Annotated in this window: 53 protein-coding genes (2 of these 53 only partly in view); 25 read left to right on the top strand and 28 right to left on the bottom strand. The window is 71.6% G+C overall.

Annotation, left to right across the window (positions count from 1 at the left end):
• The 5 genes from ACIBVL_RS22930 to ACIBVL_RS22950 all read left to right on the top strand — a co-directional run.
• Positions 1-844 carry the 3' portion of a hypothetical protein gene (locus ACIBVL_RS22930; protein WP_399099122.1) on the top strand. Its footprint begins 2 nt before the window's first position, so only the last 844 of its 846 coding nucleotides appear in the window; the start codon is cut by the window's left edge — 1 of its three bases falls inside, at position 1; the stop codon is at positions 842-844.
• Between the two features lie 647 nt (positions 845-1491).
• Positions 1492-2949, top strand: coding sequence for an arabinofuranosidase catalytic domain-containing protein (locus tag ACIBVL_RS22935; protein WP_399099123.1), 1458 nt, complete (start codon positions 1492-1494; stop codon positions 2947-2949).
• A 230-nt stretch (positions 2950-3179) separates the two neighbouring features.
• Positions 3180-3431, top strand: coding sequence for a hypothetical protein (locus ACIBVL_RS22940; RefSeq protein ID WP_399099124.1), 252 nt, complete (start codon positions 3180-3182; stop codon positions 3429-3431).
• A gap of 11 nt (positions 3432-3442) precedes the next feature.
• Positions 3443-4627: a flotillin family protein gene (locus ACIBVL_RS22945; protein ID WP_399099125.1), complete on the top strand. Its 1185-nt coding sequence runs from the start codon at positions 3443-3445 to the stop codon at positions 4625-4627.
• An 11-nt stretch (positions 4628-4638) separates the two neighbouring features.
• Positions 4639-5253, top strand: coding sequence for a hypothetical protein (locus ACIBVL_RS22950; RefSeq protein ID WP_399099126.1), 615 nt, complete (start codon positions 4639-4641; stop codon positions 5251-5253).
• 153 nt (positions 5254-5406) lie between these two features.
• Here ACIBVL_RS22950 and ACIBVL_RS22955 read toward each other — a convergent pair whose 3' ends face one another.
• Both ACIBVL_RS22955 and ACIBVL_RS22960 read right to left on the bottom strand, forming a co-directional pair.
• On the bottom strand, positions 5407-5871 hold the full coding sequence (locus tag ACIBVL_RS22955; protein ID WP_399099129.1) for an ArsI/CadI family heavy metal resistance metalloenzyme: 465 nt from the start codon (positions 5869-5871) through the stop codon (positions 5407-5409).
• Between the two features lie 28 nt (positions 5872-5899).
• Entirely contained in the window at positions 5900-7264 is a 1365-nt protein-coding gene (locus ACIBVL_RS22960; protein ID WP_399099131.1) for an NAD(P)-binding domain-containing protein, read from the bottom strand.
• Between the two features lie 159 nt (positions 7265-7423).
• On the opposite strand from ACIBVL_RS22960, the gene ACIBVL_RS22965 reads away from it, so the two are divergent.
• The gene (locus ACIBVL_RS22965) at positions 7424-7795 is read left to right on the top strand and encodes an ArsR/SmtB family transcription factor (RefSeq protein ID WP_399099133.1); all 372 of its coding nucleotides are present in this window, start codon (positions 7424-7426) and stop codon (positions 7793-7795) included.
• An 85-nt stretch (positions 7796-7880) separates the two neighbouring features.
• Here ACIBVL_RS22965 and ACIBVL_RS22970 read toward each other — a convergent pair whose 3' ends face one another.
• Together ACIBVL_RS22970 and ACIBVL_RS22975 are read right to left on the bottom strand one after the other, a co-directional pair.
• Positions 7881-8666, bottom strand: a complete 786-nt coding sequence (locus ACIBVL_RS22970; RefSeq protein ID WP_399099135.1) for an aquaporin — start codon at positions 8664-8666, stop codon at positions 7881-7883.
• A gap of 36 nt (positions 8667-8702) precedes the next feature.
• Positions 8703-9017 carry an ArsR/SmtB family transcription factor gene (locus ACIBVL_RS22975; protein ID WP_399099137.1) on the bottom strand — a complete coding sequence of 105 codons (315 nt, stop codon included), beginning with the start codon at positions 9015-9017 and terminating at the stop codon, positions 8703-8705.
• Positions 9018-9156: 139 nt separating this feature from the next.
• On the opposite strand from ACIBVL_RS22975, the gene ACIBVL_RS22980 reads away from it, so the two are divergent.
• On the top strand, positions 9157-9576 hold the full coding sequence (locus ACIBVL_RS22980; RefSeq protein WP_399099139.1) for an arsenate reductase ArsC: 420 nt from the start codon (positions 9157-9159) through the stop codon (positions 9574-9576).
• Positions 9577-9639: 63 nt separating this feature from the next.
• Here ACIBVL_RS22980 and ACIBVL_RS22985 read toward each other — a convergent pair whose 3' ends face one another.
• Positions 9640-10056: a DUF5994 family protein gene (locus tag ACIBVL_RS22985; protein ID WP_399099141.1), complete on the bottom strand. Its 417-nt coding sequence runs from the start codon at positions 10054-10056 to the stop codon at positions 9640-9642.
• An 83-nt stretch (positions 10057-10139) separates the two neighbouring features.
• A complete protein-coding gene (locus ACIBVL_RS22990; RefSeq protein ID WP_399099143.1) occupies positions 10140-10448 on the bottom strand; it encodes a hypothetical protein in 309 nt (102 codons plus the stop codon).
• Positions 10449-10801: 353 nt separating this feature from the next.
• Here ACIBVL_RS22990 and ACIBVL_RS22995 point away from each other — a divergent pair, with 353 nt between their 5' ends.
• Entirely contained in the window at positions 10802-11728 is a 927-nt protein-coding gene (locus ACIBVL_RS22995; RefSeq protein ID WP_399099145.1) for an STAS domain-containing protein, read from the top strand.
• 144 nt (positions 11729-11872) lie between these two features.
• Here ACIBVL_RS22995 and ACIBVL_RS23000 read toward each other — a convergent pair whose 3' ends face one another.
• Together ACIBVL_RS23000 and ACIBVL_RS23005 are read right to left on the bottom strand one after the other, a co-directional pair.
• Complete coding sequence (locus ACIBVL_RS23000) at positions 11873-12355, bottom strand: DUF5994 family protein (protein ID WP_399099147.1); 483 nt, start codon at positions 12353-12355, stop codon at positions 11873-11875.
• 328 nt (positions 12356-12683) lie between these two features.
• On the bottom strand, positions 12684-13055 hold the full coding sequence (locus ACIBVL_RS23005; protein ID WP_399099149.1) for a winged helix-turn-helix transcriptional regulator: 372 nt from the start codon (positions 13053-13055) through the stop codon (positions 12684-12686).
• An 84-nt stretch (positions 13056-13139) separates the two neighbouring features.
• Here ACIBVL_RS23005 and ACIBVL_RS23010 point away from each other — a divergent pair, with 84 nt between their 5' ends.
• On the top strand, positions 13140-14048 hold the full coding sequence (locus ACIBVL_RS23010) for an NAD(P)-dependent oxidoreductase (RefSeq protein WP_399099151.1): 909 nt from the start codon (positions 13140-13142) through the stop codon (positions 14046-14048).
• 25 nt (positions 14049-14073) lie between these two features.
• Here the strand turns inward: ACIBVL_RS23010 and ACIBVL_RS23015 are convergent, their stop codons facing one another.
• From ACIBVL_RS23015 to ACIBVL_RS23030, 4 genes are all read right to left on the bottom strand, one after another.
• Positions 14074-16203, bottom strand: a complete 2130-nt coding sequence (locus tag ACIBVL_RS23015) for an MMPL family transporter (protein ID WP_399099153.1) — start codon at positions 16201-16203, stop codon at positions 14074-14076.
• Between the two features lie 17 nt (positions 16204-16220).
• Positions 16221-17120: an RNA polymerase sigma factor SigJ gene (gene sigJ, locus ACIBVL_RS23020; RefSeq protein WP_399099155.1), complete on the bottom strand. Its 900-nt coding sequence runs from the start codon at positions 17118-17120 to the stop codon at positions 16221-16223.
• A gap of 137 nt (positions 17121-17257) precedes the next feature.
• On the bottom strand, positions 17258-19624 hold the full coding sequence (locus ACIBVL_RS23025) for an ATP-binding cassette domain-containing protein (protein WP_399099157.1): 2367 nt from the start codon (positions 19622-19624) through the stop codon (positions 17258-17260).
• Between the two features lie 5 nt (positions 19625-19629).
• Positions 19630-20055 carry a helix-turn-helix transcriptional regulator gene (locus tag ACIBVL_RS23030; protein ID WP_399099159.1) on the bottom strand — a complete coding sequence of 142 codons (426 nt, stop codon included), beginning with the start codon at positions 20053-20055 and terminating at the stop codon, positions 19630-19632.
• 195 nt (positions 20056-20250) lie between these two features.
• On the opposite strand from ACIBVL_RS23030, the gene ACIBVL_RS23035 reads away from it, so the two are divergent.
• Positions 20251-21558 (top strand): chloride channel protein, encoded by a 1308-nt coding sequence (locus tag ACIBVL_RS23035; RefSeq protein ID WP_399099161.1) that lies wholly within the window; start codon positions 20251-20253, stop codon positions 21556-21558.
• A gap of 101 nt (positions 21559-21659) precedes the next feature.
• On the opposite strand, the gene ACIBVL_RS23040 is transcribed toward ACIBVL_RS23035, so the two are convergent.
• Genes ACIBVL_RS23040 through ACIBVL_RS23050 form a run of 3 tightly spaced genes read right to left on the bottom strand, consistent with a single transcriptional unit; the run spans position 21660 to position 25408 of the window.
• The gene (locus ACIBVL_RS23040; protein ID WP_399099163.1) at positions 21660-23078 is read right to left on the bottom strand and encodes a DUF2252 domain-containing protein; all 1419 of its coding nucleotides are present in this window, start codon (positions 23076-23078) and stop codon (positions 21660-21662) included.
• Positions 23079-23100: 22 nt separating this feature from the next.
• On the bottom strand, positions 23101-24081 hold the full coding sequence (locus tag ACIBVL_RS23045) for a YhjD/YihY/BrkB family envelope integrity protein (protein ID WP_399099165.1): 981 nt from the start codon (positions 24079-24081) through the stop codon (positions 23101-23103).
• 16 nt (positions 24082-24097) lie between these two features.
• Entirely contained in the window at positions 24098-25408 is a 1311-nt protein-coding gene (locus ACIBVL_RS23050) for a hypothetical protein (protein WP_399099167.1), read from the bottom strand.
• Between the two features lie 169 nt (positions 25409-25577).
• Here ACIBVL_RS23050 and ACIBVL_RS23055 point away from each other — a divergent pair, with 169 nt between their 5' ends.
• Entirely contained in the window at positions 25578-26000 is a 423-nt protein-coding gene (locus ACIBVL_RS23055; RefSeq protein WP_399099516.1) for a DUF6325 family protein, read from the top strand.
• A gap of 55 nt (positions 26001-26055) precedes the next feature.
• Here ACIBVL_RS23055 and ACIBVL_RS23060 read toward each other — a convergent pair whose 3' ends face one another.
• Both ACIBVL_RS23060 and ACIBVL_RS23065 read right to left on the bottom strand, forming a co-directional pair.
• Positions 26056-26427: a hypothetical protein gene (locus tag ACIBVL_RS23060; RefSeq protein WP_399099169.1), complete on the bottom strand. Its 372-nt coding sequence runs from the start codon at positions 26425-26427 to the stop codon at positions 26056-26058.
• Positions 26428-26761: 334 nt separating this feature from the next.
• Complete coding sequence (locus ACIBVL_RS23065) at positions 26762-27139, bottom strand: hypothetical protein (protein ID WP_399099518.1); 378 nt, start codon at positions 27137-27139, stop codon at positions 26762-26764.
• Positions 27140-27307: 168 nt separating this feature from the next.
• Here ACIBVL_RS23065 and ACIBVL_RS23070 point away from each other — a divergent pair, with 168 nt between their 5' ends.
• From ACIBVL_RS23070 to ACIBVL_RS23080, 3 genes are all read left to right on the top strand, one after another.
• On the top strand, positions 27308-27604 hold the full coding sequence (locus ACIBVL_RS23070) for an SHOCT domain-containing protein (RefSeq protein ID WP_399099170.1): 297 nt from the start codon (positions 27308-27310) through the stop codon (positions 27602-27604).
• Positions 27605-27635: 31 nt separating this feature from the next.
• Positions 27636-28238, top strand: a complete 603-nt coding sequence (locus ACIBVL_RS23075) for a GNAT family N-acetyltransferase (RefSeq protein ID WP_399099172.1) — start codon at positions 27636-27638, stop codon at positions 28236-28238.
• 78 nt (positions 28239-28316) lie between these two features.
• Positions 28317-28898 carry a DUF4232 domain-containing protein gene (locus tag ACIBVL_RS23080; protein WP_399099174.1) on the top strand — a complete coding sequence of 194 codons (582 nt, stop codon included), beginning with the start codon at positions 28317-28319 and terminating at the stop codon, positions 28896-28898.
• Between the two features lie 75 nt (positions 28899-28973).
• On the opposite strand, the gene ACIBVL_RS23085 is transcribed toward ACIBVL_RS23080, so the two are convergent.
• Entirely contained in the window at positions 28974-30161 is a 1188-nt protein-coding gene (locus ACIBVL_RS23085; RefSeq protein WP_399099176.1) for an MFS transporter, read from the bottom strand.
• A 94-nt stretch (positions 30162-30255) separates the two neighbouring features.
• On the opposite strand from ACIBVL_RS23085, the gene ACIBVL_RS23090 reads away from it, so the two are divergent.
• From ACIBVL_RS23090 to ACIBVL_RS23100, 3 genes are all read left to right on the top strand, one after another.
• Positions 30256-31272, top strand: coding sequence for an ArsR family transcriptional regulator (locus ACIBVL_RS23090; RefSeq protein ID WP_399099520.1), 1017 nt, complete (start codon positions 30256-30258; stop codon positions 31270-31272).
• A complete protein-coding gene (locus ACIBVL_RS23095) occupies positions 31262-31780 on the top strand; it encodes a glutathione peroxidase (RefSeq protein ID WP_399099178.1) in 519 nt (172 codons plus the stop codon). The genes ACIBVL_RS23090 and ACIBVL_RS23095 overlap by 11 nt, the downstream gene beginning before the upstream one ends.
• 74 nt (positions 31781-31854) lie before the next feature.
• Entirely contained in the window at positions 31855-32724 is an 870-nt protein-coding gene (locus tag ACIBVL_RS23100; RefSeq protein ID WP_399099180.1) for a MerR family transcriptional regulator, read from the top strand.
• An 83-nt stretch (positions 32725-32807) separates the two neighbouring features.
• On the opposite strand, the gene ACIBVL_RS23105 is transcribed toward ACIBVL_RS23100, so the two are convergent.
• From ACIBVL_RS23105 to ACIBVL_RS23115, 3 genes are all read right to left on the bottom strand, one after another.
• Positions 32808-33017 (bottom strand): DUF397 domain-containing protein, encoded by a 210-nt coding sequence (locus tag ACIBVL_RS23105; protein ID WP_399099182.1) that lies wholly within the window; start codon positions 33015-33017, stop codon positions 32808-32810.
• 228 nt (positions 33018-33245) lie between these two features.
• Complete coding sequence (locus tag ACIBVL_RS23110) at positions 33246-34103, bottom strand: helix-turn-helix domain-containing protein (RefSeq protein WP_399099184.1); 858 nt, start codon at positions 34101-34103, stop codon at positions 33246-33248.
• Between the two features lie 329 nt (positions 34104-34432).
• Complete coding sequence (locus ACIBVL_RS23115) at positions 34433-35191, bottom strand: GPP34 family phosphoprotein (RefSeq protein ID WP_399099186.1); 759 nt, start codon at positions 35189-35191, stop codon at positions 34433-34435.
• A gap of 213 nt (positions 35192-35404) precedes the next feature.
• Between ACIBVL_RS23115 and ACIBVL_RS23120 the strand changes: the two genes are divergently transcribed.
• Complete coding sequence (locus ACIBVL_RS23120) at positions 35405-38104, top strand: D-alanyl-D-alanine carboxypeptidase (protein WP_399099188.1); 2700 nt, start codon at positions 35405-35407, stop codon at positions 38102-38104.
• A 170-nt stretch (positions 38105-38274) separates the two neighbouring features.
• Positions 38275-40212 (top strand): MFS transporter, encoded by a 1938-nt coding sequence (locus ACIBVL_RS23125; RefSeq protein ID WP_399099190.1) that lies wholly within the window; start codon positions 38275-38277, stop codon positions 40210-40212.
• Here ACIBVL_RS23125 and ACIBVL_RS23130 read toward each other — a convergent pair whose 3' ends face one another.
• The gene (locus ACIBVL_RS23130) at positions 40213-41055 is read right to left on the bottom strand and encodes a hypothetical protein (RefSeq protein ID WP_399099192.1); all 843 of its coding nucleotides are present in this window, start codon (positions 41053-41055) and stop codon (positions 40213-40215) included.
• 76 nt (positions 41056-41131) lie between these two features.
• Between ACIBVL_RS23130 and ACIBVL_RS23135 the strand changes: the two genes are divergently transcribed.
• Positions 41132-41917 (top strand): SDR family oxidoreductase, encoded by a 786-nt coding sequence (locus tag ACIBVL_RS23135; protein ID WP_399099194.1) that lies wholly within the window; start codon positions 41132-41134, stop codon positions 41915-41917.
• 126 nt (positions 41918-42043) lie between these two features.
• On the top strand, positions 42044-43609 hold the full coding sequence (locus ACIBVL_RS23140) for a sodium:solute symporter family protein (RefSeq protein WP_399099196.1): 1566 nt from the start codon (positions 42044-42046) through the stop codon (positions 43607-43609).
• Positions 43610-43622: 13 nt separating this feature from the next.
• Here ACIBVL_RS23140 and ACIBVL_RS23145 read toward each other — a convergent pair whose 3' ends face one another.
• Positions 43623-44744 (bottom strand): ADP-ribosylglycohydrolase family protein, encoded by a 1122-nt coding sequence (locus ACIBVL_RS23145; protein WP_399099522.1) that lies wholly within the window; start codon positions 44742-44744, stop codon positions 43623-43625.
• 112 nt (positions 44745-44856) lie between these two features.
• Entirely contained in the window at positions 44857-48174 is a 3318-nt protein-coding gene (locus ACIBVL_RS23150) for a tetratricopeptide repeat protein (RefSeq protein WP_399099198.1), read from the bottom strand.
• A 111-nt stretch (positions 48175-48285) separates the two neighbouring features.
• Between ACIBVL_RS23150 and ACIBVL_RS23155 the strand changes: the two genes are divergently transcribed.
• Positions 48286-48807, top strand: a complete 522-nt coding sequence (locus ACIBVL_RS23155) for a DUF2165 domain-containing protein (protein WP_399099200.1) — start codon at positions 48286-48288, stop codon at positions 48805-48807.
• On the opposite strand, the gene ACIBVL_RS23160 is transcribed toward ACIBVL_RS23155, so the two are convergent.
• The 3 genes from ACIBVL_RS23160 to ACIBVL_RS23170 form a co-directional block, all read right to left on the bottom strand.
• The gene (locus ACIBVL_RS23160; RefSeq protein WP_399099202.1) at positions 48808-49392 is read right to left on the bottom strand and encodes a L,D-transpeptidase; all 585 of its coding nucleotides are present in this window, start codon (positions 49390-49392) and stop codon (positions 48808-48810) included.
• Positions 49393-49441: 49 nt separating this feature from the next.
• Positions 49442-52033, bottom strand: a complete 2592-nt coding sequence (locus ACIBVL_RS23165; protein WP_399099204.1) for a bifunctional FO biosynthesis protein CofGH — start codon at positions 52031-52033, stop codon at positions 49442-49444.
• Positions 52034-52099: 66 nt separating this feature from the next.
• On the bottom strand, positions 52100-52966 hold the full coding sequence (locus ACIBVL_RS23170) for an LLM class F420-dependent oxidoreductase (RefSeq protein WP_399099524.1): 867 nt from the start codon (positions 52964-52966) through the stop codon (positions 52100-52102).
• 231 nt (positions 52967-53197) lie between these two features.
• Between ACIBVL_RS23170 and ACIBVL_RS23175 the strand changes: the two genes are divergently transcribed.
• The gene (locus tag ACIBVL_RS23175) at positions 53198-54040 is read left to right on the top strand and encodes a hypothetical protein (protein ID WP_399099206.1); all 843 of its coding nucleotides are present in this window, start codon (positions 53198-53200) and stop codon (positions 54038-54040) included.
• A gap of 104 nt (positions 54041-54144) precedes the next feature.
• Here ACIBVL_RS23175 and ACIBVL_RS23180 read toward each other — a convergent pair whose 3' ends face one another.
• Positions 54145-54960: an endonuclease/exonuclease/phosphatase family protein gene (locus ACIBVL_RS23180; RefSeq protein ID WP_399099208.1), complete on the bottom strand. Its 816-nt coding sequence runs from the start codon at positions 54958-54960 to the stop codon at positions 54145-54147.
• Positions 54961-55074: 114 nt separating this feature from the next.
• On the opposite strand from ACIBVL_RS23180, the gene ACIBVL_RS23185 reads away from it, so the two are divergent.
• On the top strand, positions 55075-55500 hold the full coding sequence (locus tag ACIBVL_RS23185) for a nitroreductase/quinone reductase family protein (protein ID WP_399099210.1): 426 nt from the start codon (positions 55075-55077) through the stop codon (positions 55498-55500).
• A gap of 96 nt (positions 55501-55596) precedes the next feature.
• Positions 55597-55732, top strand: partial view of a helix-turn-helix domain-containing protein gene (locus tag ACIBVL_RS23190; protein ID WP_399099212.1) — the 5' end (the start) only. Its footprint extends 851 nt past the window's final position; only the first 136 of its 987 coding nucleotides appear in the window; its start codon is at positions 55597-55599; its stop codon lies off the right edge, out of view.

Below are 55732 nucleotides of genomic sequence, written 5' to 3' on the forward strand. Positions count from 1 at the left end.
GCGTGGTGACGACATATCCGAGCGCAAGAACGCCTTCGTGCACGCGCCCAGCGCCGCGGCAGCGCGGCGTCGCAGATGGCTGGCGGGCTGTTCGATCGCCGTGATCGTAGCGGTGGGGGTGGGCTGGTACGCGTGGCCGACGAGCCCGGAGCCGAGCGCGGACCCCCACGTGCGCAACCCCGGCGAGGAACAGCCGATCTGTGCCTCGGCGGACGGGCGGACGCTCTACGCGGACGTGGACGGCGACGGCGTGGTGGACGAGGTGCACGACAGCAAGGACCGTGACGGGCGTACGGTCGTCATGTTCGAGGGACCTGGCGGCAAGCAGGTGCGGCACCCCGTGTGGTCGATCGTCACCACGGAGGTGGGGCGCAAGAAGGCCCACGCGTCGCCCGAGGAGGGATTCCGGGCGGCGTTCGGAGATTTCGACAACGACGGCCGCGTGGACATGGCCGTCACGTACACCGCGCTCGACAAGAGCGACGATCCAGTCGACTCGGCGAGCATGCTCGAAGTGCGCTGGGGGCCGCTGGGCCGTGACCTCAAGGGCAAGAGCCGGGGTTCGATCCGGATGAGCCACGGCTACCACATCGACGGTTTGCGTGCGGTGGCGGGCAACCAGCACAGCGCCAGCGCCAACCCGGCCTCAGCACGGCTGCTGATTCACCAGACGACCGGCGACGGCGCGTTCGAGACATACCAGGGCCAGCAACTCGGTCGTGATCTGGTGGTGCCGGATGAGCCGTTGCCCCGATGGGGACAGGAATTCGCCGAGCAGAAGGACGGGTGGGCCGACCTGGGCGAGTGCCCGGCATCACCACGAAGCACGGCGACCGGACCGTAGACGTTGTCGCGGCAGACCACATCCGCCGTCACCGGTGCTCGCTCCCTGCCGCACCTCATCTGATGCACCGTCACGCTCAACAGGTCGGATGGTCGGGTGCGGTCTCCGAAGGGGCGTCGGCCCGCGTTGCCCGGTGGCAGTCCGCGCGCCGGAAAGCGTGTTAGCGCACACATGGGAAGGGGGGCAAGGCGGGTTTGTTTCCACAGTCTTGACCGTCCCGCAGTGTTGACCCCCCTTACGGCCCGGCGTACAAAAGGCAAGGCCCGCAAGAACGGACGGTCATGACCCCGCGTCAGAACGGCGCACCACACCGTTTCGTTCCCCACTGGTCACCGCTGCGGCGGTGGCGCACTCGCACTCGGTTTCCGCGCTCGAACAGCGCGTCCGCCGACCGCCCGTACCCGGTTCCCCGTAGCTCTGGCCGAGCGGGTTCATTCGATGGCCGGAAGTGTGAGCGCTAACAAATTCCTGCCGAGCGAGACCGCGCCGGGCGCCGACTCCGCCTCGCGGCGGCAGTCGTCCCTGTGCGTGCATCACCGCGCACCGCACGCCCCTCCCCTCCTCCCTGCGCACGCGGCGCCGGGCTCGAGAAGAAACGGAAGAGGTTCACAGTGATACGTAGACACCTGAGAGGGCTCCTACTGTCGGTGGGCGCGGTTCTCACGCTTCTCGGCGGCGTCCTGGCCGGAGTGGTGGGCACCGCGGCCACGGCTCAGGCAGCTTCGTCCCTGCCCTGCGACATCTACGCCGCCGCCGGAACGCCGTGTGCCGCCGCGCACAGCACGACGCGGGCGCTCTACGCCTCCTACAGTGGCGCTCTTTACCAGGTCAAGCGCGCCTCGGACGCCACGACCACCAACATCGGCACGCTCACCACCGGCGGCTACGCCAACGCCGCGGCCCAGGACTCCTTCTGCTCCGGCACGACCTGCGTCATCACCGAGATCTACGACCAGAGCTCGAACCACAACGACCTGACCATCGAAGGGCCCGGCGGCAACGGTGGACAGGACGTCGGCGCGATCGCGAACGCCCTGCCGGTCACCGTCGGCGGCCATGCGGCCTACGGCGTCTTCGTGTCGGCCGGTGTCGGCTACCGCGACAACAGCACCACGGGCATCGCCACCGGCAGCTCCCCGGAGGGCGCGTACATGGTGACCAGCGGCCACCACGTGAACAACCGCTGCTGCTTCGACTACGGCAACGCCGAGACGTCCGGAAACGACACCGGCAACGGTCACATGGACGCGATCAACTTCGGCACGGAGTGCTGGTTCTCTCCCTGCTCTGGGTCGGGGCCGTGGGTCCAGGCAGACCTGGAGAACGGTCTGTTCGCCGGCGGCAACGGCTCGAACACGAACAACAAGGGCAACTCCAGCGAGTACGTCACCGCCATGGAGAAGAACAACGGCACAACGACCTACGCCATCAAGGGCGGGAACGCCCAATCGGGCTCCCTGACCACCTGGTACAACGGTGCCCTTCCCAACCTCGGCGGATACACCCCGATGCACATGGAGGGCGCCATCGTCCTCGGCACCGGCGGTGACGACAGCAACGGGTCCGACGGCTCCTTCTTCGAAGGCGTGATGACCTCCGGCTACCCGACCGACGCCGCCGACAACGCCGTGCAGGCCAACATCACCTCCGTTGGCTACACCACGCCGTCCGCCACCTTCCCCGTCGCCGGCACCGCCTACCGCCTGACCAACACCAACTCCGGCAAGGTCCTGGACGCGGTGAACTGTGGGACCGCCAACGGAACTTCGATCGACATCTGGGCCTCCCTCGGCAACACCTGCCAGCAGTGGAAGTTCGCCGACGCGGGCAACGGCCACTACACCATCGCCAACGTCAACAGCGGCACGGTCCTGGACGACAAGAACTGCGTGCAGACCAACGGCACCGCGGTCCAGCTGTGGGCCTCGCTCGGCAACACCTGCCAGCAGTGGGACGTCACCAAGGTGGGCAGCCACTACACCATCACCAACGTCAACACCGGCATGACGCTGGACGTCGCCAACTGCGGAACCGCCAACGGCACCGCGGTACGCCAGTGGCAGCAGCTCGACAACGCCTGCCAGCAGTGGGACATCGCGCCCTGACCCGAGCGACTGTGTCCCTGGCGGTCTGCCGACCCACGCGTCGGCAGACCGCCGGCACAGCGATCGGGTGACGGCGAGGCGGCACATCTCCGAGCGTTTCGATCAGCGGACCTGAATCCGGGTCGCCCGACCGTCCCGGCGGCGCAGGCCGGGTCCCCCTGCCCTTGGGGCCCCGGCCGGACGGGTCTATCGTCGGGATCCTGGGGCCAGGACGAGGAGGACGGCCGGTGATGCCGCAGGACGAGGCCGTGATCGGCTGCACGGGAGAGGTACTCATCGGAACGCGCGGATCCGCGGGCCCCGGCGAAGTCCTGGTGCGGGTCAGAGGCGGCTCCGAAACCTTCCTCGCCTGGTCCGATGCCCCCCTGCCCGCGGGTTCGACGGTGCTCGTGATCGAATCACGTGGATGCCGCGAGGTGGGCGTCATCGAGTGGGTGGATCCATTGGACGCGCTCGGCGGAGACGCCGCCGACGCCGGCTGAGGAGTACAGGCATGTTCGGATACCGCGTCCCCGCCCCCGACGAGGCGATGTTGATCTCTGGAGGCAGGCGAGGACTGGGCGGCGCGCCGTTCCGAGTGGTGACGGGGCACGGCAAGTTCGTGCTCCCGGTCTTCCGAAAGGTTCGATTCCTCACCCTGTCCATGTGCGAGTCCGAGGTCACCGAGACGTGTGTGACCCGGCAGGGCATCGCGTTGCACGTCCGCGCGGTCATCGCCTTCAAGGTGGGCAACGACCACGAAAGCATCATCAACGCGGGCCAGCGGTTCCTCTCCGACCAGGATCAGATGTCGGTGCTGACGGGCCGGATCTTCGCCGGCCACCTGCGGGCCATCATCGGCTCGATGACGGTCGAGGAGATCGTCACCGAGCGGCAGAAGCTCGCCGCGGAGGTCCTGGACACCTCCAAGACCGAGATGGCGAAGATCGGCCTGACGGTCGACTCGCTGCAGATCCAGTCCATCGACGACGGCGACACCGGCTACATCGACGCGATGTCCGCGCCGCACAAGGCGGCCATCCAGCGGCAGGCGCAGATCGCCCAGGCGCAGGCCACGCAGGCCGCGGTCGAGGCGGAACAGGCGGCGGCCCGCAAGCAGGCCGAGTACGCCCGGCAGACCGCCATCGTCAAGGCGGAGTACTCGGCCGAGGTGGACCGCGCCCAGGCCGAGGCCGCACAGGCCGGACCGCTGGCGCAGGCACATGCCCAGCAGGAGGTGCTCGCCGCCCAGACGGAGCTGGCCCAGCGCCAGGCCGAGCTGCGCCAGCAGCAGCTGGTGGCCGAGGTCGTGAAGCCCGCCGAGGCCGAGGCCGAGCGGGTCAGGATCCTCGCGGCCGCCGAGGCGCAGCGGATGAAGATCCAGGCGGAGGCAGCGGCCTCGTACGACCGGGTCGCGCTCGACCGGATGTTGATCGACCAGCTCCCGCAGATCGTCAAGGAGGCCGCCGGCGGTCTGGCCGGCGCCAACGTCAACGTCCTCAACGGGGCGGACGGTCTCGGCGAGATAGCGGCCGGACTGGTGTCCCAGGGTCTGACGATCCTCGACTCGGTCCGACAGAACCTGAACGGCCAGGACTCCGACGGCCCCCGCCCCGAGGAGAGCAAGGGCAGCAGCCTGCTCCAGCTGCCCACCAGCAAGGGGAAGAAGTCGAACGACGGTCCGGTCGACGTCGACTAGGGGCGCCGGGTATGGGCGCCGGACGCGCACAGCACCGCACGAGGTTGTCGCCCGCCGTCTCCACGGCAGCCGGCATCGGGAGCCTGGTACTCGCCGCCGCGGCGAGTTGGAGCAGCCTCCTGCTGGTCGTGCAGGGGCGGGTGATCCCCGGCTGGGGCGTGAGCGCGGCTCTCCTTGTCGTGTCGCTCGTGCTCCGACGGGCCCTCACCCGGGTGGGCCGCCCGGCGGATGCTTCGACGCTTCCGGGGAAGCGGGCCACGTGGGCACGGCTGGGGAGCATCCTGTTGATCGTCACGGCCGTGCTCGGCAGCGCTCGGGGAGCGGTCGACGACCTGGTCTCGGACGCGGAGTACCGCGTGCTGAGCCCTGCGGGGCCGGGGGGCTGCAGGGCCGTGGTGCGGGAGACGTCCTTTCTCGTGATCGGCAATGGCGAGGTGTACGCGGTGGGGCGCACGGGCCTTGCCCTGGGCGAGTCGGGGTCCTGGACGGTCGACGATGGTTACCGGCCCGTCGCCGCAGGCACATACGAACTGGCCTGGGAGCGGGACGGCGGTCATCTGCGGATCAGCGGTACGGGCACCGATCCGGTCGTCCGTGGGGGATCGGCCGACATCGACTGCGGGTAGGGCCCCGGACCGATCATGGTCCGGGGCGGCAGTGGGCGGCAGCAGCCTTCGGCTCTCAGGTGCGGCTTGCTGGTGAATCCGCCCCGTGAGCGGCCCATGCCCTCACCCCGCCCGGTCACGGCCTCCCCGGTGTGGAGACCGGTCGTCGGCGGGTCAGCAGCAGCCGCCCGTGGCGGCCGGTTCCTTCGGGTCGGCGGTCGCGTCCGTCGGGCCGGTGCAGCAGGTGCTGCCCTGTTGTCCGGTGAGGGAGTCGGCGTCGGCCTTGACGACGTACACCTCCCAGGGTTCCTGGCCGGGGCCGTGGACCCAGACCTTGTCCTGGAGGGCGTAGCAGCAGGTGGTGTCGTTCTCCTCCGCCGTGGTCAGGCCGGCTTCGGCCAGGCGGGCGGTGGCGGCGCGGACTGACTCGGTGCTCCCGACCTCGATGCCGAGGTGGTCCATGCGGGTCGCCTCACCCCCGGCGTCTTCGATGAGGACGAGCTTGAGCGGGGGCTCGGCGATGGCGAAGTTGGCGTAGCCGTCGCGGAGTTTGGCGGGCTCGGTGCCGAAGAGCTTCGTGTAGAAGGCGACGGACTCGGTGAGGTCGGGGACGCGGAGGGCGAGCTGTACGCGGGACATGGTGAACCTCCTTGGGTGGGTGGCGAGTTCAGCAGCCGCCGGAGGCGGTGACCGGGGCGCCGAGGCCGATCCGGAGCGTGCTGGGGGCGGCGCAGCAGCCGCCGCCGGGCTGCTCGGCGTTCTCGGGCTCGTCGAAGAGGCCCGCCCCACCGCAGACCCCGGTCTCCGGCAGGGTCAGTTCGACCCGTTCGGCGGCCTCGTGGTCGCCTGCGATCGCGGCGGCGATGGAGCGGACCTGCTCGTAGCCGGTCATGGCGAGGAACGTGGGGGCGCGGCCGTAGGACTTCATGCCGGCCAGGTAGACACCCGGTTCCGGGTGGGAGAGCTCTTTCACGCCGTGCGGGTAGACCGTGCCGCAGGAGTGGACGTTCGGGTCGATCAGCGGGGCGAGGGCGGTCGGGGCCTGGAGGCGCTCGTCCAGGCCGAGGCGGATCTCGGAGAGGAAGGAGAGGTCGGGGCGCAGCCCGGTCAGGACGATTGCCTCGTCGACCGGGTCGAGGCGGCGGCCGTCCTCCGCCACGAGTACGAGCCGGCCGCCCTCCTGCTCGACGGCCTCCGTGCGGAAGCCGGTCACGGCGGACGCGTACCCGTCCTCGACCGCCGCCCTGGCGCGCAGGCCGAGGGCTCCGCGTGCGGGCAGTTCGTCCGTCTCGCCGCCGCCGTAGGTGTGGGCGCCGATGCCCCGGCGCAGGATCCACACCGTGTGCGTGCCGTCCTCCTCCCGCGCCAGATCGGCCAGGGAGGCGAGGGCGGTGAAGGCGGAGGCGCCGGAACCGACGACCGCGGTGCGCTTGCCCGCGTAACGGGCGCGCACGGACGGGTCCTTGAGGTCCGGGACACGGTAGGAGATGAGGCCGGCTGCCGTCTTCTCTCCGAGGGCGGGCAGACCGTTGGCACCCATCGGGCCGGGCGTCGACCAGGTGCCGGAGGCGTCGACGACGGCGCGGGCGGTGATCCGTTCCTCGCGGCCGTCCGCGGTCTGGATGTGCACGGTGAAGGGGGCCTCGTCGCGGCCGGCGTCGACGATGCGGTCCCGACCGGCCCGGGCCACACCGGTCACGGTCGCTCCGTAGCGGATCTTGTCGCCGAGCACGTCCCCGAGCGGCTGCAGGTACCTCTCGGCCCAGTCGCCACCGGTCGGATACGTCGCGCCGTCCGGGCGGACCCAGCCGGTCGGGGCCAGCAGCTTCTCGGCGGCCGGGTCGGTGACCTCCGCCCACGTCGAGAACAGACGCACGTGCGCCCAGTCCCGTACGGCCGTGCCGGCGGACGGTCCCGCCTCCAGGACCAGCGGTTCCAGACCGCGCTCGACGAGGCGGGCGGCTGCGGCCAGGCCGGTGGGGCCTGCTCCGACGACCACTACGGGCAGTTGGTCGGTGGTGGGCGCGCTCACGACGATTCCCCTTTGCTTCGACATACGTCGATCTCTTTGCACCGCCAGGATCCCACCTGTTTCGATAGACGTCAACATAGACAGTCATCGAATCTGGCGTCGCCGTCCGGGAGCCCCGCCTCCCGGGCACCCTGCTTCGACATGTGTCAACATAGACGCATGTCGAATGTGAAGGTGCTGCCCCTGCTGGAGCCCGAGGTGACCCCGGAGTCCGTCGCACCCTGTTGCCCGCCGCTGACCGAGCGGCCGCTGACGGCCGAGGAGGCCGAGCGGACCGCCGGGATGTTCAAGGCTCTCGGCGACCCGGTCCGGCTGCGACTGTTCTCGCTGGTCGCCTCGCACGAGGGCGGTGAGGCGTGCGTGTGCGACATCTCCGACGTCGGCGTCTCACAGCCGACCGTCTCCCACCACTTGAAGAAGCTCAAGGAGGCCGGGCTGCTCACCTCCGAGCGGCGGGGCACGTGGGTGTACTACCGGGTCGAGCCGTCGGTGGTGGCGGCGATGGGGCAGATGCTGAAGATCGCCGGATGATCGTCAGCCGGCGGCCGGGCCGGCCTGGCCGTCGGCGGCAAGGGCGGCCCGGCCGCCGCCCCCATCGCCGCCCGGGCGGTACGGCTCATGCGCCCGGTCGTCCGCGCAGGAAGATGAGCGCGACCAGCGCCAGTCCGACCAGGGTGCCGACGAGTTGCATGCCGATGAAGCCCGGGACCGAGCCGGGCGCGATGCCCGCGAAGGTGTCCGTGAAGGCACGGCCGACGGTCACCGCCGGGTTGGCGAAGGAGGTGGAGGAGGTGAACCAGTACGCGGCGCCGATGTAGGAGGGGACCGCGACGGGGGCGAAGCGGAGGCGGTCGGTGCGGGCCAGCCCGAAGATCAGCAGGATCAGGCCGGCGGTCGCCACGACCTCGCCGAGGAGGAGGTTTCCGGCCGAGCGGTCGTGGGTGGACCACTTCACCAGCGGTTCGCCGAACATCGCATCCGCCAGGATCGCGCCCGCGACGGCGCCGACGATCTGGGCGGGGACGTACGCCGCCGCCTCGCGGAGTGTGACTCCGGCGCCGCCGCGGCGGGCGGTCCACCACTCGGCGAGTGTGACCGCGGGATTGAAGTGGGCGCCGGAGACCGGGCCGAGCAGGGTGATCAGGACGCCCAGGCCGAAGACGGTGGCCGTGGAGTTGGCGAGCAGTTGCAGGCCGACGTCCTTCGTGAGGTCGGTGGCCTGGACACCGGAGCCGACCACCACCGCGACCAGCGCGGCCGTGCCGACGAGTTCGGCCGCCGCCTTGGCGATCAGCGCAGGGGCCTGGGGCGGGGCGGCGCCGGGGGCGGGCTGCGGCTCTGCCGCGGGAGCCGTGCCGGCCTCCCCGGTTCGGTCGTGCTCGGTGGCCTCGGTGGCGGTCAACAGGACTCCTCGGTGCAGTCGCCGGAGCGGCGGGGATCAGGGGCAGGACCGCTTGACGTTGTTCTCGGCGGTGACGCGCGCGGTCTCCGCCAGATCGGCGAACTGGCCCGCGAGGGAGGCGATGACGTCGGGCTTGAGCCGGTAGTAGGTGAACCGGCCGCACGGCTCGGTCTCCACGACCCCGGCCTCGCGCAGCACCTTCAGATGGTTGGAGAGGTTGGTCTGTCTGGCCCCCGTCTCCTCGATCAGGTGCGTGCTGCAGAGCGTCTCCTTGGCGAGCAGGGTGACGATCCGGAGCCGTAGCGGATCCGCGAGAACCCGCATCAGATCAGTGTCGACTGACATCATCATGGGCTGATACTGTCACATCACTCGGAGCTGATACCAGCAGGTCTGATCTTTGAGGTCCCGTCCCGAGATCGAAGCCCCCTCACGGAACGCTCGTTCACCCGCCGAAGGCCTGAACTCCCCCCGCACGAAGGAAGAACCGATGTCCTCCAGCCCGCTCGCCTCCGTGCTGTTCGTCTGCGTCCACAACGCCGGCCGGTCGCAGATGGCCGCCGGATTCCTCTCCCACCTCGCGGGCGACCGGATCGAGGTCCGCTCCGCCGGATCCCTCCCCGGCGACCGGGTCAACCCGGCCGCGGTCGAGGCCATGAAGGAGGTCGGCGTCGACATCGCCGCCGCCGAGCCGAAGGTCCTCACCACCGAGGCCGTCCAGGCGTCCGACTACGTCATCACCATGGGCTGCGGCGACGCCTGCCCGATCTTCCCCGGCAAGAAGTACCTCGACTGGGCCCTCGAAGACCCCGCCGGCAAGGGCGTCGAGGCCGTCCGCCCGATCCGGGACGAGATCAGGACCCGTATCGAGGCGCTGATCGCCGAGATCGACGCGCGGCAGAAGGCCTGACCTCTTCGGCGGCGCGATCCCTCGGGTGCGGTACCGAGGCCTCCAGCGGCTCGGCGTAGCCGGTCAGGCGGGGTGCCCCGCGAGCGGGTCATCCGCCGTCGCCGCCTCCATGAGCCGCTCGGCTTCCGCTTCCGTGGCGGCGGGTGGCACGACGAGCAGGTCCCATCTGCCTCGTCCCGGAGCGAGCAGGCAGACGGTGTGGAGGGCGCGCGGGGAGTCCGTCCGACGCGTGTGCACCATCTGCTCCTCGACGAGCATCCCGTCCCCGGCCAGCGACCACATCGCCCCGTTCACGAGGACACTGCTGATGTGCCCCCAGCGGTGCGGCAGCCCCGCGAGCAGTCCGGGGAGCTCGGCGGTCAGGTCGTACGACCTCGGCCACCAGGCCCCGTCGATACGCCGGGCCGAGCCGCCCCGGCCGGACTGCGCCCCCAGCCGCAGCCTGACGGAAGGCGGGTGGAGCGAGGGAGTGGTCGTCATGGGGGCTCCTGGTCCGGTGGGGGCGGAGGGCTCGCCGCGGTCGGGGGTTCGGCGGGCTCGGGCCGGCCCGGCGGCCCCACGCCTCACGCGGTCTCGCCGGGATGCGTCCGGTCGACCGGCGGCCTGCTCGCCTCCAGCCAGGAGCGGAGCGGGCCGACACCCTGCTCGGGGTCGAGCGTGAGGTGCAGTCGCGTGCCCCTGCCCGACGGGAGCGCCGGATAGCTGCGCTGCTCGTCCGCGGCGAACAGCAGCCGGAGAGCGTCCGCGACGTGCCGGGCCGCTGCGGCGTCCAGGGAGACGATGCGGACCTCGACCCTGCCGTCGTCGGGAGGGTCGTCGGGAACGTCCACGCTCAGGGACGCATACGGGGGGTGCAGGGATTCGGTGGACATCGGGCGCAACCTGTCCCGGGCCGCGGGAACGGCTCGTGAGGTGTCGCGCGGCCGCTACGTGCCGCGCGCCGAGGACGAGACCAGCCCTGTCACCGGTGTACGAAATACCCTCGACGCCCCCCACCGTACTCCTGGCACCCTGGGCGCAGCCGCTTCCGGTGGCCGGCGACGTACGGTGGAAGTACCGAGGGCATCACGCACTCCGGCCGCCACGCCGGGTCGTCCTCGGCGAGAGACGAATCCGGGCCGCCCCCGTGGTCGGCGCGGAGACGGGTCGGCATCATGTCCGCCGCGGTCGAAGCGACTTGGCGCGAGTTCTGTGTGGCTGCGCGCCCCCGCCGGGGGGAGGCGTGATGCCCCTCTCCCGGCTGGACATCCATCGGCGCAACCGAGGCGAGCGGACGCTCGTCACGCTGGCCGGTGACATCGGACCGGCCACGACACCGCTGCTGAGGGCCGCGTTGGAGCAGTGTCTGCTGGACGGCGTCACCGTCATCGACGTCGATCTGACCACGGTCGGCTCCTGCGACGCCATGGGGTTGGACGTCTTCCTGTCGGCGTCACGGCGCGCCGGCCGGGTGCATGCCTCCCTGCTGCTGCACCACCCGTGCGCGCAGATCACCCGGCTCCTGACTGTCACCGGATCCGCCGCTCTGCTCACGAGCAAGGGGACACCGGTGCCCGAGGACCCCGCTCGTCGGTCGGATCAGCCGGTGCTCGAGGACGGGATCCGCCTTCGCCGGCTGAGCCGCTGGCAGGCCGAGGGGGTGCGTGAGGACATCGCCGACCTGGCCGCGGAGTCGGTCGCGGGGACCCCCCGCGAGGCGTACCACGACCGGGGAGACTTCCTGCGCCGCCTGGCGGTCGGTTCCCACCGCCCCGGTTTCGCGGTGCTGGTCGCCGAGACGACGGCGCTGGTGGGGTGCGCCTTCGGTTGTCCGGTGGGCCCCGGGGGTTCGGGGCGACAGGGGGTCGACGGAGCGCTCCAGGACAGCGTCCAACGGCTCACGTCCCAGGCGCGGTTCGTCGTCCTCACCCAGGTCGTGGCCCATCCGCACCCTCAGCGCCGCGACATCGCCCGCCGCCTGCAACAGCGTCTGCTCGCAGACCTGCGCTCCTCCCTCGGAGTCACTCTGCTCCATCCCGCCGACCGGGCGGGGCAAGCCGCCTTCTCGTCCTGGGGCTGGCAGAACATGGGAGAGGTCGTCGGACTGCCCGGTCCTGTCGCCCCCTGCCTGTTGATCCTGCCGGCGGACGGGCCGCCCCGCACCGGCCGCTGACCTCGCTCCGGCGACCTCGCTGCGGGCACTCGTCGGGAGCAGCCTCCGCGGACAGGCCGCAGGGAGCCAGCGGGAGGACCACGGCTCGGGTGAGACGCCCGCCGCCCACGGACGACGCGCGGACGACGCGGACCGCGCTCAAGGTCAGTCCGGCGGTACCTGCGCGCCTTCGGTGTCGATGAGGATCTGTTCCGCCTGGGTGATGTTGTCGGCCCGGACGGCCTGGGCCATCGCGGCGCGCGCGGCCTCGGGCGTCACGTGCGGCGGGATCACCAGCAGCGAGAACACGTCCTGGTCGCCGCGGGTGATCAGGACGGTGTCGTCGCCCACCGGGAAGGAGTCGATGCGCACCACCCGGTCGTCGACGACGATCCGCGTCGGGAGCCCTTCCCAGGCCGAGGTGTCCAGTCCGACCCGCGTGACAGGGCCGAGGTGGCCGGTGAGGGCACTCACCAGCGCGGGCAACTCGGCACCGATGTCGCGCGACCGCGGCCACCAGGCACCGTCGAGAACGCCTTCGCGCGACTCCGTGGTCTCCAGCCGGAGCAGCGCACACCCGGGCCGTACGGCCTCGTGAACGCCGCTGGGCAGATGCCGGGAAGCCGGCGTCGCGTCGGAGCCGCTCATGGGGATCACCCGTCTTCGGAATCGGCGCGATCACGGGACTCGCCCCGCCCCTCCCACGCTACTCCTCGTGCCACCGGCGCCGGTGTCTCCGGTCCCGGACGCGGACGCCCCGTACACACAACGGCTGCCCGGGGCGGTCCCGGCCGGCCCGCCCGCGCCCGGCGGACCGCCGCCCGTCACGGTGGCCGACGGCCGACGGTCGTGACCGGCCTACGGCCCCGTCGGCGAGGCGTCGGCCGAGCCCGGGGTGATCAGGGCGTCTCCGCGGTCACCCGCGCCGCCGAACCTCGGGAGTTGCGCGCACGCACGGGGTTGGTGGCGGAGTTGCTCACCCGTGTGAGGTCTCGGCTACGTCGACCGCTTCGGAGCCTTCGCGCCGCATCCGCTCAACTCCCCAGGCGCCGAGCGGCCCGAGCGCTTGATTGAGCGTGCGCCCGTGCTCAGTCAGGGAGTACTCCACCCGCGGCGGCACCTCGGCATAAACCTCTCGGTGCACGAGACCGTCTTGCTCCATCTCACGCAGGTGCTGCGTCAGCATCTTCTCGCTCACTCCCGGCAGACCGCGACGGAGCTCAGCGAAGCGGCGTACTCGATGGGTGTCGAGTTCCCAGAGGATCAGTCCCTTCCACTTGCCGCTCACCACGTCGAGCGCAGCGTCGATGCCGCAGATGTAAGGCCCGCATCTCGGCGCCTTGGCCATCTCTGATCCCCCTTACGAAAAGGTAAGTACCGCAGAAAATAGTAGGTACTTCCGAGAGTGGTGACGGTCTTCGAGCATGGAGGGGTGAATGAACGACAGAACCGAACCACCGGGCGAGACAGCGCTGTCACCGTGATCGGGCTTGGCCCGATGGGCCAGGCGATGACCCGCACCCTCCTCACCGCCGGCCACCCGGTCACCGTCTGGAACCGCACCACCAGTCGGGCCGACGGCGTCGTCGCCGACGGAGCAACGCTCGCGGCGACACCCAGTGAAGCGGTCGAAGCGAGTGACCTCGTGATCCTCAGCCTCACCGACTACCAGGCGATGTACGACATCGTCGGCAGCGCCACCGCATCGCTCGCCGGCCGGACGCTGGTCAACCTGAGCTCGGACACTCCCGACCGTTCACGCGAGGCAGCGACCTGGGCAGCGGGCCACGACGCCACCTTTCTCACCGGAGGTGTCATGGTCCCCGCGCCGATGGTCGGCACGGAGGCAGCCTATGTCTACTACAGCGGCCGCGACCAAGTGCTGGAGAGCCACCTGGCGGCGTTGACACTGCTGGGAACACCCAAGTATCTGGGCGAAGACCCGGGCCTCGCCCAAATGATGTATCAAGCCCAACTCGCGGTGTTCCTCACCACCTTGTCCGGACTGATGCACGCCACCGCGATGCTGGGTAACGCAGGAATGAAGGCCAAGGAGGCGCTGCCGGAGTTGCTCTCCTCCGCCGACTCGATCGGCGACATCCTGAGGGCTGGTGAGGAGAACCCCGGCACCGCGCTTGATGCCGGAGAACATCCCGGCGACCTCAGCACGGTCACCATGATGGGCGCGACGTCCGACCACATCGTCGATACGAGCATGTCACTCGGCCTCGACCTGGCGCTCCCCCGGGCCGTGCAGGCCCACTACCGGCGCGCGATCGAGAACGGACACGGCAGCGACAACTGGACCCGCATCATCGACAGCATCCGAGGACCGCGCTGACACGGCCGAGGGTGTAGAGGGATGACTAACGGCCGCCGCCCTGCTCGCCCGTGAGGGCTGGTTCGAGGTGTTCGGGCCGGCCCGCCGGAGGGTGGGGGGCGTCGGGCCGGCGGAAGAGCCTGCTGGGCCACCACATCCATCGGCCCACGTCCAGGGTGAGCGCGGTGACCAGCACCGAGCGGACGATCAGGGTGTCCAGGAGGACCCCGAAGGCGACCGCGAAGCCGAGCTCGGCCGCGAACACCAGGGGGAGGGAGGCCATCGCGGCGAAGGTGCCGGCCAGCACCAGGCCCGCCGAGGTGATCACGCCTCCGGTTGCGGACAGTCCCGTGAGCGCGGCGCGGCGGGTGCCGTGCAGCAGGGCCTCTTCGCGGACGCGGGTGACGAGGAAGATGTTGTAGTCGATGCCCAGGGCTACCAGGAACACGAACGTCAGGAGCGGGAAGGAGGCTTCCGCGCCGGCGAAGTGGAAGACGTGGTCGAAGACCAGGGCGCTCACGCCGAGGGCCGCTCCGAAGGACAGCACCACGGTCGCCATGAGCAGCAGGGGTGCGACGATCGCCCGCAGCAGCAGCGTGAGGACGAGGAACACGACGACCAGCACGATGGGGATGATGACCTCGGAGTCGCGGGCGGCGGCTTCCTGTGTGTCGAGGATGATCGCCGTGTTGCCGCCGACCCGGGCGTCCGCACCCTCGATCCGGTGGACCGCGGTTCTGGCCCGCTCGACGGTGCGCGTCGCGGCCGTACTGCTGGGGTCGTCCCGGAGCTCCCCCAGGATGAGGGCCTCCCCGCCCTTGGTCACGGGTGGCGAGACGTCGGCGACTCCTGGGACGCCGGACAGCGCGGTCCTCACCTTTTCCGCGGCGGCGGCCCTGGTCACGACGTAGAGGGGGTCGCCCGATCCGGCCGGGAAGTGCCGGGCCTGGATCTCCTCGCCGACGGCCGTCTGCGGCTTGCCGGTGAACTGGTCCTTGCTGGAGAGTCCGCCGGCCTCGAAGCCGAGCGCCCCGGTCGCCATGACGCCGAGGGCGAGCGCGGTACCGATCCACACGAGCCGCGGCCGGCCGGAGACGGCGGTGCCGACCCGCCTCCAGACGCCCTCCTCGGTCGCGTCGGCCGATCCGTACGACGGCCGCACCGGCCAGAAGATCCAGCGGCCGCAGACGACCAGCAGGGCCGGCATCAGGGTGACCATGGCGAGCAGCCCGACGAGGATGCCGACGGCACAGGCCGGGCCGAGCCCCTGGGTGGAGTTGAGGGTGGCCAGCATCAGCAGCATCAGGCTGACCGCGACGGTCGCGGCGCTGGCGACGATCGCGGGACCGGAGCGGCGCAGGGCCTCCGCCATCGCCTCGTGCCGGTCCTCGTGGCGCCGCAGCTCCTCCCGGTAGCGGGAGGTGAGGAGGAGGGCGTAGTCGGTGGCGGCGCCGAACACCAGCACGGTCAGGATGAAGCCGGTCTGTTTGTTGACGGTGAGTCCGGCGTGCTTCGCCAGCAGGTAGATCACCGCTTCCGCGGTGACCAGGGCGCCGCCCGCGGTCAGCAGCGGCAGCACGGGCAGCACGGGGCTGCGGTAGGTGAGCAGCAGGATCACCACCACCACCGCCGCGGTGATCGCGGTCAGGCCGCCTCCTCCGGCGAAGGCCTTGACCGAGTCGGAGGCGTGCCCGGCCGGTCCGGTGACGTGGAACCCGAGACCGTTCGTCCTCGCCTCACCGACCTCGGTCATCGCGTCGACGACCTTGCCGATCCCCTCCCAGCCCGTCTTGTCCTTGCGGACCTGGACCACGGTCTGGATGGCCTTGCCGTCCTGGGACCGCACCGGGCCCTGCGGCTGCCCGACGACGTTCTCGATGCCCTTGAAGGCTTCGGCGTCGGCTCGCGCCTTGGTCATGTCGGCGGGGGTGACGCCCCCGGACCGGTCGTAGACCACGATCGCGGGCAGGGTGTCGGCGGGCTGGAACCTTCCGGCCCGTTCGACGACCTTGGTCGATTCGGCGTTGCCGGGCAGCCAGGCCGAGTTGTCGTTCTGCTCGACGTCGCCGAGCCTGCCGGCCAGCATGAGCGCCGGGACCAGGAGGGCCGCCCAGAGGGCGAGCACGACCCAGCTGGCCACTCTGCCACTGGGCAGGGACGTCAGTTTCCGCACCATGTGGACTCCTCGGGTGTTCAGACGACGTGGGAGAGCTTGTCGGGATTGGCGACGGCGTAGATCCCGCAGACCTGGTCGCCGTCGGGGGTGAGGTCAAGGACGAGGACGGCGCAGGGGGTGTCGCCGGCGAACAGCAGCGCCGAGGGGGCGCCGTTGACGCTGCGGTAGGCGATGGTGAGGCCCTTGCCGGAGGCGGGGGCGACGGCGGCGAGCAGGCGGGCGACCTTGTCCCGGCCGTGCAGCGGCCGCAGGCCTCCCGCCGCCTTGCCCCCGCCGTCGCCCCACAGGGTCACCTCCGGCGCCAGGAGTTGCAGGAGGGCGTCCAAGTCGCCGCCGAGCGTGGCGGCCAGGAACCGTTCGGTCACCCGCTGCCGGACCTGCGGGTCGGGCTCGTAGCGGGGGCGTCGGGCGTGGACGTGCTCGCGGGCGCGGTGGGCGAGCTGGCGGATCGCCGAGGGGCTGCGGCCGAGGATGTCCGCGATCTCGGTGTGGGCGTAGCCGAACACCTCGTGCAGGACGAATACCCCGCGTTCCAGGGGGGTGAGGGTCTCCAGGACCACCAGCAGCGCCATCGACACCGACTCGGCGCGCACCACCGCGTCGGCGGCGTCGTCGGGGGCCGGGGTGTCGGTGAGGGGGCCGACGAGCGGTTCGGGCAGCCACGGGCCGACGTAGGTTTCCCGGCGGCGGCTGACGGTGGCCTGGTGGGCGAGGGCCCGGTTCACCGCGATGCGGACCAGGTAGGCGCGCGGGTTGTCGATCGGCTCCGCGCTCGACGACCGGTTTCTGCTCGTCCACGACAGCCAGGTCTCCTGCACCACGTCCTCGGTGTCGGCGACGCTGCCGAGCATGTTGTAGACGATGGAGAACAGCAGCTCACGGTGGTCGTGGAACACCTGGGTCGCGGTGTCGGACATCGTGGGGCCTCCCGGTCGCGGATGCGTTCCGAACTGAGAGGGATCCGGGCACCGGAAGTGTGACACCGACTCCCGGAGTGTGGTTCACATCACACTTTGGTGGTCGATGTCCCTTCCCGGTGCCCTGCCCCGTCGGCTCAGGCGCCCACGTACGCCGCCAGGTGTTCGCCCGTCAGGGTGGAGCGGGCGGTGACGAGGTCGCAGGGGGTGCCCTCGTAGACGATGCGGCCGCCGTCGTGGCCGGCGCCGGGGCCGAGGTCGACGATCCAGTCGGCGTGTGCCATGACCGCCGGGTGGTGCTCGACGACGATGACCGACTTGCCGGAGTCGACCAGGCGGTCGAGGAGGCCGAGGAGCTGTTCGACGTCGGCGAGGTGGAGGCCGGCGGTCGGCTCGTCGAGGACGTACACACCGCCCTTGTCGGCCATGTGCGTGGCCAGCTTGAGGCGCTGGCGCTCGCCGCCGGAGAGGGTGGTGAGCGGCTGGCCGAGGCCGAGGTAGCCGAGGCCGACGTCGGAGAGCCGGCCGAGGATGCGGTGCGCGGCCGGGGTGCTCGCCTCGCCGGTGCCGAAGAACTCCTCCGCCTCGGCCACCGGCATCGCCAGCACCTCGCTGATGTCGCGCCCGCCGAGGCGGTACTCGAGGACCGCCGCCTGGAAACGCCGGCCCTCGCACTCCTCGCAGGTCATGGCGACGCCGGCCATCATCGCCAGGTCGGTGAAGACGACCCCGGCGCCGTTGCAGGTGGGGCAGGCCCCCTCGGAGTTGGCGCTGAAGAGGGCCGGCTTGACGCCGTTGGCCTTGGCGAAGGCCTTGCGGATCGGGTCGAGCAGTCCGGTGTACGTCGCCGGGTTGCTGCGTCGCGAGCCGCGGATCGGCGCCTGGTCCACCGAGACCACGCCCTCGCCGGGCGGGATCGAGCCGTGGATCAGCGAGCTCTTGCCGGATCCCGCGACGCCGGTGACGACGACCAGCACGCCGAGCGGGATGTCCACGTCGACGTTCTGGAGGTTGTGGGCGGTGGCGCCGCGGATCGCGAGCTTTCCGGTGGGGGTGCGCACCGTGGGTTTGAGCGAGGCGCGGTCGTCGAGATGGCGGCCGGTGACGGTGTCGCCGGCCCGCAGCCCCTCGACGGAGCCCTCGAAGCAGACGGTTCCGCCCGCCGTACCGGCGCCGGGTCCGAGGTCGACGACGTGGTCGGCGATCGCGATCACCTGCGGCTTGTGCTCGACGACGAGCACCGTGTTGCCCTTGTCGCGCAGCCGCAGCAGCAGCTCGTTCATCCGCTGGATGTCGTGGGGGTGCAGGCCGGTGGTGGGTTCGTCGAAGACGTACGTGGTGTCGGTGAGCGAGGAGCCGAGGTGGCGGACCATCTTGACGCGCTGGGCCTCGCCGCCCGAGAGGGTGCCCGCGGGGCGGTCGAGGGCGAGGTAGCCGAGGCCGATCTCCGCGAACGAGTCGAGGGTCTGCCCCAGCGCGGTGAGCAGCGGCGCCACCGACGGCTCGGTGAGGCCGCGGATCCAGTCGGCCAGGTCGCTGATCTGCATCGCGCAGGCGTCGGCGATGCTGATGCCCCGGATCTTCGACGAGCGGGCCCCCTCGCTGAGGCGGGTGCCGTCGCAGTCGGGGCAGACGGTGAAGGTCATCGCCCGCTCCACGAAGGCGCGGACGTGCGGCTGCAGCGCGTCGACGTCCTTGGACAGCATCGACTTCTGGATCTTCGGTATGAGCCCTTCGTACGTCAGGTTGACGCCGTCCACCTTGATCTTGGTGGGCTCCTTGTGGAGGAGGTCGTGCAGTTCCCTCTTGGTGTACCTGCGGATCGGCTTGTCCGGGTCGAAGAAGCCGCAGCCCCTGAAGATGCGGCCGTACCAGCCGTCCATGCTGTAGCCGGGGATCGTCAGCGCGCCCTCGTTGAGCGACTTGCCGTCGTCGTACAGCTGGGTCAGGTCGATGTCGGTGACCGAGCCGCGGCCCTCGCAGCGCGGGCACATGCCGCCGGTGCGCGAGTAGGTCGCCTTCACCGCCTTCTGTGCGCCGCGCTCGACCGTGATCGCGCCGCTCGCCCGGACCGAGGCGGTGTTGAAGGAGTAGGCGCTGGGCGGGCCGATGTGCGGTTCGCCGAGCCGGCTGAAGAGGATGCGCAGCATCGCGTGGGCGTCGGTGGCGGTGCCGACCGTGGAGCGGGGGTCGGCGCCCATCCGCTGCTGGTCGACGATGATCGCGGTGGTCAGCCCTTCGAGTACGTCGACCTCGGGGCGGGCCGGCGTCGGCATGAAGCCCTGGACGAACGCGCTGTACGTCTCGTTGATCAGGCGCTGCGACTCCGCGGCGATGGTGCCGAACACCAGGGAGCTCTTGCCGGATCCGGAGACGCCGGTGAACACCGTCAGGCGGCGCTTCGGGATCTCTACGCTGACGTCCTTGAGGTTGTTCACGCGTGCGCCGTGCACACGGATCAGATCGTGACTGTCGGCGACATGCGGTTCGACGGTGATGGCCATGCGGCTCACGCTACGGGCCGGGGGCCCGCTTTCGCTTCTCCGTTCCTGACCGGCCGGGTGTGGATCTTGGCGTGGCAGGCGGGGATGCCGGCGCCCTCGTCGTGGCCGCGGGCCCGGTACGCGCTCGGGCTCTCGCCGACCAGTTCGGTGAACCGGGAGCTGAACGACCCCAGCGAGGTGCAGCCGACGGCGAAGCAGACCTCCGTGACCGTCAGGTCGCCCCGCCGCAGCAGCGCCTTGGCCCGCTCGATGCGGCGCGTCATCAGGTAGCTGTACGGCGTCTCCCCGAAGGCGGCGCGGAAGCTGCGGGAGAAGTGGCCCGGCGACATGAGGGCGACGCGCGCCAGCGCCTGGACGTCGAGCGGCTTCGCGTACTCGCGGTCCATCAGGTCACGGGCCCGGCGCAGCCGGACGAGGTCCTCCAGCGTCACACGACCACCCTCCCACAGGCCCGGCGACACTGAGCACGGATCCTTTCCGATGTGTATCTTCGTCCTGATATCTGGCGAAATCGTCACTTGCCGTGGCGCCGAGCTCGGGAGGCCCCCATCGCCGGGACGAAGTCGGAGGACGGCTCCGGGCCGGCGTCGGGAAGTCAGCCCCGGGAAGCCGACGTGCTGCGGGACATGCTCCGTCGGCCGGAGTACCGCAAGGCGCTGGTGTTCTGCGGGCTGATCGGCATTCCGGTGGCGCTGATCGCGTTCTGGTTCCTCGTGGCGCTCCACCAGCTGGAGCAGCTGATCTGGACGGACTGGCCCAAGGACCTGGGCTGGGAGCGGGCTCCCTGGTGGTGGGGGCTTCCGCTGCTGACGGTGGCCGGGGTGGTCGTCGCTCTGGTGGTCGCCAGGCTTCCCGGGCGGGGCGGGCACATCCCGGCGGGCGGGCTGCACGCGGGCGGGCCCACCAAGGAGGCACTGCCCGGTGTCCTCGTCGCCGCGCTGGTCGGCCTGCCGCTCGGGGTCGTCCTGGGTCCCGAGGCGCCGCTGATCGCCCTGGGCGGCGGTCTGGCGCTGCTGTTCGCGAGCCTGGTGCGGGCGCCGCAGACCGAGGCGAGCACGGGGTTGCTCGGCGCGGCCGGGGCCGCGGCGGCCATCTCGGCGCTCTTCGGCAACCCGGCGGTGGGAGCCGTCCTCCTGATGGAGGTGGCCGGGGTGGGCGGGCCGCAGCTGTTCGCGGTGATGCTGCCGGCCCTGCTGGCCAGCGGAGTCGGGGACCTGATCTTCACCGGGTTCGTCCACTGGACCGGCCTGGAGACCGGGAGCCTGGACATCGGCCTGCCCAAGCCGCCGCCGCTGGACTGGGGGGACGTGCTGTGGGTGCTGCTGCTGGCGCCGGCCCTCGCGTTCCTGGTGCACTGGGTGTTCGTGGGCGGGAGGTTCGTGGCCGGCTTCGTGACGACCCGGACCGTACGGAACACCACCCTGTGCGCGCTGGGGGCGGGGGGCTGCGTCACCCTCTACGCGGTCGCCACCGGCCGTTCGCCGGCCGAGGCCGCCCTGTCCGGGGAGACCGCCCTGGGCGAGCTGGCGCGGGATCCGCACGCCTGGTCGGTGGGCGCCCTCGTCGCGGTGCTGGTCTTCAAGGGCCTCGCCTACGCGCTCTGCCTGGGCAGCCTGCGCGGTGGCCCCGTCTTCCCCGCGCTGTTCCTGGGCGGGGCGGCCGGTGTCCTGCTGGCGCCGCTGCCCGGGCTCGGCCTGGTGCCGGCGATGGCGGCCGGGATGGCGGCGTCGGTGACCGCGGCGCTGCGGCTGCCCGTGAGCAGCGTGGTCCTGGTCGTGCTCCTGCTGGGCAACGTGGACACCGTGGCACTGGTGGTGCTGGCCGCCGTGATGTCGTTCGTCGTGGCCCAGCTGCTGCCGCAGGGTCCGTCCATCCCGGCGTTCGGCGAGCGGCCGCCCGGCCGAGCGCGTCGTCCGGGGGCGACGCGGCCATGATGAGCGACGGGTGGGTGAACGCCTGCGGGTAGTCGCCCGGTTGCTCGCCGCCGGGCCCATGCTCGGCGATGGGCGGGTAGCGGTCGGTGGCACGGCCTTCCTCAGGCCGCTTCGGCGGGGACCCGGCCCGCCGCGATGGCGTCCAGGAGGGCCTGGTGGTCCTTCTCGTTCTGGTCGGCGTACAGCTCGGCGAAGGTCACCAGCGCGCGGTCGAAGGCGTCGCCGCCGCCCAGGTAGGCGGCGATCGCGATCCGGTCGCCCGACCGGGCGTGGGCGCGGGCCAGGGTGGCGCCGCACAGCTGCCCGAACAGGGTCATCCGCTTCGGCGACATGTTCTCCGTCACGGCGATGCCCTTCCAGTCGCGCAGCTGACGGACGTAGAAGTCCCGGCGGCGGCCGTCGATGCCCGTGACGCGTTCCCAGCCCAGGAAGATGTCGCTGGTCGCCTGCATCAGCCGCTGCCCGGCGACCACCCGCTCGCCCTGGGTGCGGAACCCGCCGGGGCCGGCGTAGGGCGCCAGCACCGACTCGTCGGCCTCCTTCGCCTGCAGGAACAGCGGGTCCTCGTCGTCCCGGCCGAGCAGCAGCACGATCCAGCAGCGGGTGCCCACGCTGCCCACCCCGACGACCTTGCGGGCGACGTCGACGACGCGGTAGCCCTCCAGCAGGAACCGGCGGTCGGACTGCAGGGACTGCCCGTACCGCTCGACGAGCCGGCTGATCTCCCTCTCCAGCGCCCCGGCCTCGGCCCCCGGCAGCAGGTCGTGGAGCCGGACCAGCAGCGGCGGGTCGTTGGCGATCAGGCGCTTCCCGCCGACGACGTGGGTGAGTTTGTCGAAGACCTGCACCGTGTCGCGCCCGCGGGCCCGCTCCCGGGCCTCCTCCCAGCGCTCGCGGTTCCTGGCCCCGATCTCCGGCGCGAACTGTCTCTGCAACTCGTCCGCCTCGAAACGGGTGTACCAGACCTCGAGATTGCCCATCCCGGCGAAGGACCGCATCCAGGTCCGGTACGACCGCACGGCCGCCCGCACCACCGCCGCCCGCTCCTTGCCGCCGAAGCCGTTCGCCCGGCCCGCGATGACGAGGCTGGCCGCCAGCCGCTTGACGTCCCACTCCCACGGCCCCGGCAGCGTCTCGTCGAAGTCGTTGATGTCGAACATCAGCCGGCGTTCCGGCGAGGCCAGCAGCCGGAAGTTCAGCAGGTGCGCGTCACCGCAGAGCTGGGCCCGGATGCCGGTGCGGGGGGTCTCGGCGAGGTCCGCGGCCATGATGGCGGCGGCGCCGCGATAGAAGCGGAACGGCGACTCGCTCATCCTGCCGTAGCGGATCGGCACGAGTTCGGGGACCCGCCTCGCCGACTGCGCCTCGATGACGTCCACCGGGTGGGTGCGCTTGGGCGGCGCGATGAACTCGGCGTGCGCGGACCTCGGAACGGCGGACCGGGCGGCCCTGCCGCGCTCGGCGCGTTCCTTCGGGGTGCGGTGGCGCACGTCATGTCCGGTGGGGTTGCTGTCGCTCATGTGCAGGCCGCCCGTCCTCGGGTCATTCCGGTGGTGAACTGGTCGGCCGCGGTCCGTCTTCCAACGTATCCCCGGGCGGTGACCCCGGCGACTCGGCCGGCCCCGGTACGCCCAGGTGCCGCGCCGCCCAGGGTTCCCGGGCGACGACCGCGCCCGCGGTGACGCACAGGGTCACGACCACGCACAGCGAGATGAGCCAGGACAGCAGCGTGAAGACCGCGCCCAGCGAGCCGTACTTCTCCAGACTGCGGTTGAGGACCCGGGGCACGTACACCGTGGCGGTGGAGGTGAGGACGGTCAGCGCCGCTCCGGTCAGCAGCGCGCCCGGCAGCAGTGGCAGCCACGGCACGCGTGCCGCGAGCAGCAGGTGCTGGGTCCACCACCACATGCCGACCTCGGCGGTCAGCAGGAGCGGCAGCCCCAGCCACGGCCCGAGGCCGAAGCCGTTCCGCAGGCTCCCCTGCAGTCCGATCATGACCAGCCAGGCCGCGAGCCAGGCCACCCAGCGCCACGCGGCCAGCCGCGCGCTCGCCCTGGTCAGGCTCCAGGCGCGCTCGCAGAGCCGCTGCATGGCACGGCTGCACGCGGTCGCCGAGACCAGCACCATCAGCACGCCGACGACGCCGGTGGTCTGGCGCAGTTCGTCATCGGTCCCGCCGGCCTGGAAGGCCTTCTTCAACTCGGCGTCCGCGCTGCCGGACAGGCCGAAGACGTGGTGCAGCGAGCTGACGAACTGGTCCCGCAGCTCCTGCGGGGCGATGGAGGCCACCACGAAGATCAGGGGGACCGCCGTGAGGAACGTCTGGGCGGCCAGCCGGGTCGCCGAGTCGAGCACGTTCACGGAGATCAGGTGCGACATGAGATGCGTGATCAGCGGGAACCTGGTCTCGGCCCTGGTCCGCAGGCCGAGCAGCCGGGACCGCACCGAGGCGGCCCGCCCGCGTCGCCGGTCCCGCCACCGCCGCCGCGGGCGGCCCCCGTCGGCCCCTGTGCCTGGCTGCATGCCGGCGGCGTGGCCGTCAGGCCGGTCCCGGTTCGTCCTCGGGACCCGTGTCCAGGAATTCACGGATGCCGAAGGCGGCCAGCACGATCACGGCCGTCCAGATCACGACCGCCGTCGTCGGATAGCTCCAGGTGAACAGGACGATCGCGGCCACCAGCAGGATCGCCGCCCCGATCCACGTCTTGAAGCGGTGCACGAACCGGCCCACCGGGCCGAGCCGCAGTCCCGCCGAGGCGGCCACGTCCCGCCCCGCGCCGATGCCCTTGGCGAAGAAGTGACGGGTGAACACGGCGATCCGGGACGGCCCGACGAAGAACGCGCCGAGGGCCGTGACCAGGGCCAGTGCCCCGACCGCCCGCACGCTGGAGCGCAGGAACCGCACCAGCGCGTCGTAGACGGCGCCCGCGGCGTCCTCGTTCGTGTCCGGCGGCAGGTGGTCCAGGTACACCGCGCGGAAGACGGCGAGGACCACGCCGAGCAGCACCATGGCGAGGAAGACGCCGATCGCGGCCCCGATCACCGCCCGCCGGCGATGGGACGCCACGTAGACGCCCGCGGCGGCGATCAGCACCGCGATGATCGGCAGCCAGTTGCCGACGATCTCCAGCACCCTCAGATACGACTTGATCTCGCCGACGTCCTTGCCCTCGACCACGACGAACTGCGTGTGGACCTCCGGGATCTTCGAGGCCACCGCCAGCCCGGAGTCGACCAGCCGGTCCTTCACCTGGGCCACGATGGGCCCGACGTCGATGGCGACCTGGTTGCCCTTCAGCTGCACGGCGCTGTCGGAGCTGCCCGTCAGCGCCTTGTCCACGGCGTCGTGGGCCCTGCGGTTCGCGTCCGTCCAGACCGTCTCGAAGGCCTGGCTGGAGACCACGCGCAGCACGGTGCTGCTCACCAGCTCCTTCAGACCGCTCGTGATGGGGCCGTCCAGGTCGTCGACGAGATCCGCGACCCTGGGCGGCACTCCCTGCTGCTTCGCCGCGTCGCTCAGCTGCGCGACCAGCCCGTCCACGTCGATCTGCTTGATGACGGCGTCGGTGACCCTGCTGGTCACGGCCTGCTGCACATCGGGATCGGACGCCAGTGGCGCCACGGTGGCGACGTAACGGTCGGTGTCCCGGACGATGCTGTTCGCCCAGACCGCGACCACCGCGAGCAGGGCCAGCACGGACGCCAGAATGATCAGCAGGACCGAGCCCAGCGCGCGCAGCCGGTGCTTGGGCTCGTGCCGGGCGCTCTCCAACTCGTTCACCCGGCGCCGCAGTTCCTCCAGCTCACCGTCCGGCCGCCGCTCCGGCGGGGGTGCGTCGCTGTCCGTCATGTCTCCGAGAAGATCCCGGCGTGGGCCGCGCGGCGAGCGGAGAAGGGCCGATGGGGTGACCCGCGCGCCGGCCGGCACCGGGTGCGACGGCCCCTCTCCGGTGATGCAATGGCAGTCAGGGGGTCCACGAGCACCAGAGGTGACCACCGTGAGCGAGCAATCCGACGCAATGGGACCCATCGACTACGTGGTCGTGGAGTTCCCCGGCAATCGCATGACGGGAGAGGGCTTCCCGCTGCTGGTCGATCTGGTGGACCGCGGCATCATCCGCATCCTGGACCTGATGTTCATCGGGAAGGCCGAGGACGGCACGGTGTCCGCCCTGGAGATCGCCGACCTCACCGGTGACGGTCACCTCGACCTCGCCGTCTTCGAGGGCGTCCACTCCGGCCTACTGGGCCAGGACGACCTGGAGGAGGCCGCCGCGGCCATCGAACCCGGAAACTCCGCCGGTCTGCTGATCTACGAGAACCTGTGGGCCGCGCCCTTCGCCGCCGCCCTGCGGCGCGGCGGCGCGGAGCTGGTCGCCTCCGGACGCCTGCCCGTGCCGGCCGTCCTCGCCTCCCTCGAAGCGGCCGAGACGGCCTCCTGAGGGAGCGCCGGAGGGGTCCCTGAGCGGGTTTCCGCAGCGGGTTCCTGAGGTGGGCTCAGCCACCGCCGCCGACGACGGAGTAGCTGAGCCACGGGGACTGGCCGGGCGTGAACTCGACGGACGTCTGCGTGGCGAGGTAGAAGCTCTCGCCGCCGGTCTGGCCGCTCTGGTCGTCGCCGGCCTTCGTCAGCATGCAGTCCTCGTTGGCGTACAGACGGATGTCGTCGACCGTGTAGTTGGTCACCCGGTGGGCGCCGCCCGGCATGCGGTGGCATCCCTCGTCGGACGGGCTCTGGATCCTCACCACCCGCTTGGCCGGGGTCGTGTACTCGAGCGTGCCCATGGCCGCGTGCTCCGTACAGCCCGCGACGACGAGCACGAGAACGACGGCTCCGGCCCGCCGGCCGGCACGGCTACGACAGATCATGGCGACGGGTCCTCGTCTGTGCGGGGAAGGTCAGCGGGAAGCCTGGGCCTCTTCCGCCCAGGCTGCCGTGACCGGCGGTCCACGTCATCCGGGGCGCGACCAGTCGGCTGAATCCGGGAAGGCGCCCGGCGGTGACGACCGCCCCACGCGTTCCGAGAACGGTGGCCGCCCGGACGTCGACGACGTAATTCACCACGAAGAGGAAAGGCGATCGGCGCGACGGTACGAATTCCACCCGCCCAACGAAATACCGGCGGGACACGACGTCCCGCCGGCGCGCGCCCCGGCGGCACGTGCGGGTGGCCTCCGGGGCAGAACGGTGCAATTCCGTGATTCAGACCCTGGCGTCCCTGCTGGGCCCGACGCACAGCGCCCACATCACGAAACCGTCGATGACGATCAGCATGACGGCCCAGAAGGGGTACCAGGGCAGCCACGCGAAGTTTGCGATCATGGACAGTCCGGCCAGGGCGATACCGACGACGCGCGCCCACATGGACCCGCTGAACAGGGCGATGCCCGCCAGGGTCACCACGATGCCGAGAACGAGGTGCAGCCAGCCCCAGCCGGTGAGACTCCACTGGAAAGTGAAATTCCTGGTCGCGACGAACACGTCGTCCTCGGCGATGGCGGCTATTCCCTCGAATATCGCCATGACGCCGCCGAACACCATCATGATCGCGGCGAACAGCGTCCAGCCGGACACCGCCATTCCCCCGCGAGCAGTGGTACGCGACATTCCTGAGCCGTGCGTGGCCATTTCGAACTCCTTCGACTCGGCAAACACACGACACCAGCCTCGCACGAATTACGCCGACCGGCAGATCAGCGGGAACCATGGTGCAATGGAGGGGATATCCCGGGGTGAGAGGAGATCGCCATGCCGGGTCTTCTTCGAGGAGTCGCCCGCACCGCGGTCGTCGCGGGCACGGCGACCGCCGTCTCCAACAGAGTGTCACGCCGCCAACAGGGCCGCTGGGCCGCCCAGCAGCCCTCCTACCAGGAACCCCAGGCCCGCCAGGAGCCCCAGGCCTACCGGGAACCCCCACAGGCCGCGCCCCTGACCGACGACATGAGCAACAAGATCGACCAACTCAAGCAGCTCGGCGAGCTCAAGGCCCAAGGCGTGCTCACCGACACGGAGTTCGAGGAACAGAAGCGCAGACTGCTCGCCTGAGGACGGACCCGCCGCCGCGTACGATCGGCCGATGCCACCCACCCCGGCCGTCCCCCCGGTCGTACTCCGGGCCGACGCGACTTCCGCCGCTCCCGCCCTCGCCCTCCGGCCCTGGCGCGCCACGGACGTCGCCGCGCTGACCGAGGTCTTCCGGGATCCCGTACTGCGCCGCCGGGTCGGTGTGCCCGCGGCCGACGCGGCCGGCATCGGGCGATGGATAGAGGCTCAGCGGCGGGACTGGGAGGCCGGCGAGCGGTTCGGCTTCGCCGTCGTCGAAGCCCCGCACGGCCCGGCCGAGGGCCGGTTGCTGGGCCACTCGGTGCTCAAGGAGGTCGCGCCCTGCAGGTCGAGCGCCGAGGTGGGCTATTGGACCGCCGCCCACGCGCGCGGAAGAGGCGTGGCCCCGCGCGCCCTTGAGACCCTCACCCGCTGGGCGTTCGACACCTTCGCGGAGACCGGGCTGAATCGCCTCGACCTCCTTCACCAGGTCGACAACGAGGCGTCCTGCCGGGTGGCCGAGAAGGCGGGCTACACCTTCGACAGCACCCTGCCCGCCGCCCCGCCCGCCTTCCCGCTGGACGGCCACCTCCACGTACGTGACGTCACCGGTCCGTCACAGCTCGTCATTCGCTAGAACCGTTCGCCCTGCCCGCCTGTCGACGTAGGCGTGGGCCGGCGAGGACCGGCCCGGAGCGACTTCGGGGGGACGACCATGCGGTACGGGAACGGCATGCGCAGGACGGCGGCGGTGACGGTCGCGGCCCTGGCCGCTCTGGTGGTGACCGGGTGCGAGCCCGGTGGGGGCGACACGGGGGCGGAGCCGGTGGGCTCGGCTCCGGCGTCGGGAGGTGCGCCCGTCTGCCCCGTCGACGCTCTCGAGGCCAGTGCCCGGCAGGCCGCCGAGCGGCCGGACGGGACCGGGACGGGAGCCGCGGTCGTGGAGTTCGTCAATGTCTCCGGCACGCCCTGCGTCCTGAAGGGACACCCGACGGTCGCGGGCGCGGGCAACGGCTCCCCGGACCGCAACTCCCCGCTGAAGGTGACGGCCACCGGCACGGCGACCCCGGTGACGGTGCAGCCGGCCGGCAGGGCGTGGGTGAAGCTGACCTTCGTACAGGTCCAGGGCGAGGCCGACGGCTACTGCGAGTCGGGGGCGGATCCGGTGACGTATCCGACGCTGGTCGTGGGACTGCCCGGCTCGGGGGCGCACCAGGTCGCCCTGGACGACGGGCTGTTCGCCGAATGCGACGACACGGTGGCCGCCACCCCCGTGTCCGCGGTCGAGCCCGCGTGACGGAGCCGCGGGTGGCTTGCGGACCCCGCGGGCCCCGCCGCCGACAGACGAAGCCCACTGTGGAAAACACTCCCCCTAGGGCGTGACCTTCGAGGGTTCCGGTCGGCTGCCCGGGCGGGCCGCCAGGGCCAACGCCACCGTCGCGCCCGCCGACGTCACCGCCATCACCGTCATCGCGACGGCCGGGGAGATGAGTTGGGCGACCGAGCCCGCCACCGCCGCTCCCACCCCCTGCATCGTGAGCATGCCCGCCGAGTGCAACCCCAGGGCGTGGCCGCTGAGTTCGGACGGTGTGAGGGACATCAGGCGTTCCTGCTGGACCAGGCTCGCGCCGAAGCCGACGGAGGCGAGGGTCGCGCAGACGGCGACGACGGGCAGGGCGGGGTGCAGGGCGAAGAAGGCGTAGGGGATGGCCAGGAGCAGCAGGAGAGGGGTCGCCGCACGGGCCCGTACGGCCGGCGGGAGCAGCCGGCCGACCGTCACGTCACCCGCCAGCATCCCCAGCGCCGCGCACGCGAACAGGGTGCCCGCCGCGTCGGGGGCGTACGGCACGAACAGGGCCTCGCAGCCGACGACCAGGCCGTTGGGGACCCAGAGGCCCAGATAGGTGAGGCGGCGGGGGCGGGAGGACCACAGGACGGCGTTGGCGCGCCAGGTGGCCGCGGCCGAGGGGCGGCCGGCGGCGCGCGGCGGACGGGCGGCCAGACCGAGGCGGGCCGTGGCCGCGGCGACGGCGTGCAGCAGGGCGGCGAGCAGGAGGGCGCGGCGCGGGGAGAGGACGGTCACCAGGGCGCCGCCGGCCCCGTAACCGCCGATCTGCGTCAGCCCGTTCATGATGTTGAACAGCGAACGGCCCGGCAGGTAGCCGTCCTTGGTGAGGATCTCGTTCAGCAGGCCCCAGCGGACGCCTCCGCCGAGGGCGGCGACCAGCCCTTGGAGGAGTACGACGGCGAAGACGCCGTACACCGGCAGCCCGGGCAGGGCCAGGACGGCCGTGGCGGTGGCGAAGGCGAGGGAGAGCCCCGTGAGGGCGGTGCGCGCGGGCAGCCGGTCGGCGCCCGACAGCAGCACGGTCGCGCCCACCACCTGGGCGAGCGAGGGGCCGAACATGCTCACCGCCGAGAGCAGCGGCGAGTCGGTGGCCCGGTAGACGAGCGTGCCGAGGGCGAGTCCGGCCACCGTCTGGGCGCCGGTGTGGGCGGCGGAGGAGAGGAAGAGCGGGGTGAACTCGGGGGTGCGGAAGAGTTGTCGGTAGCTGGGCATGGGCGGAGTCTCGGGCGGCCCCGGACGGGGTGGTTATTGTTTCGCGGGCGTGCGAAACGTCGTGGCGGAAGTCGTCCGCGAACAGGGGGGCGTCATGGGCTGGTGGCAGATCAACGCGGACACCCTGGCCCGCAGCCGGTTCGTGCTCTCGCCGCTCGCCGAGGCCTTCGCGAGCCTGAAGCTGCTGCAGTGCGGCGTGGCGGCCCACCTCGGTGAGCAGGAGTGGCTGCGCGCCCATCTGCCCGCCTACCGGGCGGCGCTGGCGGCCGACCCGGTGACCGCGCTCCTCGTCCGCGCCGGACTCGGACGGGGCTGGATCGCCGACTTCCTCACCCCGACACCGCGCGACGGCGAGAGCTTCGCGGACGGCGTGGCCCGGGTACGGGCGGCCGACCCGGCGCACGCCCGCGCGCATCTGCGGATGTCCCTCGCCGGCCCGCTGCCCGCCGCCCTGGACCGCGACGACCTGCCCGAGCGGGCGGCCGCGCTGTTGGAGTACGTGTGGGAGGCGACCGTACGGCCGACCTGGGAGCGTCGGCGGCACATCCTGGAGGCCGATGTCGTCGCGCGGACCGCGCAGGTCAGCCGGGGCGGCTGGGCGGCCGTGCTCGATTCCCTTCGGCCGGGGACGCGGTGGCTCGGGGAGAACCGGTTCCAGGTCAATCTGCAGGAGTACCCGCCCCGCGAGATCTCCGGTGCCGAGCTGGTCTTCGTACCGGTGACTCCGGAGGCCGGGTGGGTGTCGTGGGAGGGCCGGGAGCGGTATGCCGTCGTCTACCCGTGCGCGGGCGCACTGGCCGGGGACCACCGGGAACGGCCCGTACCGGCGGCGCTGAGCGCCCTGCTGGGACGGACCCGCGCCGCTGTCCTGGTGCTGCTCGGCCAGGGCCCTCTGAGCACGAGCCACCTGGTCGCCCTGACCGGCCAGACGCTCGGTTCGGTGGGCCGGCACCTGCGGGTCCTCCTGGACGCGGGGCTGGTGGAGCGGCGCCGGGCCGGGCGGTCGGTGCTGTACTCCCGGACGGGGGCGGGTGAGGTACTGGTGGGCGCGTCGGGCCCCGGAACACACCCGGTTCATCCGCCGGAGTTAGCATCCGCGCATGACTACTGATGCCGTGTCCTCCTCTCCCCTCGCCGTCGAGATCGGTGCTCTCAAGGGCGGCTCCGCCGAGCTGTCGCAGTACGCGGGCCAGGTCGTGCTGGTCGTGAACGTGGCCTCGAAGTGCGGTCTGACCCCGCAGTACACGGGTCTGGAGCGGCTCCAGGAGCGGTACGCCGCCCAGGGCTTCACCGTGCTCGGCGTGCCCTGCAACCAGTTCCTCGGGCAGGAGCCCGGCAGCGCCGAGGAGATCGCGGAGTTCTGCTCGGCGACGTACGGCGTGACCTTCCCGCTGACCGAGAAGGTCGAGGTGAACGGGGAGGGCCGGCACGCCCTGTACGACCGCCTCGTCGGCTTCGCGGACGCGGAGGGCCACGACGGCGACATCCGCTGGAACTTCGAAAAGTTCCTGATCGGCCGCGACGGATCCGTCGTCGCCCGCTTCTCCCCCCAGACCGAGCCGGAGACGGCGGACCTCGTCACCGCGATCGAGACCCAGCTCGGCCAGAACGTGTCTTGACCCTGCCCCTGGGGCAAGGCGGAGTCTCCTCGTCGCCGGGTGCCAGAGGGCACCCGGCGACGGAGGATGACCAGGTGGACGTACGGGACGACGACGAACTGCTCACCATCGGCGCGTTCGCCGCGCGGGCCCGTCTGTCGGCGAAGGCACTGCGGCTCTACGACCGGCTGGGCCTGCTGGCCCCCGCCCGGGTCGACGAGGTCAGCGGCTACCGCTACTACCGTGCCGGCCAGGTGGACCGCGCCCGGCTGGTGGCGATGCTGCGGCAGCTCGACATGCCGCTGGCACGGATCGCCGAGGTGGTCGACACGGCCGACGGGGCCGAGGCAGGGAACCGGCTCGCCGCCTACTGGGCGGGGGTCGAGGCCCGTTTCGCCGCCCAGCGCACGCTCGCCGCATACCTCCGTGGCCGACTGTCGGGGAGGAGCTCCGAGTTGTACGAGACGTTCGAGATCGAGACGGTTGAGGTGCCGGCGCAGGTGATCGTCACCGAGACCCGGCACACCCTCGCGGACGAACTGCCCGCCTGGATCCCCGCGTCACTGGGGCGGCTGGAGGAGGCGGCCGAGCAGTGCGGGGGCACCACCGGCGCACCGTTCGTCGTCTACCACGCCGAGGTGTCGATGGAGAGCGACGGCCCGGCCGAGACCTGCGTGCCCGTCGCCGACGAGGCGGCGGCCCGGGCGTGGGTGGCCGCGCAGGGCCGGGCACGGCAGCTCCGGGTGCGGGTGGAACCGGCCCGGCGGCTGGCGTACACCCGCATCGGCAAGGCACAGGTCGCGCATCCGCAGATCGTCGCCGCCTTCGAGGCGGTGGAGGCGTGGATGAGGCGGGAGGGCTGGGAGTACGACGGCCCGTGCCGCGAGATTTACTTCGCCGACTGGAACGCGGCGGGCCCCGAGGACCCGGTGTGCGACGTGGCGTTCCCGGTGAAGCGGGTCTGAGAAAGGCCAAGCCCTCTCGGCCGGGACGGCGATCCAGTCGAGAGGGCCCTGCGGGTGGTGCGTGACGTCCGGCCTGCAACGCGTCAGGCGCGCTCGAAGGCCCCCCGGCTCACCTCCGCCACGAAGGCGTTCCACGACTGTGCGGGGAACGCGAGAGTGGGGCCCTCGGGAACCTTGGAGTCCCGGACCGCCAGCGCCGACGTGATGGGCGACCTGACCTCGACGCACGCGCCCTGAGCGGTCGAGTAGGAGGACTTCGTCCAGGCGTGTGCGGCACCTTGCAGGATTGCCATATTATCTCCGCTTGCGAATCGTCGAGTAGCTGTCACCGCACCGCAGCCCGCAACCGGAACCTACAGTTTGGTTTGCGCCAGGACCGTGTGTTCCTTGGCTTGATCGACGCTACTCGCGAACACCTCCAGACGGAGCAGGCATTCACTCGACCGGATGGCATATTCCAGGTGGGTCTTCCCTACGGACGTGCCGAAGGTGTACCTTTCCGCCCCACTCATCGGGCAAGGTCAGCGCGCGTACTCTTTCGCGACGTTGAGGATGAATTGACGGGACTGGTCCACATTCAGCGCCTGTGCCCGGAGATGCTCGTACATCACGCTGTACTTCTGGACGTCGAGAGCCTTCTCCAGATACAGGTCGCTCGTCACGCCCTCGATGTACACCACGCTGGCGTCGGCGGTGTCGGCGAACTCAAGGATCGCGTACTGGCCGGTGATCCCGGTGTGCGCGCCCATCTCGAACGGCAGCACCTGCACGGTCACATGGGGCTGCTGCATCATGTCGACGACGTACTCCAACTGCTCACGCATCACGTTCCGGTCGCCGACCACCCGCCGCAGAGCCGCCTCGTCCAGCACCACCCACAGACGGAGCGGATTCTCCTCGGCGCTGATTCGTTCCTGCCGTCGCATCCGGACCTGAACGCGCTTCTCGACCTCCTCCACCGAGTTCTCGGGCGAACCGCCCCGCACGATGGCCTCGGCATACGCCCGCGTCTGGAGCAACCCGGTGACGACCTGGGGCTCGTAGACCCTCAGCGACTGCGCATCCGTCTCCAGGCCGATGTAGATGCTGTACGGGATGTCGCCGAACGCATGCCACCACCCCTGCTGGCGCGAGTCCTTCGCCATCTCCATCAGCGAATCGACGATCCGCTGGTCCTGGACCTCGTACACCCCGCAAAGGTCGCGCACATCGCGCTGGCTGATGCTGCGCCGGCCGTTCTCCAGGCGGCTGATCTTCGACTGGGAGACAAGAAGGCGCTCCGCGACCTGCTCGGCCGTCATGCCCTTGTCCTCGCGGAGTTTGCGCAACTCCTGGCCCAACCGGCGTCGCCTGACCGTGGGATTGACATTGGACGTCACGGGACGCGCACCTCCGGCTGCATGCCTGTAATTGACACTTTGCGTATCTGCTGTTGAGCAGACTGCCACCCAGGTGCTTCGTACCGCTGGAAAACGGTGGATACGCGGCCGGTACACGCCAGTTCGGGTCACCCACCACTACAACGCGCGAACCGCGTCCCGGTCGCGGCGCCCCCTCCGGTGCGCCCCGTGACATGCGTCCGCGCGGGGCGGTGACAGTTCACCGCCCCGCGCGGGCCGCGGCGGCTCCCGAACGGGTCTTACGGGTCTTACGGGACTCGCTGGTCTTGCGGGTCGTACCTGTGCGGTGCGGGTCGTGGAACTGCGGCTCAGTGAGCCACGACACGCGCCATGGAGCCGCGGCGCGGCTGCGCCGGAACACCACGGGCCGGTTCCGGTACGGGCCGGCCGCCCGGTCCGGCCTGCCGGCCGGCCGGAGCCGCCGGGCTGCGGCGCGGCTGGACGGCCGCACCGTTCTGGACGTCCATCACGGCGTGCGCGACGAGCCCGCCCATGGGGTCGTGCCTGATCAGGTCCCGCAGCCGGGAGCGGGACGAGCGTCCCTCGTTCCCCGGGTACAGGTGCTTGCCGAGGCCGACCGCGTGCGCCAGTGCGGCGAGCGCCGCGGTCCGCGGGTCCGGCGGAACGCCGGTGCGGATCGCGGAGTCCAGCCGGGCCTTGATCTCCCGGCTGATGTCGGTGTCCGTCGCCTGGTAGCGAGTCGTCGGCAGCACTCCGCACATCTGGCCCGCCACGGCATGCACCATGCCGCACCGCTCCAGATGCGAGAGGTAGGTCTGGCGTAGCCCGAGACGCGGCCCGCCGATCCAGTGGACGGCCCGTACAGGAGCGCCACGCCTTCGCAGCAACTCCAACGCGCAGTCCAAGGTTGGATCTCCAGTCGGCCGTGGCGACACCACGGCGATACGATCCCCGTCAGGGGCTATCCGTCCGGCCAGCGCCAGCTCCACTAGCTGTGCTCCGGCCAGACCAAGGTCGAGCGACTGCGGCTGTGCGGTGGTACCCGTGGTCGGGTCCAACGCCAGCAGAAGAAGCTCTTCCGGAATCGTTCTGCGGCTCCTGCCCATCCATGCCTCCCCGCGTGGATGAATGACAGGGTGACCCCTCTCACATTGGTCTGTCGAGGGTGCGTGACCTGTTTGTAGTGGAACCAGTAGGTATGTCGTTCTCGTCTACCGCAGGAGCCAAGCCCTCTACACAGGACACTGGTACATGGTTCGGACACCGCCCCGAGGCGGGTTCCGGGCGGGCGGTTCACGGTTCGGGAGCACATGCGGCACATGGAGGAGGCATCGGTGGCGGGCGAGTCCCCCGACAGGTCGAAGCAGCGCGAGTCGTCGGTGGAACCGACGTCGGGGAGCGCGGGCACGGTTCCCGAGGCACGCGAACACCGCGACCCGCGGGTCGCGGTGGCACGGGAGGGCGGGTCCTCGAGTTCGGCCTCCCGGGGCGGCGTGGACACGGCGACGCGGGTGTTCTCCGTACGGGAACTGGAGACCGAGCCCACGGACGACGCCGACGGCGACGGCGACACCGCGCCGAAGCCGGACCCGGCCGACGGCGCGAGCCGGACCGCGGACGGCGCCGCAAGCGTTGAGGCCGACGCCGAGGCCGACGCCGAAAAGGCCGGCGTAGCCGAGGAGCCCGAGCAGGCCGAGGAGGCCGACCGGGCTGCGTCGGGCGGGGCCGAGGACCCCAAGGGGGCCGAGGGGAGCCCTGAGGGGCCCTCTGGGGGCTCCGGGGATGCCGAGAGCGGCCCGGAGGCCTCCGGCGACCCCGAGGGCTCTCAGGCCACCGGAGAAGAGCCTTCGACGAAGGACGCGGCGGAGGACCTGGCCGACACCCCGGCGACGGACTCGACCGAGAACGAAACCGAGGCCGAGAACGAGGGCGAGAACGAGGGCGAGGGCGAGAACGAGGGCGAGGGCGAGACCGAGGGCGAGGGCGAGGGCGAGACCGAGGCGAAGAGCCCGGCCGACTCCCCCGCAAAAAGCCCCGCAGGCAAGGCCCCCGCGGAAGGCGACGCCGACGACGCCGCCGACGACGACCACTCCGGCACCCAGTCGGACGCCGAGCCGGAATCCGCCTCGGACACCGAGCCAGGCGACGAGCCGGAATCCGCCTCGGACGCCGAACCCGGCGACGAGCCGGAGGCCGCGTCGGAGGACAAGCCCGGCGCCGAACGCGCGGCCGGGACCCAGGACAAGCCCGCGCCCGGCGGCAAGGCATCCTCCAAGCCCGCCCCGAAATGGGCATCGGGGGCCGGCGAGGACGAGAAGGAGAAGGACGACAAGAGGGGTGACAAGGAAGAGGAGGGCGGCAAGCGGGACGACTCCCCCGAGTCCCCCGCCTCCGACTCCCCCGCCTCCCCCGTCGACCAGCCCGCCGCCGTCTTCAAGGCCCCCAGGCCCAAGCCCGCCGTCGACCAGCCGACCACCATGCTGAAGTTGGGCGGGGCCGCCAAGCCCAAGACGGACGAGGACAAGACCGAGGACCAGGTCGAGGACCAGGTCCAGGACAAGGTCGAGGACAAGCGCGAGGACAAGGCCGACGAAAAGCCGACGCCCCCCGCCGAGCGCACCAGCAGGTTCGTCGCGCTCAAGCCGCTCGACGAGCCCCGGCAGCCGAAGGCGGTCGCCGACGTCACCGCGCTCGTGCCGCAGGTCGGACCGGAGCGGACGACCCAGCAGCCGCTGCCGCCGAAGCCGCCGCTGGACCTGCTCGCCGAGCTGACGAACACCCCGCCGCCCCCGCCGACCCCCCTGCGCACCCTCGGCCGCCGGATCAAGATCTGGACCCCGCTGGTCATCCTGCTGGCGATCGTCTTTGCGATCGTGCAGGCCGTCCGCCCGCTGCCGGCGACCGCGCTGACGCTCACCGCGAAGGACTCCTACACCTTCGAGGGCGGCAAGGCCTCCCTCCCCTGGCCGAGCGAGGGCCAGGGCGCGATGGACGTCGACGGCATCGGCACCATGAACTCCTTCGGCGAGGAGAAGCCCGTCGCCATCGGGTCGGTCGCCAAGGCGATGACGGCGTACATCGTGCTCAAGGACCACCCGCTGAAGTCCGGTGAGGAGGGCCCGGGCATCACCGTCGACGCCCTCGCCGAGAAGGAGGGCGGTTACTACGAGGACGGCGAGTCGACGCTGGCCACCGTCAAGGAGGGCGACAAGCTCACCGAGAAGCAGGCCCTCTCGGCGATCATGATCCCCTCGGCCAACAACATCGCCCGGCTGCTGGCCCGCTGGGACGCGGGCACCGAGGCGGCCTTCATCAAGAAGATGAACGCCACCGCCAAGGAGCTCGGGATGACGAACACGACGTACACCGATGCCTCCGGCCTGAAGGAGAGCACCGTCTCCACCGCCGCCGACCAGGTGAAACTGGGCAACGAGCTGGTGGAGATCCCCGCCCTGGTGGAGATCACCAAGCTGCCCGAGTGGACCGACCCGTCCGGGACGAAGCACCGCAACTACAACACGCTCGTCCCCTACGACAACGCCATCGGCATCAAGACCGGCTCCACCACCGCGGCCGGCGGCAATCTGCTGTTCGCCGCCACCAAGCAGGCCGGCGGCGAGACCGTGACCGTGGTCGGCGCGATCCTCGGCCAGCACAAGGGGCCGTCGATCATCGACACCGTCAACGCGGTCAGCAAGACCGCGCTGCTCGCCGCCCAGGACGCGATCACCTCGGCGAAGATCCTGAAGAAGGGCGACGTCGTCGGGTACGTGGACGACCAGTTGGGCGGCCGCACCCCGGTCGTCGTCACCAAGGACGTCGCGGCGGTCGGCTGGGCGGGCCTGACGGTGAAACTGTCGTTCGCCGCGGACGACGTACCGCACACGGCGAAGGCCGGCACCAAGGTGGGCACGCTCACCGTCGGGGACGGCTCCAGCGGTGCGGTCAAGGTGCCGGTCGCGCTGCAGAGCGACCTGGCCGAGCCGGGCTTCTCGGACAAGCTGACGCGCATCGGCTGACCCGCCGCACGCGTCCGTACCTCTCACCACCCCGCCGGGCAGCCGCTCGGCGGGGTGCGTGCTAGCGTCGCGAAACGGGACAGGTCGCCGGTCGCGAGGACGCTGCCGTGAAGCGGACGCGAACAGGGCTCGACCGAGAACAGAAGACGGGACACGGGGAGTGCCTTCAGGTGGCCACTGCGGAGCCGACACGCGCCGACGACACCGGTCCGGGCCCGGACGCCGGCCCGCGCCCGAAGGTGCCCGCACCCCAGTCGGGCGGCCATGACCACGCCCCGCGGAACGAGCCGGCGGCCGACCCCGGCGGTCCGATGACCACCACCCCCGGCCGCACCGGCGATCCGAGCCCCGCCGAACACGCCGAGCGCCCGGGCCGCTTCGAGCGCCTCGCGCCGCTGGGCGGCTTCCTGCGCCGCCATCTCGTCCTCTCCGTCACCGCGCTGTCCGGCGCCCTGCACCTCATCTGGTTCTTCACGTTCGCGAACAGCGGCGGCGACCTCGCGGCGCAGGACGCGTGGGCCGAGTTCGTGGGCCGTCACCCCGACTCCGCGTACAACCTCGCCTGGTACGGCGGCATGCACCCGGTGTCGTACAGCGTCGTCTCGCCGTATCTGATGTCGGTCCTCGGCGTCCGTACGACGATGATGATCGCGGGGACGATCTCCGCCGGGCTGCTGACCCTCGTCCTCCTGCGGTGCCGGCCCGTCAGGAACCCGGTGTGGCCCGCCCTGGCCGGTGTCTTCGCGCTGCTGTGCAACGCCGCCTCCGGGCGGGTCACCTTCGGCCTCGGCAACATGTTCGCGCTGGGCGCCGTGGCCGTCGTGTTCTGCTGGCCGTACCGCTGGCGCTACAAGCGGTGGGCGAAGGCGCTGTGCGCGGCGCCGCTCGCCGCGCTCGCCACCATGGGCTCGCCGGTGGCGGGGCTGTTCGTCGGCATCGTCGCCGTCGCGCTGTTCCTGCAGAAGCGGCGGCCGGGCGCCTGGGCGCTCGGGCTCGCGCCCACGGCCGTCGTCGCCGTCTCCGCCTGGCTGTTCCCCTTCTCCGGCACCCAGCCGATGTCCTTCGGCTCGGCGTCCCTGCCGCTGCTGTACTCGGCGATCGTCCTCGCGGTCGTCCCACGCGACTGGAAGACCGTACGCATCACGGCCGCCGTCTACGGTCTCGGCGTGCTGCTGGTGTGGCTGATCAGCTCCCAGATCGGCTCCAACATCACCCGTCTCGCGATGCTGTTCTCGGGTGTGGTGCTGATGGCCGCGCTGCCGTTCGCGGTGCCGCGCACCCGCAAGTGGTACGTGATCGTCCTGGCGTCGGCCGGGTTCGTCGGCTGGATCGGCTTCAAGTCGGTCGACGACGTCATCCGTACGACTCCGGCGGCCTCCTGGGCGCGTGAGCTGGCGCCGCTCGTCAACGAACTCCAGGGCGTCGGCGCCGAGAAGGGCCGTGTCGAGGTCGTCCCGGCCCGCTCCCACCGCGAGGCCTCCGCGCTCGCGCCGTACGTCAACCTGGCCCGGGGCTGGAACCGCCAGGCCGACATGGAGCGCAACCCCCTCTTCTACGACGACACGCTCAACTCCGCGAACTACCACGAGTGGCTCCAGCGGTGGGCGGTGCACTACGTCGTCGTACCGAAGGACGAGCTCGACGGGGACGGCGGTGAGCGGGAGCGGGAGCTGGTGCAGCGGGGGCTGCCGTATCTGGAGCAGATCTGGGGCGACGCCAACTGGCAGCTGTTCCGGGTCGTCGACCCGGCGCCGCTCGCCGAGCCGAACGCGGTAGTGGAGCGCGCCGAGCAGGGCGAGATGACGATCGACGTGAAGAAGGCGGGCCGGATCACGATCCGGATCCCGTACTCGCCGTGGCTGAGCGTCGTCGACGCGGAGGGCAAGAGCCTGAAGGCCCCTGAGGAGACGGAGGCCTCCAAGCACCGCGCGGAGGGCGAGCCGAAGTCGTACACCAACCCCAACGGCTGCCTCTACGAGACGGAGGAGGACCCGGAGGGCGACAAATGGACGGTCCTGCTCGCCCCGAAGGCGGGGACCTACCGGCTGGCGGCGCCGTATCAGCTGCCCCGGGGGACACCGTGCCCCGACGAGCTGAAGCAGCCGTGATCAGCGGAGGCTGTCGACGTACCGGTCGGTGCCCGGCACCGTCGGGACGAACGGCGCCACCAGCTCCACCCTGGCGCCCCGCCCGGACTCCCCCACGGCCTGCTCGAGTCCGGTGAAGTGCTGGTCCCAGCACTCCCTCGGGTCCGCCTCCAGGAACCACAGCAGCGTCAGGCGGGTGTCGACGCCCTCGACCTGCTTGACGTAGGTCATGCGGTCACCGGGCAGGGGTGTCGGGCGGAAGACCGTGACCATGGCGGTCGGGGAGCCGGCGAGGCGCTTGGGGAGGTGGCGGGTGCGCAGCCACTCCAGCAGGCCGGCGCGCTGCTCGGGGGTCTCGGTGTCGATGACCTCCACGACCAGCCCGGCGTAGGGATGGTCGAGCGCGTGGTAGTCGCGGGGGCCCGCCGCCCCGTCCCGGTAGACGGTCGCCTCGTGGTCCTGGAACGCCGTGAAGACGTGGGTGCGGTCCTGGTAGACCCGTGCGTCCCGGTTGAGGCGCTTGTTGATCGCGACCGTCCACCGCATGTGGTCGTCGTAGCGGCCGGCGGTGATCCAGTAGGTGGAGAGGTAGCAGCCGGCGGTGACGGGCTGGGCGATCGCCGACTTCTCGGGGTAGCGCAGCAGTTGGAGGTCGCGGGTCGCCACCCACCTGCGGCCCGCGTACATCCAGGGCATGGCCATCGCGCCGGCGTAGTAGTGGTCGTCCTCGTACCAGCGGTTGTAGGCGTACTCGTGGCCGGGATGCGGTTCGACCATGGTGATCAGGGCATGGCCCGGGCGGACCCCGTACGGTCCTACGGCGGCCAGTTCGGCGTACGTCTCGCTGCGGGTCTCCTCGCTCACGCGTCTTCCCCTTCCTCGGTGACCGGACCATACTCTGACGCTCCGTCAGATAATCCGCCATAGCCAAGGGGGTCCGATGTCACTGCTCGCCGGCAGGACGGTCGTCGTCTCTGGGGTCGGGGCCGGGCTCGGCCACCAGGTGGCCGCCGCGGTCGTACGGGACGGTGGGAACGCCGTGCTGGGCGCCCGGACCGAGGCGAACCTCGCCAAGAGCGCGGCCGAGATCGATCCGGACGGTTCGCACACCGCCTGGCGGGCGACCGACATCACCGACGAAGGGCAGTGCGAGGCACTGGCCGGGCTGGCGCGGGAGCGGTTCGGGCGGATCGACGCGGTGGTGCACGTCGCCGCCTGGGACTCCTACTTCGGCGGGGTCGAGGACGCCGACTTCGCGACCTGGCAGTCGGTCATCGACGTGAACCTGCTGGGGACCCTGCGGATGACCCGGGCGTGTCTGGGCGGGCTGAAGGTGCGGGGCGGCTCGGTCGTGTTCATCGGGACGCAGTCGGCGGTCGCGGCCCCCTCCCAGGTGCGGCAGGCGGCGTACGCGGCCTCGAAGGGCGCGCTGACCAGCGCGATGTATTCGCTGGCGCGGGAGGTCGGACCGCACCGGATCCGGGTCAACACCGTGCTGCCGGGGTGGATGTGGGGGCCGCCGGTCCAGGCGTACGTGCAGTTCACCGCGCAGACGGAGGGCGTGCCGGAGGAGGAGGTCCTCGGGCGGCTCACCGGGCGGATGGCGCTGCCGGAGCTCGCCACCGACGGGGACGTCGCCGATGCGGCGGTGTTCCTGGCCTCGGACCGGGCCCGGGCGATCACGGGACAGTCGTTGCTGGTCAACGCCGGGGAGCTGATGCGATGAGTTCACATAGGTGAACGCAGGCCACCATGCCGAATACCTTTACCTCCCTTTGACCTGACGGTTACTTGTCGTGTTCACGCGGCAGCGCCCAGGATGAGCGCCGGGCTGATCCCTGGGAGGGCGCACATGAACGGTCTCGACTGGGCCGTGCTCATCGGCTATTTCGGCGTGATGGTCGCCATCGGCGTCTGGTCGCACAAGCGCGTGGACGACGTCAGCGACTTCTTCACCGCGGGCGGCAAGATGCCCTGGTGGCTGTCCGGCATCTCGCACCATATGTCGGGCTACAGCGCGGTGATGTTCACCGGGTACGCGGGCATCGCCTACACCTACGGCGTCACCTCCTTCGTCACCTGGTCCTTCCCCATCGCCCTCGGTATCGCCATCGGCTCGAAGCTGTTCGCGCCGCGCATCAACCGGTTGCGCTCCCGGCTCCATGTGGCTTCCCCGCTGGAGTACCTGAAGAACCGCTACGACCTGAAGACCCAGCAGGCGCTCGCCTGGTCCGGGATGCTGCTGAAGATCGTGGACGTGGGCGCCAAGTGGGCCGCGATCGCGACCCTGTTGTCGGTGTTCACGGGTGTGTCCCTGAACCAGGGCATCCTCATCACCGGCGCCATCACCGCCGTCTACTGCACGATCGGCGGGCTCTGGGCCGACGCGCTCACCGAACTCGGCCAGTTCGTCATCCAGTTGCTGGCCGGCATCGCGATGTTCGTGGCCGTCGTACTGAAGCTGAACGACAAGGGCATCGGCTTCTTCGGCGCCTGGGACGAACCGGCACTGCAGGGGCACGGAAAGGCGCTGGTCGGCCCGTACGGGACCGTCTTCCTGCTCGCCTTCCTCTTCATCAAGCTCTTCGAGTACAACGGCGGCATGCTCAACCAGGCCCAGCGGTACATGGCCACCGCCACCCCGCGGGAGGCCGAGCGGTCGGCGCGGCTTTCGGCGGTGCTGTGGCTGGTCTGGCCGGTCGTCCTGTTCTTCCCGATGTGGATGTCGCCGCTGCTCGTCAAGTCGCAGAAGACCGACGGCTCCGACTCCTACGGCCTGATGACGGAACAACTGCTGCCGCACGGCCTGCTGGGCCTGGTCATCGTCGGCTTCTTCTCGCACACCATGGCCATGTGCTCCTCCGACGCCAACGCGATCGCGGCGGTCTTCACCCGGGACTGCGCACCGGTGGTGTGGCGCAGGGCGCGGACCTGGAGCCAGGGGCAGGGGCTGCGCGTCGCCCGGATCACGACCGTCGTCTTCCTCGGCCTGTCCATGGCGGCGGCCACCCAGGTCAACTCCCCCGCCTTCAAGGACATCATCACGGTCGTCATCAAGTGGGTGGCCGGTCTGATGGGTCCGATGGCGATCCCGATGATGCTGGGCCTGCTCCGCCCGTTCCGCCGCTCCGGACCGACCGCGGCGCTGGTCAGCTGGTCGATGGGGCTGCTCGCCTTCTGGCTGGTCAACTACCCGATCGACTGGAACGTCGACGGCGGCGTCCCGCTCCAGTACCAGGTGTCCGTGCCGCTCGCCGTGTCCCTGGTCCTCTACATCCTCGTCGGCTTCATCAAGCCGGAGGACACCCCGGAGCGCCTCGCCCTCATCGAGAAGATCAACACGGACGACGACTCGTCGGGCGCGGCGGCCGTCGTCCCGGGCCCGCGGGACGCCGTACCCGCCCCCGCGAAGGACTGAGGCGCCACACGCCCTACGACGCGCCGCGCGGATAGCGCGCCAGCCAGCCCGGTGACGCGCCCGCCGGATTGTGGAGTGCGGGGCCCTGGGTCATCTCCATGGCGAAGTCGTCGGCCAGTTCCAGGATCGTGGGACGGCCCTCCAGCTCGGCCAGCCAGGCCGGCGGGAGGGCCGTTTCGCCGTGCAGGGCGCCGAGGAGGGCGCCGGTCACGGCCGCCGTCGGGGCCGAGGGGCCGCCCTGGTTCACGGCGAGCCGCAGTCCGTGTCCGACGTCCTCCGCGACGAGCGCGCAGTACACGGCGCCCGAGAGGACGCCCGCCGCGGCACCGTGCGCCACCAGCTCCTCCACTCTCCCGGGCCCCGGCAGGCCCTGCCGTACGGCGCCCAGCGCGCGCTGCAACGCCTCCGAGACGGGCTCGTGCCCCGGCCGCGCGGCCAGCAGCGCCAGCGCCCGCTGCACCGCGCCGTCGAGACTCTCGCCCCGGGCCAGCGCGTGCACGATGACGGCGTACGCTCCCGCCGAGAGACAGGCCGTCGGGTGGCCGTGGGTCTGGGCCGCGCACTCGACGGCCAACTGGGCGACGAGCTGCGGCTCCCAGCCGACGAGCAGCCCGAAGGGCGCGGAACGGACGGTGGGTTCCGGGCCGTCGGCGTCGGGGTTCTTGGGCGAGGCCGGCGTGCCCATCCGGTCGTCGCCGAGCCCCATGAGGAGCGGCCGGGTCGGCTCGCGGCGGGCGTACAGCCACTCCTCGCGGGCCAGCCAGCCGTCTTCCTTTCGACGCAGGTCGGGACCCCAGTCGCGCTGGGTGGCGGCCCATCTCAGATACGCCCGGTGCAGATCGGTCGGCGGATGCCAGGCGCCGGTGTCGCGCCGGACCTGGGCACGGATGAGCCCGTCCACGGTGAACAGGGTCAGCTGGGTGTGGTGGGTGACGGCGCCGCGCCGGCCGTAGGCGGGGGTGAGGTCGCCGACGCCCTCCGGGCCGTGGAGCTGCCGGATCTCCTCGATGCCGAGCCCGTCGACGGGTGCCCCGAGCGCGTCGCCGACGGCCGCGCCCAGCAGGGTGCCGCGCACCCTGCTGCGGAAGTCCTGCTGTTCGGTACGGCCCCAGACGGCACCTGATGTCGTACCCACCGTCGTACTCACCAAGTCCTCCCGGGCACTGTCCGTACGTACGACGTTCGTCACTGTAATCGAACGCGGTCGGGGGGCCGAGGGGCGATCGTGGAGGCGCGGTGGAGGTCTGTCACCCCGGGTGCCGCGCGTACCTCGCCCGCACGGCGTCACGGGCCGCGGTGACCTGTGCGAGGCGGGGGGCGAGGCGGGCGCGGTCGGCGCCGGGGCTGTGCAGGAGTTGGGTGAGGCTGACGTCGAGGTCCGCCAGATCGTCCCAGCCGTGGTCCATGGCCAGCAGCTCGGCCAGTCCCCGGTCGGCCTCGTCCCAGTCGGCGAGGGCGCAGCCGACGATGCAGCGGGCCAGCGGCAGTTCCTCGGCCACCAGCGTCCCGTCCTGCGGGAACAGCCGCGCGAACTCCCGCCAGAGAGGTTCGGCGGCCCGCAGCCCCTCCTCCCGGCCGACCGCCAGCGCCAGCAGGTAGACCCCGTTGAGCGGGTCCGTCGCGCGCAGCCGCTCGGCGGCCCGGCGGGCGGCCGCCCACTGGCCGGACCGCACGTGCAGCTCGGCCCGGAGCGCGTCCAGTTCGTCCTCGGGCAACGCGGCCAGGTCCGGGCCGGCCAGCCGGGCGGCCGCCTCCTCCCACCGTCCGCACCGGGTCAGCAGGTCCACGGCGGCGCGGCGGGCCCAGTCCGTCTCCTGGCCGAGGGCGGCACAGCGGTCCAGGTCGGCCAGTGCCTGCTCGACCCGCCCGGTGGCCACACCGACCTGGGCGCGGCGGGCGAGCGCCCACCGGTAGTCGGGGGAGATCTCCAGGGCCCGGTCCAGGCACCGCAGGGCCTGCGCGTGGTCCTTCAGGGCGTGGTACGCGGCTCCCAGCGAGGCCAGCGCGTAGTCGTACTCCGGGTCCTGCTCCAGCGCGCGCCGCAGGGCCGCGACCGCTTCCCCGGGCCGGCCCGCGACCCGGTAGGCCTCACCCAGTTCGGCGGCGGCCCAGCCGTCCTGCGCGCCCACCGCCTCCGCGCGCCGCAGATCCTCGAACCCGCCCTCCGCGTCGTCCAGTCGCAGACGTGCCCGGGACCTGTGCACCAACGCCCAGACATAGTCGGGAGCCAGTTCCACGGCGCGGTCCAGATCGGTCCGGGCCTCCTCGGGGCGGCCCAGTTCGAGATGGCACGCGCCCCGGCTCGCCAGCGCCGAAGGGTAATCGGGTTCGAGTGAGAGGGCACGGGTGAGCTCGGTGACCGCCTCCTCGTACCGGCCCGCCACCCGGTGGGCGTCACCGCGCTCCGAGGCCACCCACGGGGAGTCGGGCGCGAGGGCGACCGCCCGGTCCAGGTCGGCGAACGCCTCGTCCCACTCCTCTCGCGTGCGCCGCAGCCGCGCCCGGCGCACCAGCGCCCACAGGTAGTCCCCGTCCAGGCTCACCGCGCGGTCGAAGTCGGCGAGGGCCTCGTCGTACCGCCCGAGGGCGTGGCGGACCGCCCCTCTGCCGGCCAGGGCCTCGGCGTAGGCCGGGTCGAGGGCGATCGCCCGGTCGTAGTCGGCGGCGGCCTCCTCGAAACGGCCCGCCAGCCGAAGGGTCTCGGCGCGCTCCCCGATGATCCAGTCGGTGTCGGGGGCCAGCGCGTCGGCACGGTCGAAGGCGGCCAGCGCCGCCGGCAGGTCGCCCGTCAGCTGGAGCGTGAGGCCCCGGCCGTAGTGGGCCCGGACCAGATCCGGATCGAGCTCGACCGCCCGGTCGTACTCGGCCAGGGCGGACTCGTACTGGCTGTCGTTGCGCAACTCCCGGGCCCGCAGCGAGTGCGCCGCCGCCCGGCCGGGGCCGTCGAGACCGGGGCGGGCCAGCAGCAGGTCCGCCGCCCCGGTCACCCCGGTGGAGTCGTCCGCGAGCGCCTCGCGCAGGTCCCGGCCCCAGTCCCGGACGGCCGGGGCGTCCGCCGCGGCGCCCGCCTCCTCCAGCATGCGCGCCCAGCGGCGGCCGACGACCAGGCTCTCCCGGCAGGCCGCGACGGCGTCGTGCAGCGCCCCGGGCAGCGCGGTGCGGGGCCTGGCGCACAGCAGGTGGTACGTCTCCTCGAGGCGCGACTCGCGCCACGGCTCGTTCTCCCACTCGTAGTCGGGGCGCAGTTCGCCCGCCGCCTCCTCGCGCCACCGCGTGAACGCCGCCGCCAGCCGTTCGTGGCGCTGGGTCCAGCTGCGCGGGGAGCGGCGCCGCTGCAGCCGGAGCATCGGCTCCCGCACCAGGTCGTGGTAGCGCACGTGGGCGCCCCGATCGTCCACGAACGGCAGCCCGCGCAGCCAGCCGAAGAGCGCGTCGGCCCCCTCCTCGGGGCAGTCGGCGGCCGTCCGGAACACCTCGGCGTCCAGGCGCCGGGGCAGCGCGCAGGTGAGGGCCGCCGCCTTGCGTATCGGGTCCTGCTCCCACTTCAGGAACCGTTCCACCGCCGTGGCGCTGGGATCGCCCACGTCGTCGGGATCGGCGGGCCGCTGCTCGGCCAGGGTGGACAGCAGCACGGGCAGCCCGCCGGTGAGCCGCAGCACCTCCTCGACGACGGGCTCCGCCACCACCCCCTTGCCGGCCAGCAGTCCGCGCGCCTCGGTCTCGGTGAAGGGGCCGAGCGGCACGTCTGTGACGAAGTCCGCGAAGCCGCCCCACCGCGCCGGCGCGAGGGGGAGCTGTCCGGCGGTGACGACGACCGTGTTCTCGGGCAGGGCGCTGCCGTACCGGTCGGTGGTCATCACCTCGTGCAGCCAGCCGTCGAGGACCGGCCCGGTGCGTTCGTAGGTGTCGAGGACCAGCACCACCCAGGGCACCTCGGCCGCGACCTCGGCGAGTTCCCTCAGCAGCACGGGTGTCAGGACGCGCTCGGGTGCCAGGACGAGCTGCAGGTCCTCCTGGTTGCGGAAACGGGAGCTGAGCCCGGCTCGCAACCGGTCGGCGCCCTGGGCGAGTTGGGCCGGGTCGAGGGCTCCCGCGAAGGCGCCCACGCCCGGCGTCATGCCCAGCACCACCAGGGTGGCGCGGGCCGCCGCCATGCTCGCGGCCGACGGCTCCCCGCTCTCCGCCCCGGCCTCGACCACGGCCGCCGCCTCGTGCCGCCGCTCGCGGTGCGCGGCCAGCAGCCGCTCCAGCTCCTTGAACCGGTGGCCCTGCCGGGCGAACTGCTCCGCCAGCTCCGCCATCACCTCGGGCACACTGCCGACCGACTCGTCCACGTACGCGGTCAGCGCGCCCCGCTCCCGGGCGAGCTGTTCCAACTCCCTGACCAGGAAGGTCTTTCCGACGCCGGCGTTGCCGTGCACATGGAACAGGAACCGGTGCCGCTCGTCCTCCGGCGGCAGTTCCAGGTTCTCCCGGAAGGCGGCCCGCTCGGCACCCCGGCCGACGAAGCCCTGTCGCCTGCGCTGCGCGATCAGCTGCTGCATCGACCGCTGGGTCCGAGCCATCCGCGTACGCCCCTTCGCCCCTCGCCGCGGGCGTCCCCCGACGCCCGGCGCCCACCATTCTGACGCAACACGGAGGGGACACAGGGGACTTGGCGGGGTAGGGGACCCGGCATGACCACCCCCACCTCACGAATCACACAGACCTCACGCGTTCTCCCGCTGACGGCCACTCTTCTCACCGGAACGGTGGCTCTCTACATAGCGCTCGTGGCCTTGGGCAACATCACCGACTTCGGGACCAACCAGCAGTTCGTCCGGCACGTCCTCGCGATGGACGACACCTTCAAGGACGACGACCTGATGTGGCGGGCGGTGACGAGCAAGGGGCTGCAGGACGCCGCGTACGTCGCGATCATCGCGTGGGAGACCGTGGCGGCGGTCGTCCTGACCGCCGGGACGTGGCTGTGGGCACGCCGGGACTACGTCCGGGCCCGTGCGCTGTCCACGTACGGCCTGCTGATGCTGATGCTGCTCTTCGGCGCCGGGTTCATCGCGATCGGCGGGGAGTGGTTCTCGATGTGGCAGTCGGACACCTGGAACGGGCTGGAGGCTGCGACCCGGGTGTTCCTGTTCAGCGGTGTCGTGCTGATCGTCAATCAGCTGCCGTTCAAGGACGCCGGACCGCAGGCCTGACTACTCGACCACTCTGACCTTCGTCCCCAGGTCGCCGAACGCCCACAGGGCCGCCCCGTCCGCCTCGGCCATCCGGATGCCGCCGGTCTGCGCGCCCGCGGCGGCCGGGGGCGGGGAGGAGCCGTCGACCGCGTTGGAGAAGGCGATGTTGACGCCGGACACGACCGAGAAGTAGATGATGTGCTCGATCTTGACGCCGTCGGAGCCCGTCGTCGCGTCCTTGCGCACGGAGACCGTGTAGCTGCCGGGCACCGGGTCGACCGTACCCGGCCAGACCGTGAAGGTACGGCGGGCCGTGTCGTCCGCGTCGACCAGCCAGACACGACGGTCGGACAGGTCGTAGACGACACGGCGGCCGGTGCCGGAGGCGTCCGGTACCTGGTTCTTCGGCGCGGAGTCCGGAGGCTTGGGCGAGGCGGACGCCGTGGTGCCCGCGGACGCCGACGCGCTCGGCCGGGTCGCCGACGCCGTCGGGTGCGGGCCCTGCTCGGCCCGCACGCTCAGTACGGCGACCGCGGCGATCGCGCCGCCCGTCAGACCGGTGACCCAGACCCACGAGGGAAGCCGTCGGGCAGGCACGGGCACGCATCTCCTCAGCTACGGGACCCCTGGACTGGGGGTCGGATCATCGTACTCACTCCAGCACCGGCAGGAGTTCCGGAAGATGACCGTCCGAGGCCTGCCCCGCCCGCTGCCGCTCCAGGGGGACCTCCTGGTAGAGGGTCGTCCGGGGCCGCGCCGGACGACCGGCCGCCTCGGCGACCGCGACCAGGTCCCTGATGGACTTGTAGGAGCCGTACGACGAGCCCGCCATCCGGGAGATCGTCTCCTCCATCAGCGTCCCGCCGAGGTCGTTGGCCCCCGATCGCAGCATCTCCGCCGCGCCCTCCGTGCCCAGTTTCACCCAACTGGTCTGGATGTTGGGGATGTGCGGATGCAGCAGCAGCCGGGCCATCGCCGTGACCGCGCGGTTGTCCCGCATGCTCGGGCCCGGCCGGGCGATGCCCGCCAGGTACACGGGTGCGTTGGTGTGGATGAACGGCAGCGTCACGAACTCGGTGATGCCGCCGGTCCGTTCCTGGATCCCGGCCAGCGTGCGCAGATGCCCCAGCCAGTGACGCGGCTGGTCGACATGGCCGTACATCATCGTCGACGTCGACGGGATGCCCACCTCGTGCGCCGTCGTGATCACCTCGATCCAGGTCGCCGTGGGCAGCTTGCCCTTGGTCAGGACCCAGCGGACCTCGTCGTCGAGGATCTCGGCGGCGGTGCCGGGGATGGAGTCCAGGCCGGCCTCCTTGGCCGCGATCAGCCACTCGCGGATGGACAGCCCGGTGCGGGTGGCGCCGTTGACGACCTCCATCGGGGAGAAGGCGTGTACGTGCATCCCCGGGACCTTCTCCTTCACCGCCCGCGCGATGTCGAAGTACGCCGTCCCCGGCAGGTCGGGGTGGATGCCGCCCTGCATGCAGACCTCCACCGCGCCCACGTCCCAGGCCTGCTGGGCCCGGTCGGCGACCTGGTCCAGGGAGAGCGTGTAGGCGTCGGCGTCGGTACGCCGTTGCGCGAACGCGCAGAAACGGCAGCCCGTGTAGCAGACGTTGGTGAAGTTGATGTTCCGCGTGACGATGTACGTGACGTCGTCGCCGACCGCCGACCTGCGGACGTCGTCCGCGATCCGGGTGAGCGCGTCGAGCGCGGGCCCGTCGGCGTGGAGGAGGGCGAGGGCCTCCTCGTCGGTGAGCCTGGTGGGATCGTCGGCCGCCGTCCGCAGGGCATCCCGTACGTCCGTGTCGATGCGCTCCGGTGCCATGCCTGGGGCGGCCGCCTCACGCAGGGCGGACCAGTCGCCGTACACCTCGTCGAAGTCGTCGCGGCGGTCGGACGTACGGCCGTCGGTGTCGATGGTGCGGTGCAGATCCGTGCGGCCGGAGGCGACGAACACCTCCTCCGGCTCCTGCCACGGCCGCCCCTCGACGACGGCGTCCGGCACGGCCAGCCCGGTCCGCGGGTCGGCGAGGGCGCGGACGTGCGGGAGGAGACGCGGGTCCAGCCAGGGCTCGCCGCGGGTGACGAACTCGGGGTACACACACAGCCGTTCCCGAAGCTCGAACCCGGCGGCCGCCGACTTCTCGGCCAGTTCCTCGATCTGCGGCCAGGGCCGCTCGGGGTTGACGTGGTCGATGGTCAGCGGGGACACCCCGCCCCAGTCGTCGATCCCGGCCGCGATCAGCCGTTCGTACTCGCTGTCGACGAGGTTGGGCGGGGCCTGGAGGCAGGCGGAGGGCCCGAGCAGGAGCCGGGCGACGGCCACGGTCGCGACCAGCTCGTCGAGTTCCGCGTCCGGCATACCGCGCATGGCCGTGTCCGGCTTGGCGCGGAAGTTCTGGATGATCAGTTCCTGGATGCCGTGGTGGGCGCGGGAGATCTTCCGCAGGGCGAACAGCGACTCCGCCCGCTCCTCGTACGTCTCGCCGATGCCGATGAGGATCCCGGAGGTGAAGGGGACGGAGGAGCGCCCGGCGTCCTCGAGGACACGCAGCCGTACGGCGGGTTCCTTGTCCGGGGAGCCGTGGTGCGGACCGCCGGGCTCGGACCACAGCCGGGTCGCCGTCGTCTCCAGCATCATGCCCATGGACGGGGCGACGGGCTTGAGCCGCTGGAAGTCGGTCCAGGTCATCACCCCGGGGTTGAGGTGCGGGAGCAGACCGGTCTCCTCCAGGATCCGGATCGAGATCGCCCGGACATACGCGATGGTGTCGTCGTACCCGTGCGCGTCGAGCCACTCCCTGGCCTCCGGCCAGCGCTCCTCGGGCTTGTCGCCGAGGGTGATGAGGGCTTCCTTGCAGCCGAGGGCGGCGCCCTTGCGGGCGATGTCGAGGACCTCGTCCGGGGACATGAACATCCCGTGCCCGGCCCGGCGGAGCTTGCCGGGGACGGTGACGAACGTGCAGTAGTGGCACTTGTCCCGGCACAGCCGTGTGAGGGGGATGAAGACGCTCTTCGAGTAGGTGATGACACCGGGCCGGCCGGCCGCCTCCAGGCCCGCGTCCCGCACCCGGGCGGCGGACGTGGCGAGGTCGTCGAGGGCCTCGCCGCGCGCCTGGAGGAGAACGGCCGCCTCGCTCACGTCGAGGGCGACGCCGTCCCGCGCGCGTTTGAGGGCGCGACGCATGGAGTTCTCGGTGGGGCCGGGGCCGGTTCCGGAGCTCACTGAAGTCGTCATCCTTTGAGCATACGTTCGGGCTGATCAGCCGTGCGGGGAGCCCGACTCCTCCCGCGCCCGAGGTCGTTACACGCTGTCACTGGTGCCGGTCAGGTAGCCGCTGTACTCGTCGAGGAGCTCGAGGACCTCGGCCTCCTTCGCCGGCGGGAGCTGCAGCACGACCTCCTCGATGCCGAGTTCGGCGTAGTGGGCGAGCTTGCCCGGGGACGGCTGGACGGCGTACGGCACGATCTGGAGCGCCTCCGGCTCCCGCCCGGCGTCCGCCCAGGCGGCGCGCAGGACCGGCAGGGACTCGGACAGCCCGCGCCCGCCGATCGGCAGCCAGCCGTCGGCGTACTCGCAGATGTGGGAGAAGAGCTTGGGTCCGGCGGCGCCGCCGACGAGGGTGCGGGGCCCGACGACCGGGCCGCGCGGCTTCTGCACGGGCTTGGGGTGGGCGCTGCTGGCGCGGACCGAGCCGTACGCGCCCTCGTAGGCCGTCGGCTCCTCGCTCCACAGGGCTCGCATGAGTCCCATCCGGTCCCGGACGAGTTCGCGGCGCGTACGCCAGGCCACCCCGTGGTCGGCGGCTTCCTCGACGTTCCAGCCGAAGCCCAGGCCGAGGGTGAGGCGGCCGCCGGAGAGGTGGTCGACGGTGGCGACCTGCTTGGCGAGGTCGATGGGGTCGTGCTGGGCCACGAGGGTGATGCCGGTGCCGAGGCCGAGGTTCTCCGTCACGGCGGCGGCCTGGCCGAGGGCGACGAAGGGGTCGAGGGTGCGGCCGTACTCGCGCGGCAGGTCGCCGCCCGCGGGGTACGGGGTGGTCCGCTCGACCGGGATGTGGGTGTGCTCGGGCAGGTAGAGCCCGGCGAACCCGCGCTGCTCCAGCTCACGGGCGAGGCGGGTCGGGGTGATCGTCTCGTCGGTGAGGAAGATCGTGACGGCGATGCGCATGGCGGGCCTTTCGATGCCGGTTCCTCTGTTCATCCGTGCCGGTTCATCTGTACCGGGAGAAGGGGTCGGTGTCCATACCGACCGGTCGGCACTGAGACGGAGAAGGCATGGCCGAGAACGTGCTCGCACGCCGCGCGAGAGTCCTCGGAGGAGGCCGGCAGGGTCTCGGTGGCGGCCGCGGGCGGCGTTTCGCTCGCGAGACGGCCGGGGCGGGCCGTCTAGTCTCGGCCCGTGGGACAGCCCGAGCAGCGCGCCGAGGGCGCGGGACCGTTCACCACCCGGCTCACCTGGGAGGTTCCCGGTGGTGGCACCGCCGTGTGGGAGTCTCGGCCCGCCCGGCGGCGCGGAATCATCGCCGTACAGCCGCCCGGCGCACCCACCGGCCTGCACACCAGCGCCGACGATGCCGCACTCCGCCGCCTGCGCGTGCTCAACGCCACCGCCGCGACCGCCTTCGTCATCGGCGGAGCCCTCTTCGCGGCCGGCGCCGGCGTCGCCCAGCTCGGCTCCGGCGACGCCACGACCAGTGCCTCGATCTACTTCGCCGGCGGTCTCTTCTTCAACACCGGCGGCTACGTCTCGCTGCTCCAGGTCGTCAACGCACCCCGTCACGTACCCGGTGGCGAGGGCCGGCTGGTCACCCGCGGTCGGCGCTGGTGGAGCTACGAGCCGACGCGGGTGGACTGGCTGAGCGCGTTCGTCCTCTTCGCCGGCACGCTGGTCTTCGCCGTCGACCTGCTGGACTCCTTCCTCCAGGGTCTGAGCGTCCGGCAGACCAACCGGCTGATCTGGGCCCCGGACGTGATCGGCTGCGTGCTGTTCCTGATCTCCGGTCACCTCGCGTTCGTGGAGATCTGCCACGGCCGGCCCTGCGTCCGCCGCCGCAGCCTCGGCTGGTGGATCGTCGCCGTGAACCAGCTCGGCTCGGTCCTCTTCATGATCTCGGCACTCGCCGCCTACACCCGCCCCGCCACCGGCAGCCCGATCAACGCCGACATCGCCAACTGGGCCACCCTCGCCGGCGCCCTGTGTTTCTCCCTGGGCGGCTTTCTCCAGCTCGGGGAACGCCCCTGATCCACCACCTGTGGATCACGGAAGCAGTGGACGACCGTCACGCAACGGCCGACGGCCGCCGGCCGGGGATCTCGCGGCCCACCGAGGCCCTGGCCCCCTGGGCGCTAACTCGCGACCCCCTCCGTCAGGTCGGCGACGACCGCCGCGTGGTCCGACGGCCACACCCCGTCGACGGGACCGTCCCCCGCCCGCCGCACCCCGCGTACGCGCCCCTCGCCGGCCGGGCCGGGTGGGCCGACGTGGATGTAGTCGATGCGGGCGGCGGGCTCCAGGGCCCTCGCGGGGGTCCAGGTGGCGGAGGGCGCGGACGGGTCGGCGTGGTCCCAGGCGTCGTGGAGGACCTGGCCGGGGACGGCCGGTGCGGTGCGGTGGCCGCCGAGGAGGCGGATCTCGTCGGAGTCCGGCCAGGCGTTGAAGTCGCCCGTGACGACGGGCGGGTGCGGGGTGTCGCCCGTCCAGCGGGAGACGAACCGCGCCAGGGCGGTGACCTGTTCGCGGCGGACCCCGGAGGCGTCCGGGGTCGAGGTGAGGTGGGTCGTGAAGAAGGGGATGTCGTAGGCGGGGGTGGCCAGGCGGGTGTACAGCGCCATGCGGCCGTCGGCCAGATGCGCGGGGGCCGGCAGCAGGAGCGTCTGACTCTCGGTCACCGGCCAGCGGCTCAGGACGGCGTTGCCTATGTCGACCCCGTCGGAGTCCGGGACTCTCCGGCGCCAGCGTTCCGGGGCCGGGGACGGGGCCCAGGCGCAGCGCAGTCCGAGTTCGTCCGCGAGCCACTCGGCGAGGTTCTCGCCGTCCGCCGCCCAGACCTCCTGGAGACCGACCACGTCGGGGCGCAGATCGCGCAGGGCGGACAGGATCGCCTTCTGTCTCTCCCGCCACGGGCCGAAGCGCCACCACAGGTTCCAGGTCACCACTCGCACGCGCAGCCACCCGCTCTCGTCCGGACGGCCCGCCGACCCGACGCCGTCAGGGACTATTGAATCAAGGGTCGCAGCAGTGACCAGTGCCTCGTGTGTGAAGGAGTCCCACGGACCATGTCCCGGCCCACCGAGCCCCGCCCCGCCGAGCCCCGTCGCCCCGACCTCCGCTTCCGCCTCACCACCGCCTTCCAGCGGTACGTCGCCAACCCGTTCATGCGCCGTCTGCCCTTCCACACGCTGTTGGAGACCACCGGACGCGTCTCCGGCCTGCCCCGGCGCACCCCGCTGGGCGGCCGGCGGGTCGGGGACTCCTTCTGGCTGGTCTCGGAGTTCGGGGAGCGCTCGCAGTACGTCCGCAACATCCAGGCCGACCCGAGGGTGCGGGTGCGGATAGGCGGCCGGTGGCACTCCGGCATCGCCCACCCGCTGCCCGACGACGATCCGGTCGCCCGCCTGCGCACCCTGCCCAAGGCCAACAGCGCGGCCGTGAAGGCGCTGGGGACGCGACTGCTGACGGTGCGGGTGGATTTGACCGACTGACGGTTGACCGGCCCAGGCGGGAACTGACGTCATGTCTATGTCTGAATCTGGTATGCCGGTGCGGGGCACCGGTAGGGCGAGGCGGGATGGGGCGCAATGGTCGGGACGGTGTTCCGGAGCGAGGACGTGCCTGCGGAGGACAGGTTCGACCTCTGGCGGGAACTGCTCGGGCGGAGCCGGTCGAGCGAGGTTGTCAGTGATCACGCCGCCGACTTCCGGGCGGAGTGCCGGC

It is taken from the genome of Streptomyces sp. NPDC049687 (assembly GCF_044465285.1).
Classification (GTDB): Bacteria; Actinomycetota; Actinomycetes; order Streptomycetales; family Streptomycetaceae; genus Streptomyces.

Coding starts and splice junctions, on each gene's coding strand:
- ACIBVL_RS22955 (WP_399099129.1), bottom strand. CDS start 5,871: ATGTCCCGCGTACAGCTCGCCCTCCGCGTCCCCGACCTCACCGAGTCC.
- ACIBVL_RS22950 (WP_399099126.1), top strand. CDS start 4,639: ATGGGCGCCGGACGCGCACAGCACCGCACGAGGTTGTCGCCCGCCGTC.
- ACIBVL_RS23055 (WP_399099516.1), top strand. CDS start 25,578: ATGGGACCCATCGACTACGTGGTCGTGGAGTTCCCCGGCAATCGCATG.
- ACIBVL_RS23140 (WP_399099196.1), top strand. CDS start 42,044: ATGAACGGTCTCGACTGGGCCGTGCTCATCGGCTATTTCGGCGTGATG.
- ACIBVL_RS23040 (WP_399099163.1), bottom strand. CDS start 23,078: ATGAGCGACAGCAACCCCACCGGACATGACGTGCGCCACCGCACCCCG.
- ACIBVL_RS23120 (WP_399099188.1), top strand. CDS start 35,405: ATGGAGGAGGCATCGGTGGCGGGCGAGTCCCCCGACAGGTCGAAGCAG.
- ACIBVL_RS23075 (WP_399099172.1), top strand. CDS start 27,636: ATGCCACCCACCCCGGCCGTCCCCCCGGTCGTACTCCGGGCCGACGCG.
- ACIBVL_RS23080 (WP_399099174.1), top strand. CDS start 28,317: ATGCGGTACGGGAACGGCATGCGCAGGACGGCGGCGGTGACGGTCGCG.
- ACIBVL_RS23065 (WP_399099518.1), bottom strand. CDS start 27,139: ATGGCGGTGTCCGGCTGGACGCTGTTCGCCGCGATCATGATGGTGTTC.
- ACIBVL_RS23095 (WP_399099178.1), top strand. CDS start 31,262: ATGACTACTGATGCCGTGTCCTCCTCTCCCCTCGCCGTCGAGATCGGT.
- ACIBVL_RS22985 (WP_399099141.1), bottom strand. CDS start 10,056: ATGACGACCACTCCCTCGCTCCACCCGCCTTCCGTCAGGCTGCGGCTG.
- ACIBVL_RS22965 (WP_399099133.1), top strand. CDS start 7,424: ATGTCGAATGTGAAGGTGCTGCCCCTGCTGGAGCCCGAGGTGACCCCG.
- ACIBVL_RS23115 (WP_399099186.1), bottom strand. CDS start 35,191: ATGGGCAGGAGCCGCAGAACGATTCCGGAAGAGCTTCTTCTGCTGGCG.
- ACIBVL_RS23085 (WP_399099176.1), bottom strand. CDS start 30,161: ATGCCCAGCTACCGACAACTCTTCCGCACCCCCGAGTTCACCCCGCTC.
- ACIBVL_RS23050 (WP_399099167.1), bottom strand. CDS start 25,408: ATGACGGACAGCGACGCACCCCCGCCGGAGCGGCGGCCGGACGGTGAG.
- ACIBVL_RS23090 (WP_399099520.1), top strand. CDS start 30,256: ATGGGCTGGTGGCAGATCAACGCGGACACCCTGGCCCGCAGCCGGTTC.
- ACIBVL_RS23185 (WP_399099210.1), top strand. CDS start 55,075: ATGTCCCGGCCCACCGAGCCCCGCCCCGCCGAGCCCCGTCGCCCCGAC.
- ACIBVL_RS23165 (WP_399099204.1), bottom strand. CDS start 52,033: ATGACGACTTCAGTGAGCTCCGGAACCGGCCCCGGCCCCACCGAGAAC.
- ACIBVL_RS23135 (WP_399099194.1), top strand. CDS start 41,132: ATGTCACTGCTCGCCGGCAGGACGGTCGTCGTCTCTGGGGTCGGGGCC.
- ACIBVL_RS23005 (WP_399099149.1), bottom strand. CDS start 13,055: ATGGCCAAGGCGCCGAGATGCGGGCCTTACATCTGCGGCATCGACGCT.
- ACIBVL_RS23150 (WP_399099198.1), bottom strand. CDS start 48,174: ATGGCTCGGACCCAGCGGTCGATGCAGCAGCTGATCGCGCAGCGCAGG.
- ACIBVL_RS22995 (WP_399099145.1), top strand. CDS start 10,802: ATGCCCCTCTCCCGGCTGGACATCCATCGGCGCAACCGAGGCGAGCGG.
- ACIBVL_RS22990 (WP_399099143.1), bottom strand. CDS start 10,448: ATGTCCACCGAATCCCTGCACCCCCCGTATGCGTCCCTGAGCGTGGAC.
- ACIBVL_RS23070 (WP_399099170.1), top strand. CDS start 27,308: ATGCCGGGTCTTCTTCGAGGAGTCGCCCGCACCGCGGTCGTCGCGGGC.
- ACIBVL_RS22980 (WP_399099139.1), top strand. CDS start 9,157: ATGTCCTCCAGCCCGCTCGCCTCCGTGCTGTTCGTCTGCGTCCACAAC.
- ACIBVL_RS23045 (WP_399099165.1), bottom strand. CDS start 24,081: ATGCAGCCAGGCACAGGGGCCGACGGGGGCCGCCCGCGGCGGCGGTGG.
- ACIBVL_RS23035 (WP_399099161.1), top strand. CDS start 20,251: ATGCTCCGTCGGCCGGAGTACCGCAAGGCGCTGGTGTTCTGCGGGCTG.
- ACIBVL_RS22945 (WP_399099125.1), top strand. CDS start 3,443: ATGTTCGGATACCGCGTCCCCGCCCCCGACGAGGCGATGTTGATCTCT.
- ACIBVL_RS22940 (WP_399099124.1), top strand. CDS start 3,180: ATGCCGCAGGACGAGGCCGTGATCGGCTGCACGGGAGAGGTACTCATC.
- ACIBVL_RS23000 (WP_399099147.1), bottom strand. CDS start 12,355: ATGAGCGGCTCCGACGCGACGCCGGCTTCCCGGCATCTGCCCAGCGGC.
- ACIBVL_RS23025 (WP_399099157.1), bottom strand. CDS start 19,624: ATGGCCATCACCGTCGAACCGCATGTCGCCGACAGTCACGATCTGATC.
- ACIBVL_RS23015 (WP_399099153.1), bottom strand. CDS start 16,203: ATGGTGCGGAAACTGACGTCCCTGCCCAGTGGCAGAGTGGCCAGCTGG.
- ACIBVL_RS23060 (WP_399099169.1), bottom strand. CDS start 26,427: ATGATCTGTCGTAGCCGTGCCGGCCGGCGGGCCGGAGCCGTCGTTCTC.
- ACIBVL_RS22975 (WP_399099137.1), bottom strand. CDS start 9,017: ATGATGATGTCAGTCGACACTGATCTGATGCGGGTTCTCGCGGATCCG.
- ACIBVL_RS23105 (WP_399099182.1), bottom strand. CDS start 33,017: ATGGCAATCCTGCAAGGTGCCGCACACGCCTGGACGAAGTCCTCCTAC.
- sigJ (WP_399099155.1), bottom strand. CDS start 17,120: ATGTCCGACACCGCGACCCAGGTGTTCCACGACCACCGTGAGCTGCTG.
- ACIBVL_RS23170 (WP_399099524.1), bottom strand. CDS start 52,966: ATGCGCATCGCCGTCACGATCTTCCTCACCGACGAGACGATCACCCCG.
- ACIBVL_RS23155 (WP_399099200.1), top strand. CDS start 48,286: ATGACCACCCCCACCTCACGAATCACACAGACCTCACGCGTTCTCCCG.